Source organism: Pseudomonas sp. B15(2017) (genome assembly GCF_002113215.1).
In the GTDB taxonomy this organism is placed as follows: Bacteria; Pseudomonadota; Gammaproteobacteria; order Pseudomonadales; family Pseudomonadaceae; genus Aquipseudomonas.
The window spans coordinates 115,344-173,014 of the sequence record NZ_NEJZ01000007.1 but is presented as its reverse complement, the minus strand read 5'-3'; the positions used below and the strand labels follow the sequence as shown (position 1 = coordinate 173,014).

The following is a 57,671-nucleotide window of genomic DNA, read 5'->3' as shown; positions in this document are numbered from 1 at the left end:
GCAGCCGCACCAGATGGAAGTGGAAGTGACCGAAGAGGCGCTGACGATCAACCCGGACGAGACCCGCAAACAGCTGAAGCTGCTGCGCAATCTCGGGGTGCGGGTGGCGCTGGACGATTTCGGTTCCGGGTCCTGCTCGCTGGCGCATCTGCGCGATCTGGAACTGGATACCCTCAAACTCGATCGGCACCTGATCGCCCGATTGCCGGACTCGTCTCGCGACGCTTCGCTGGTGCGCACGGTCATCGACTTATGCAAGGAATACGGCTTGCTGGTGATTGCCGAAGGCGTGGAAACCGTCGAGCAATATCAGTGGCTGCAAGCTCATGGTTGCGAGTACGTGCAGGGCTTCCTGGTGGCGCGGCCGTTGGTCGCCGAGGACACCGCACGCTTTACCGAGCCGTTCGACTGGAGCGCGTTGGCCGGTTGAATTCGCTACACTGGCGGCCTTTTCATGATCTGTGCCGCCCCATGACTGCGTTGAAATACCTCCAGGCCTATCCCGCGAATCTGCAGGATCAGGTGCGCCAATTGATCGCTGACAACCGCCTTGGTGATTACCTGAGCCAACGCTATCCGGGCCGTCACGACGTACAGAGCGACAAGGCGTTGTACGGTTACGCGCTGGACTTGAAGCAGGAATACCTGCGCAACGCCCCGGCCATCGACAAGGTGCTGTTCGACAACCGCCTCGACCTGACCCACCGCGCCCTCGGCCTGCACACCACGGTCTCGCGGGTGCAGGGCGGCAAGCTCAAGGCCAAGAAAGAGATCCGCATCGCCTCGCTGTTCAAGGACGCCGCGCCTGAGTTTCTGAAGATGATCGTCGTGCACGAACTGGCCCACTTCAAAGAGTCGGATCACAACAAGGCGTTCTATAAATTATGTGAGCACATGCTGCCGGGCTACCACCAGGTCGAGTTCGACCTGCGGGTGTACCTGACGTGGCTGGACATGCAATAAGACATCAAACACCGGAGCGCATGCATGGACGTAAGCAAGACCAAGAGCAGTTTCTACCGGCGCTTGTACGTGGCGTACCTGATCGACAGCGGCCTGGCCAGCAGCGTGCCGGCGCTGACCGAAATCACCGGCATGCCCCGGCGTACGGCGCAGGACACCATTGCGGCGCTGGCGGATCTGGATATCGTCTGCGAGTTCGAACAGGAAGAGGGCGCGCGCAATCATGCGGGGCGTTATCGGATTCGGGAGTGGGGGGCGATTGATCGGGGGTGGATCGAGCGCAATCTGCGGCAGATCAAGGCTGTTCTCGAGTATCCCTGAGTCTTGTGGCGTCAGGGCTGACGCCTTCGCGAGCAAGCTCGCTCCCTCATTGAAATGTGTTCCCCCTGTGGGAGCGAGCTTGCTCGCGAGGGCGTTCCGACGAAGAGACCTTCAGGACCGGCGCATCCCGATGTGCGGAATGTCATCCTCCAGATATTCCTCACCCGCCACCACAAACCCGTACCGCCCGTAATACCCCTGCAAGTGCGCCTGCGCCGACAGATAGATCGGCACTTCGGGCCAACGCTTCTGCGCCTGTTTCAGCGCCTGTTCCATCATTTCATGCCCTAACCCCTTGCCACGCCCGGCCGGCGCCGTGAGCACGCGGCCGATCACCACGTCGCCGCCCTGGGATTCCGGGTCCAGCAGGCGCAGGTACGCCACCAACTGATCACCGTCCCAGCCCATCAAATGGCAGGTGTCACCGTCCAGATCCTGACCGTCCGGATCCAGATACGCGCAGCGCTGTTCGACCACGAACACTTCCGAGCGCAATTTCAAAATGGCGTACAGCTGCTCCAGTCCCAGATCGCTGTGATGTTTGCAGACCCACTCGATTGTCATCTTCCGATTCCTTGAACTACGTCGCCCGATACTAAGCGCAGCGCCGAAATAAGTCTGTATGGCTGAGAAATCTGTGACAAAGGCCAAAATGCCATCATTCCAATATCGCGGTCCGCCGTACTTTGTGTAATCTGCTGGGAAGCGCTGTGCGATGGCTTCAATGAGCTAATGTTAGGGCCTGGGATTCGCCGGTAAGGGGCCTTGGGGTTTTGACTGAAAACACGCCGGGCGGCCCGCCCGCTAAGGATTTTCAAGCATGCCGCGATTGCATCGAGCCTTTGCTTTGATCGGGTTGCTGTTGCTGGGTCAAAGCGCTGCAGCGGAGAAACTGCGTCTGGTATTCGACGTCTGGCCGCCTTTTACCGATGACACGCTGGTCAACGGTGGGCTGGCAACCGACATCGTCAGCACGGCCCTGGCCCGTGCCGGTTATGCCAGCGCCTATGAGCAGGTGCCCTGGGCGCGGGCGTTGCTGGGGGTTGGCGAAGGGCGTTACGACGTGCTGGTCAACGCCTGGTACAACGACGAGCGCACGAAGCTGGGGCAGTTTTCTGCCGAGTATCTGCTCAATCGCGTGCGTTTTCTCAAGCGCAAAGACTCGCCCATCGAATACAACAACCTGCAGGAATTGCACACCTATCCGATTGCGGTCGTGCGCGGCTACGCCTATTCGGCGCCGTTCGATGCCGACGCCGCGTTACAGAAAGTCCCTGTGCATAACTTCGCGATGGCCGTGCGCATGCTGGCGGCGGACCGGGTCAAGCTGACCCTGGAAGACGAATACGTCGCCCGCTATTACCTGGCTCGGGAGTCACCGAAAGTACGCAACGCAGTGGAGTTTCTGCCCAAGCCGCTGAGCGAGAACAGTCTGCACATTCTGGTCAGCCTGAAGAACCCGCAGCACGAACAGATCGTGGCCGGGTTCGACAAGGCGATTGCGTCGATGAAGGCCGATGGCAGCTATGACAAGCTGCTCAGGCAGCACGGAATGTAGCCTGAAAGATTTTTAGTGCACGAACGGGCCTCTTCGCGGGCAAGCCCGCTCCCACAGGTACAGCGGCAGTTCACATATTTTGTGTACCACACCGACACTGTGGGAGCTGGCTTGCCAGCGATGAGGCCTGTGCGGCCAACTCAGTCTTCGGCTGTGTCTTTGATCAGGTGCGCCGCCAGCGTGCGCAACGGGCCAAGCTGGCGGCAGATCAACGCCAGTTGCGTCTGCACCAGCCGCTGGCCTTCGTCGATTTCGTCTGCCATTTGCTCAAGCTCATTGGCCAGCGCCTCTTCCTCATCGCTCTGGATCGCGATCGGCGTTTTGCTCGCCAGGCCCTGGGCGATCTCGTCGATGCTGCTGGCCAGTTTCACTCCCGCACCATCGATCAGATGCTCACGCACCTCGGCCGGCAATTGGGTTTCCCGGTGTGCGCCAAGCCCTGACAGATAGCTGAGCAAGGTGTGCGACAGCACCAGGAAGCGGAAGCCCACGTCGGCTTCCTTCCGGAAATGCCCCGGCTCCATCAGCATGTTCGCCAGCGTCGTGGAGAGTGCCGCGTCGGCGTTGTGCGCGTTGCGCCGGGCCAGTCGATAGGCGAGGTCGTCGCTCTTGCCGGCGGCGTATTGCTGCATGATCTGGCGCAGGTAAATGCTGTTGCAGGTGAGGGTGTTGGCCAGCACTTTGTTCAGGCGCCGACCCTGCCAGTCCGGCAGGAACAGGAACACCGCAAGCCCGGCAATCAGGCTGCCGAGCAAGGTGTCGAACAGTCTTGGCACAAACAGACCATAGCCGTCACCGACCTGGTTGAAGCAGAACAGCACCATGATCGTGATCGCGGCGGTCGCCACGGTGTAGCGGGTGGTGCGGTTGGTAAAGAACACCACGCCGGCGGCGATGGCGAAGCACGATTGCACCAGCGGGCTCGGGAACAGATCGAACAGCGCCCAGGCAATCGTCAGGCCGATCGCCGTGCCGAAAATCCGCTGGCCGAGTTTGCGCCGGGTCGCGCCATAGTTCGGCTGGCAGACAAACAGCGTGGTGAGGATGATCCAGTAACCCTGCGACGGGTGGATCAGGTGCACCATGCCGTAGCCGATGCTCAGTGCCAACGGCAAGCGCAGGGCGTGACGGAACAGCAGCGAGGTCGGCGTCAGCTGCGTGCGCAGACGAATCCACACATCCTTTAAGTTGCGCGGCGAGCGGTCGAGCAGGCTGCTGTCGGTGGCATCCGCCAGCGCATCGGGGTTGCTCGCGTCGCTGAGCAACCGGTCGAGGGTGCCGAGGTTGGCGGCGAGTGCGCGCAACGAACGCAGGAGTCCGCGCCAGGCCGGGTTGCTCTGGATGCGCAGGTGTTCGAGGGAAGCGTGCAGGTCGCTCAGGGCTTCGGCGAAACTCGCGTCGTAAATGAATGGCTGGCGCATCTGGATCGATTCGGCCAGCGCCCGACAGACCTTGCCTTGCTGGCGCAGCAGGCGCTGGCAGCGGAACAGGACATCGCTGTGAAAAAACGCATCGGCCAGGGCGTTGTAGGGATAGTGCGAAGAACTGGCGCGTTCGTGAATGTCTTGCGCCAGGAAGTACAGCTTCAGGTAACGGCTGACTTTCGAGCCGGGCCGACCGTTGCCGACCCGGTGCAGGATGATTTCCTTGGCGCTGTTCAGCGCTGCGACCACCCGACCGTTTTGTTGGGCCAGTTCCAGGCGCCGCGCTTCGACGTCCAGCTGACGGATCGGCTCGAACAGCGAGGCTTTCAGCTTCAGGTAAAAGCCCAGTTCACGGAACAGCCGCGCCAGGCTCTGTTGCACCGGCTGGTTGGAAAACATCGCCTGCCACAGCACCGACAGCAGGCCGTACCACGCGGCGCCGGCCACCAGCAGCATCGGCTCATGCCAGAAATCCGTGACCGCGCCACCGCGCTGATCCACGCCGATCATGGTGTAGACGGAAAGAATCAGGGTCGCCGAAGCAATCGCGCCATAACGCTCGCCGAGCGCACCGAGCATGGTCAGGCCGAAACTGGCCAGTGCCAGCGCAATGACGAAAACGATGGGGTAGGGAAACAGCAATTCCACGGACAGCGCCGCGACGCTGAAACACACCAGCGTCACCGCCAGCGCGTTGAGGCGGCCCTGCCAACTGTCGTCGGTCTCGGCCAGGGCGCTGGCGATGATCCCCAGGAACAGCGGAATCAGCAGCCCCATTTCATCCTGATACCAGCACAGCGCCATGCTGCCGGTCAGGGCGATGAACACCCGCACGCTGTAGCTGAATTTATCCAGCGCCCACAGGCGCCGCAAAGACTGACGAAACGAGGTCGAGGACATGAAGTGCGAAGGCCTTCCGAGGCGATGCCGCTAAATTGAGCCAGTAATGACGCCGACGCAATGGCGCCGATCACATCTGACAGCAAAAAGTGTTCCCTACAGCTTCACCGATAACAAATGTGGGAGCAGTCTCGCCCACAGTTTGATTTGTGTTTATCAGACGTACTGCGCGGCGGCGTAGCCAGAGGCCCACGCCCACTGGAAGTTGAATCCGCCCAAATGCCCGGTGACATCCAGCACTTCACCAACGAAGTACAGGCCCGGGCTTTTCAGCGATTCCATGGTCTTGGACGACACTTCGCGGGTGTCGACCCCACCCAGCGTTACCTCGGCGGTGCGGTAGCCCTCGGTGCCGGCCGGGACGACTTTCCAGCTGCCGAGTTTCTGCGCGATGTCCGCCAGTTCGGCGTGGGTGTACTGCTTCATCGGTTTGGAGACGAACCAGTTGTCCGCCAGCAGGTTGGCCATCTTCTTGGTGAAGATTTCGCCGAGCAGGGTTTTCAGTTCGCTGTTCGGACGCTCGGCGGTCTGCTGTTGCAGCCAGCTTGCGGCGTCGTGATCCGGCAGCAGGTTGATCTCGACTGTGTCGCCCGGCTCCCAGAACGAGGAAATCTGCAGAATCGCCGGGCCGCTGAGGCCGCGGTGGGTGAACAGGATGTTCTCGCGAAAGCTCTGGTCGTTGCAGCTGACCAGACAATCCACCGAGGTGCCGGACAGCTCGGTGCACAGATCCTTGAGCTGGTCGGTGATGGTGAACGGCACCAGCCCGGCGCGGGTCGGCAGCAACTCGTGGCCGAACTGTTTGGCGACCTGGTAACCGAAACCGGTGGCGCCCAGCGTCGGGATCGACAGCCCGCCAGTGGCGATCACCAGCGACTGACACTGGATCTGGCCGAGTGTGGTGTCGAGCAGGTAACCGCCTTCAACCTTTTCGATGGTCTGGATCGAGGTGTCGAGGTGCAGGTTGACGCCGACCTGATCGCATTCGTCCAGGAGCATGCCGAGGATGTCGCTGGATTTGTTATCACAGAACAGCTGACCGAGTTTCTTCTCGTGATACGGCACGCCGTGCTTGGCGACCATGCCGATGAAATCCCACTGGGTGTAGCGGGCCAGCGCGGATTTGCAGAAATGCGAATTCTGCGAGAGGAAATTGCTCGGTTCGGTGTACATGTTGGTGAAGTTGCAGCGCCCACCGCCGGACATCAGGATTTTCTTGCCGGCCTTGTTCGCGTGGTCGAGCAGCAACACCTGACGCCCGCGCCCGGCGGCGGTCAGTGCACACATCAACCCTGCGGCGCCAGCGCCAATGATCACGACTTCGGTAGAGCGCAAAACGGTGTCCTCACACAATGACCACGCAGATCGTTCCCACGCTCTGCGTGGGAAAGCATCCTGTGACGCTCCGCGTCACGATTTAAAAGCGGACGCAGAGCGTCCATGGCGGCATTCCCACGCGGAGCGTGGGAACGATCATTTAAGCGTTCTTACAAAACCCGAACGCGCAGCGAACGGCCCTTGATCTTGCCGTTGTTCAAACGCTGCAGCGCCTGCATGACCACTGTGCGTTCAACCGCCACGTAAGACTGGAAATCGAAGATCGCGATCTTGCCGACCTGAGCGCCCGGAATGCCGGCTTCGCCGGTCAGTGCGCCGAGAATGTCGCCCGGACGCACTTTGTCCTTGCGCCCGCCAGCGATGCACAGCGTGCTCATCGGCGGTTGCAGCGGGGCACCGCCCTGGGACTTGAGGTTGTCCAACTGATCCCAGTTCAGCGGGGTTTTCTGCAATTGTTCGATGGCTTGCGCGCGGTGCGCTTCGGACGGCGCCACCAGGCTGACCGCGATGCCTTTCTCGCCGGCACGACCGGTACGGCCGACGCGGTGAATGTGGATTTCCGAATCGCGGGCCAGCTCGACGTTGATCACCATGTCCAGCGAATCGATGTCCAGGCCGCGGGCGGCGACGTCGGTAGCCACCAGCACCGAGGTGCTGCGATTGGCGAACATCGCCAGCACCTGATCGCGGTCACGCTGTTCCAGATCACCGTGCAGGCCGACGGCGGAAATGCCTTTGGAGGTCAGATGATCGACGGTTTCCTGCACTTGCTGCTTGGTGAAGCAGAAGGCCACGGTGGAGGCCGGGCGGAAGTGGTGCAGAACCTTGGTCACCGCACTCATGCGTTCTTCCGGGGAAATCTCGTAGAAGCGCTGTTCGATCTGGGTGTCGTCGTGGAACGCTTCGGCCTTGACCGTTTGCGGGTCACGCATGAACTTCGACGCCAGTTGCTTGATGCCCACCGGATAGGTGGCCGAGAACAACAGGGTCTGACGGCGGGCCGGGGTCTGCTCGATGATGTCTTCGATGGCGTCGTAGAAACCCATGTCGAGCATTCGGTCGGCTTCGTCGAGGATCAGCGTGTTCAGGCCGTCGAGGACCAGCGAACCCTTGCGCAGGTGCTGCTGGATGCGGCCCGGCGTGCCGACGATGATGTGCGCGCCGTGCTCCAGCGAGCCGATCTGCGGGCCGAAGGACACGCCGCCGCACAGGGTCAGGACCTTGATGTTGTCTTCGGCACGGGCCAGACGACGGATTTCCTTGGCGACCTGGTCGGCCAGTTCGCGAGTCGGGCAAATCACCAGCGCCTGGCAACCGAAGTAGCGCGGATTGATCGGGTTCAGCAGGCCGATACCGAACGCGGCGGTCTTGCCGCTGCCGGTCTTGGCCTGGGCGATCAGGTCCATCCCCTTGAGGATCACCGGCAAGCTCTGCGCCTGGATCGGCGTCATCTGGGCATAACCGAGGGAGTCGAGGTTAGCCAGCATGGCGGCGGACAGCGGCAAAGTATTAAAAGCGGTGGCGATGGTGGTCACGGGACTGGCCTGCAAAACAAAATGTCGCGCAGTGTAGCAGCCTCTGGCCACTTTCCTCGAAAGTTCTGGACGAACGCAAAGCGCGTGACGAGGGCCGGTTCCCTCGCCACGCGGACCCCGGTCAATGCTCGATATGTTCCTCCCGGCGTTTGGTACGCCGTCCGTCCTCTTTCGATAGCTGCGAGAAAATCGTCGCGGCCAGCATCGCCATGATCCCCACGGTCACGAACGTTAGCTGAAATGCGCCCAACACGGTCTCAACGCCGTCATTGCCGACTTGTGCCGTAAAGCCGCCGAGCAACGCACCGGCGCAGGCCACGCCCAGGCTCAGCGACAACTGCGCCACCACCGACAGCAAACTGTTGCCGCTGCTGGCGCTGGCGTCGTCGAGATCGATCAGGGTCACGGTGTTCATGGCGGTGAATTGCAGCGAGTTGATCGCCCCCAGAATCGCCAGCAGGCATAGCAGCAGCCAGTACGGCGTCTGCTCGCTGACCAGACCCATGCTCGCCAGCATGATTCCCAGAAGCAGGGTGTTGCCGGTCAGTACGATGCGATAGCCCAGACGTTCGATCAGCGGTCGCGCGCCCCACTTGGCGACCATCGCGGCTGCGGCCAAAGGCAACATGCTCATCCCGGCCTGGGACGGCGAATAACCCAGCGCCACTTGCAGCAGCAACGGCACCAGAAACGGCAGGGCGCCGCTGCCAAGGCGAGCGAACAGGTTGCCGAGAATGCCGACGGCGAAGGTGCGGGTCTTGAACAGCGACGGCGCGAACAACGGGTTTTCAATGTGCCCGGCGCGTAACCAGTACGCCGCCAGACACGCCATGCCGCCGAACAGCAGCAACATTACCCGCAAGTGCGGCAGGTGCAGTTCGCCGAGGCCTTCCATGGCGATGGTGATCAGCACCATCGCCGCGCCGAACAGCAGAAATCCCAGACTGTCGAAGCGCGTGCGCTCGGTGCCGCGCAGGTCGGGGATGAATTTCCATACCGCATAGCAACCGATGACGCCGACCGGCAGGTTGATCAGGAAGATCCAGTGCCACGTCAGGTATTCCACCATCCAGCCGCCCATGGTCGGGCCGATCAGCGGACCGAGCAGGCCGGGAATGGTGATGAAGCCCATGATCCGCACCAGTTCCGAACGCGGGTAGGCGCGCAGCACCACCAAGCGTCCGACCGGCAGCATCAGCGCACCGCCGAGGCCCTGGATCACGCGTGCGCCGATCAGCATGCTCAGGCTGCTCGACAAGGCGCAGAGCAGCGAGCCGAGGCTGAACAGCAGGATCGCGCCGAAGAAGATTTTCTTGGTGCCGAAGCGGTCGGCGATCCAGCCCGAGGCCGGAATCAGCAGGGCCACGGTGAGCATGTAGGCGATGATCACGCCCTGCATGCGCAACGGGTCTTCGGCCAGGTCCCGAGCCATGGCCGGCAGGGCGGTGTTGAGGATGGTGCCGTCGAGGGACTGCATGAAGAAAGCGATGGCGACGACCCACGGCAACCAGCGGGCGGTGATGGCGTCGAGTGGCGGGCGGTTGGGCATGGAACCTCTTGTTGTCTGGAAGATGATCGTTCCCACGCTCTGCGTGGGAACGCCGCCATGGACGCTCTGCGTCCGCTTTTGGCTGGGACGCGGAGCGTCCCGGGCTGCATTCCCACGCAGAGCGTGGGAACGATCAGGTCGGAAGGTTAGAGAGTCAGGGTCAATCGGCTCACCAGCGCCCCCGGCAACAGTGCCGATGAGGTATTGCGCTGGCTGTAAGTGCTCGCCGACAGCAGCAATTCCCGTTCGGCGGTCAATGCTTCCAGCTGCGAACCCAGCAGGCTGTAGGCGCTGTCGTCGAAACGCATGGTGCTGACCGGCGCCTGAATCTCTCCGTTCTCGACCCAGAACGTGGCAAACCGGGTCATGCCGGTCAGTCGCGCCGCCGGTTGATCGGAGAAGTTCAGGTACCACAGGTTGCTGATGTACAAACCGGTGCCCAACTGCTTGAGGATCTCGGCCTGCGGCAGATCACCGGCACCCATGTTCAGCGCGCTCGGCGATTCGCCACCACCGGCGCCGTTGGCCGAAAGCCCGTATTCGGCAGCACTGCGCGAACCGACCAATTGATCACCTGCCTTGCCTTCGATGATCAACCGCAGATCGCTGCGCGGGTAACCTTCGCCGGAGAACGCCGGGCTCAGCGAGTCGCTGACTTTTTCGTCCAGGGACACCAGCGGACTGAACGCTTGATCGCCGGCATACAGCTTCTGCAACGGGCTGCTCTTGCTGGCAATCGACTGCGCCGAAAAACCGCCCCAGCACAGCATGCCCATGATTTCTTCCAGGGCCGCCGGCGCCAGATAGGCGCGGTATTGACCGGGCGGCAGGGTGCGCAGCGGTCGCCCCAGAAACTCGAGTTGCTCGCGGGCCTGCTGGATGCGTTTGGCGAAGTCTTCGCTGTTCCAGTCATGCCCGGCGTAGCTGGCCTTCACCGCTTCGCCGTTTTCGTGGAACAGGCTGAAGTCGAAGTTGAAGCTGTTGGCCTGATGCCAGCCGAATGCGCCGGAAGAACTGGCGAAACCACGGCTGATCGGGCCGGCAGCGTAGAAGCCGACCAGATCCAGACCTTCGGCCGCCTGGGCAATTTCAGCCACCACCTGCTCGGTGTCCGGCAGCGGATGTTCCTGCACGTTCTTGCTCTGCCAGCTGTTGTGGTTGAGCAACAGGTACGGATCCTGCGGCAGCAACGGCAGGGTCTCGCGCAGTTGCTGCAAGCCTTCGGCGAGGCGTTGCAGATCGGTGGCCTGCTCACCGGACAACGTGATGTGCAGGTCGGCATGACGACCGTCGTCGATCAGTTTCAGGCCGATACCGGCTTGCTGGACTTGCCCGGCCTGACGCACCTTGGCGTGGTTGAAGCGCACGAAGGCCGAGGATTCGGCGTCATAACTCAGGGTGAACTGTTCCGGCTCGCGCACGGCATCGCGCAGCCAGTCGACCAGCACCTTGAACGCCTCGGACGGGTTCTTGGAAATACTCATCAGGCGTCTCCCCCAAACACATCAACATTGCTGAACACGCAGGCCGGTGACGCATGGCCGACGCGGATCACCTGGTTCGGTTCGCCCTTGCCGCAGTTCGGAGTACCCAGCACCTGGGTGGTGCCGGCGTTGCCGACGGCGCGCAGGCTCTTCCAGAAGTGCGCGGAAATGCCCCGGTAGTTCGGATTCTTCACGACGCCCTTGAGTTCGCCGTTTTCGATCAACTGGCCCCATTCGCAGCCGAACTGAAATTTGTTGCGTGCATCGTCGATCGACCAGGAACGGTTGGTGCTCATCAGGATGCCGTTTTCGATACCGCCGATCAGTTGCTCCAGCGGCTGGTCGCCCGGCTCGATGTTGAGGTTGGCCATGCGGTCGATCGGCGGTCGGTTCCAGCCGCAGGCGCGGCTGTTGGCGACGCCGTCCAGACCCGCGCGGAACTGCGACAAGGCACCGCCCAACGGCCGGACCAGCAGGCCTTCGCGAATCAGGAATTGCTTGCTGGCCCTGGAGCCGTCGTCATCGTGACCGTAACTCGCCAGTTCTTCGGGAATGCCCGGATCGAACGTCACGTTGAGCAGTTTCGAGCCGTATTGCAGGCTGCCGAAATCCGAGGCTTTGACGAAACTGGTGCCGGCGTAATTGCGCTCGTCGCCGAGGATCCGGTCGAGCTCCAGCGGGTGGCCGATGGATTCGTGGATCTGCAACATCATCTGGTCGGGCATCAGCAGCAGGTCGCGAGGGCCTTGCGGGGTGTTCGGCGCGAGCAGCAGTTGCAGTGCCTGATCGGCGACTTGCGGGCCGGCGCCAATCAGGCCGCAACGGCTGATCACGTCAGCGCCGCCCTGCTGGCCGAAGTTCTCGCGGCCGAGGCTGCGGGTCTGGCTGTCGCTGCCGTCGTAGGCGGTGACGTCCAGGCCCGGGTAGACGAAACGCTGGGCCTGACGCAATTCGGCGCCGGCGCTGCTCAGGTAGATCTGTTCGACGTGGGTGATGCCGATGCTCACTTGCCAATTCACCAGGCGCTCATCCTTTGGCACCGAGGCGGATTCCGCGCCGAGCAGCTCGAAGCATTCGCTCAGGGACGGAAAGGGTTGTTCGAGATTGGGTGAAAAGTAGTCGGCGCGGTCGCTGGACACCGGCTGCTGGCTCAGGTCGAGCAGGGCGTGCGGCTTGATCCGTCGGGCCTGTTGTTCGGCGCGCTCGAGGGCGGCTTGCAGGCCTTGTTGCGACAGGTCATTGGTCGCGGCATAGGCTTCGACGCCGTTGACCCGGACGGTGAGCATCGCGCCTTCATCGCGGCTCAGGCTCGGCGGTTCGGCGACGTTCTTGCGCACCGACAGGTACTGGCCGGACTCGCGGACATACCTCAAGGAAAAGAACTCGGCGCCCGTGCGCAAGGCAGCGAAGCGCTGCTTGAGCTGGGGGTGGAAATCGAACATCAGGGAACCTCCTTGTCATGGGAGCAGCGGCGCAGCGGATGCGGCGGGGAGGGGGGTGAAACGATTGGGCGAGGACTAGAGTAGGCCTGCGAGGGGGTAGGATCAAGTGAAGAGGGGGTGTAGGAAACAGCTGATCGCTCCCACGCAAAGCGTGGAGGCGATCAGGGCGGGGGAGTGTTACGGCTTACTGAGCAACAGTACTCACTTCACGCATCGGCTTGCCTTTCACCGGCGCATCGCCAGCGACGTAGTACGGCGCCTTGCTGCGCGGCAGTGGCTGACGACCACGGATCTTGTCGGCGATTTTCTCGGCCATCATGATCGTCGGCGCATTCAGGTTGCCGGTGGTGATGATCGGCATGATCGAAGCATCGACCACGCGCAGACCCTGCATGCCATGCACGCGGCCCTGGCCGTCCACTACGGCCATCTCGTCGGTGCCCATCTTGCACGAGCAGGAAGGGTGGAACGCGGTTTCGGCGTGCTCGCGGATGAACTTGTCCAGCTGCTCATCGGTTTGCACTTCGATGCCCGGGCTGATTTCGCGGCCACGGAAAGCGTCCAGTGCAGGCTGTTGCATGATTTCACGGGTCAGGCGGATGCCGTCACGGAATTCCTGCCAGTCCTGCTCGGTGGCCATGTAGTTGAACAGGATGCTCGGGTGCTGGCGCGGATCCTTGGATTTGACCTGGACGCGACCGCGGCTCGGCGAACGCATGGAACCCATGTGCGCCTGGAAACCGTGCTCTTTCACACCGTTGCTGCCGTTGTAGTTAATCGCCACCGGCAGGAAGTGGTACTGGATATTCGGCCATTCGAATTCCGGACGGGTGCGGATGAAACCGCCGGCTTCGAACTGGTTGCTGGCGCCGATGCCGGTGCCGTTGAACAGCCACTCGGCACCGATGGCCGGCTGGTTGTACCAGAGCAGCGACGGGTACAGCGAAACCGGTTGGGTGCAGGCGTATTGCAGGTACAGCTCGAGGTGATCCTGCAGGTTTTCGCCGACGCCCGGCAGATCGTGAACGACCGGGATGTCGAGGCTTTCCAGCAGTTTCGCCGGGCCGACACCGGAGCGTTGAAGCAGTTGCGGCGAAGCGATCGCGCCGGAGCAGACGATGACTTCTTTGCGGGCGCGGGCTTCAACGCGCTCTTCGGCAGCGCCGACCAGGTAACGCACGCCAACGGCACGTTTGCCTTCGAACAGAACCTTGTCAGTCAGGGCGTGAGTGACGATGGTCAGGGTCGAACGCTTTTTGGCCACGTCCAGGTAACCCCGGGCGGTGGAAGCACGACGGCCGTTCGGCGTCACGGTGCGGTCCATCGGGCCGAAACCTTCCTGCTGGTAGCCGTTCAAGTCTTCGGTGCGCGGGTAACCGGCCTGTACGCCAGCTTCAACCATCGCGTGGAACAGCGGGTTGTTACCCGCCTTCGGCGTGGTCACGCTGACCGGACCGTCGCCACCGTGGTAGTCGTTCGGGCCGATGTCGCGGGTTTCCGCTTTACGGAAGTACGGCAGGCAATCGAGGTAGGTCCAGTCTTCCAGGCCTGGCAGTTTCGCCCAGCCGTCGTAGTCCATCGCGTTGCCGCGGATGTAGCACATGCCGTTGATCAGCGAGGAACCGCCGAGGCCCTTGCCGCGACCGCATTCCATCCGGCGACCGTCCATGTGTGGCTCTGGATCGGTTTCGTATGCCCAGTTGTAGCGACGACCTTGCAGCGGGAAGGCCAGAGCGGCCGGCATTTGCGTGCGGAAGTCGAAACGGTAGTCCGGGCCGCCGGCTTCGAGCAGCAGGACGGTGACGCCTTCGTCTTCAGTCAGGCGGGTCGCCAGGGTGTTACCGGCAGAGCCGGCACCGACGATGATGTAATCGAATTCTTGGGACATTGCATGCACCCTCTTTGAAAGTTGGTCAGGTCAGGCCTGGCGAGTGCTTTGCACTCGATTCGCGGGCAAGCCCGCTCCCTCAGGGATCGGGGCTGCCACAGATTGGGTGGGCGGCACCCGACCTGTGGGAGCTGGCTTGCCAGCGAAGGCGGCCTCGCGAGCAATACAGAACTCGGGTCTTAGAACACCGAGACGTAATCGCCCAGTTCGACCTGTACCGATTTGATGCGAGTGAAGTTGTTCAGCGAGCTGATGCCGTTCTCACGGCCGACGCCCGACTGCTTGTAACCGCCAACCGGCATTTTTGCGTCGGACTCGCCCCAGGCGTTGATCCAGCAGATACCGGCTTCCAGTTGATGAATCACGCGGTGGGCGCGGTTCAGGTCGCGGGTGACGATACCGGCGGCCAGGCCGAAGTCGGTGTCGTTGGCGCGGCGGATGACTTCTTCTTCGGTTTCGTAGGTCAGGATCGACATCACCGGGCCGAAGATTTCCTCACGGACGATGGTCATGTCGTCGGTGCAGTCGGTGAACACGGTCGGAGCCACGAACGCGCCCTTGGCGAATTCGCCGTCTGTCATGCGCTCGCCGCCGCACAGAACGCGGGCGCCTTCTTCTTTACCCTTGGCGATGTAGCCCAGCACGTTTTCCATGTGCGCGAAGCTGACCAGCGGGCCGAAGTTGGTGTTTTCATCTTCCGGGTTGCCAACGCGGATACGGGCGACGCGCTCGACGATCTTGGCTTCGAAAGCGGCTTTCAGGTGGCTCGGCACGAACACGCGAGTGCCGTTGGTGCAGACCTGACCGGAGCTGTAGAAGTTGGCCATCATGGCGGTGTCGGCGGCGCGATCCAGGTCGGCGTCGTCGCAGATGATCAGCGGGGACTTGCCGCCCAGCTCCATGGTCACGTCTTTGAGCGACGAAGCCGAAGCGCTGGCCATGACCTTTTTGCCGGTGTCGGTGCCGCCGGTGAAGGAGACTTTCTCGATGCGCGGGTGCTCGGTCAGCCAGGTGCCGACTTCACGGCCGCTGCCGGTCAGCACGTTGAACACGCCGTTCGGAACGCCGGCTTCGGTGTAGATCTCGGCCAGTTTCAGGGTGGTCAGCGAGGTGACTTCGCTTGGCTTGAAGATCATCGCGTTACCGGCCGCCAGGGCTGGAGCGGATTTCCACAGGGCGATCTGGATCGGGTAGTTCCACGCGCCGATACCGGCGACAACGCCCAGCGGTTCGCGACGGGTGTAGACAAACGAGGTGTCACGCAGCGGGATCTGCTCGCCTTCGATGGCAGGCACCAGGCCTGCGTAGTATTCCAGCACGTCGGCGCCGGTGACGATGTCGACGTACTTGGTTTCGGAGAAGGCTTTACCGGTGTCCAGGGTTTCCAGGGCCGCCAGTTCATCGTTGCGCTCGCGCAGGATGTCGACGGCGCGACGCAGGATGCGCGAACGCTCCATGGCGGTCATCGCGGCCCAGATTTTCTGGCCCTTTTCGGCGCTGACCACAGCACGCTCGACGTCTTCCTTGGTCGCACGTTGCACATGTGCGAGGACTTCACCGTTAGCCGGGTTGATGGCTTCGAAGGTGGCATCGCTGCCGGCGTCGGAGTACGCGCCATCGATGTAGAGTTTTTGCAGTTCGAAACGGGCCATAGTGTCCTCGCAAGTGCATTAGTGGTTGGCGTTGGTCACCGGGTGAGCCATGTAGCTGTGGCATCGCTGGTCGGTGACAGTTCAGGGGGCCGAGCGTTTTCTCTGTGCTCTAGCTCACCTGCTTGGCCAATTGGAAATCCATGTATTCGTAAGCGATCTGTTGCGCCTGCGCAGTGTCGAAAGCGTCTCCCGACAGCGCGCCGCGCAACCACAAGCCGTCGATCAGAGCTGCCAGTCCACGGGCGGCGGTGCGCGCATCTTCGAGCGGCAACACACGGCGGAACTCGCAGCACAGGTTGGAATACAGACGGTGATCGTTGATCCGCTGCAACCTGTGCAAAGACGGCTGGTGCATGCTGGTGGCCCAGAAGGCCAGCCAGGTTTTCATTGCCGGGCCATTGACCTGGCTGGCGTCGAAGTTGCCTTCGATGATCACCTGCAGATGCGCCCGTGGGCTGCTGTCTGCCAGCGCCTGACGGCGCGCGGTGACGTTCTCGCTGAGGACGCTCATCAGATACCGCATCGTGGCGGCGATCAGACCATTCTTGTCCTGAAAGTAGTGACTGATGATGCCATTCGAGACACCGGCCAAACGGGCGATCAGCGCAATGCTGGCGTCCCCCATTCCGACCTGATCAACCGCCTGCAAAGTGGCTTCGATCAGTTGTTGGCGGCGGATGGGTTGCATACCGACCTTGGGCATCTTGCACATCTCCTTAGGCCTTCCGACGGGCGATGAACGCCTGGCGGATTGAGGGCCAGTCTATTTTGTTTTGATTGAACGTTCAATCAACAAAGAATAAGATCTGCGACAAATCGTCGCTGCCTACAGATTTTTCCTACGTGTAAGTGGCGATAAACCGACATCCGAAAATGCTCGAAACCTGCGCGGGGCAAGGCGCGGTTCGACGTTCGATGGACGTGTTGAATGGGCAAGACGCTCAAGGCCAGGTTTCGGATGAACGTCCATGCCTCGGCCACGACGGCGATTCGCGGTGCCATCTCTGCAGGTTCGGGCTTTTTTCGGGGTGTCTTTATATCACCCGCCGGTCGGCTGCCAACTAACCGATTGGTCGGGTTCCGTGTTGCCTTGTGTTCTTCTCTCGCACTGCCTGGAGCATTTGTGCCATGAGTTCTGCCTCGCTTATAAAGACCCCGCCCGAGAAGGTGACGGTCAACGGTTGGGTGTTCTACACCTCTACCGCGCTGATTCTGTTGTTGACCGCCATTCTGATCATCGCCCCGCAAGAGGCCGGCAGAATGCTGGGAGTGGCTCAGGCCTGGTTGTCCCGCAGCTTCGGCTGGTACTACATGGTGGTGATCGCCGCTTATCTCGTTTTCGTGGTCGGCCTGGCGTTTTCCTCCTACGGCAAACTCAAACTGGGTGGCAAGGACGATACCCCTGACTTCAGTTACGGCGCCTGGGCGGGGATGCTGTTCTCGTCGGGTATCGGTATTTCGCTGTTGTACTTCGGCGCTTCCGAGCCGCTGGATCACTACTTCAACCCGCCGGAAGGGGCATCGGCCACCAACCTGGCGGCGCGTCAGGCTGTTCAGCTGACTTTCCTGCACTGGGGCCTGCACGGCTGGGCGATCTACGCGCTGGTCGGTCTGGCCGTGGCTTATTTCGCTTACCGTCATAACCAGCCGCTGGCCCTGCGTTCGGCGCTGTACCCGCTGGTGGGCGAGCGTTGGGTCAAGGGCGCTGCCGGTCATGCGGTAGACGGCTTCGGCATGTTCGTGACCCTGCTGGGTCTGGTGACCAACCTGGGGATCGGCTCGCTGCAAGTGTCTTCGGGTCTGGAAAACCTGTTCGGCATGGAACACAGCAACACCAACCTGCTGATCGTGATCATCGTGATGAGCACCGTGGCGACCATCGCTGCCGTGTCCGGTGTGGAAAACGGCATCCGTCGTCTGTCCAACCTCAACATCATCCTGTTCAGCGGCCTGCTGATTTTCGTCCTGCTGTTCGGCCCGACCCTGCACCTGCTCAACGGCTTCGTGCAGAACATCGGCGACTACCTCAATGGCGTAGTCATGAAGACGTTCGACCTGTACGTCTATGAAGGCGACAGCGAGAAGTCCGACCGCTGGCTGGGCCTGTGGACTCTGTTCTACTGGGCCTGGTGGATTTCCTGGGCCCCATTCGTCGGCATGTTCATCGCGCGTATTTCCCGTGGTCGCACCGTGCGTGAACTGGTGGCCGGCGTGTTGTTGATTCCGCTGGGTTTCACCCTGGCGTGGCTGTCGATCTTCGGTAACTCGGCGCTGGATCTGGTGATGAACCAGGGCGCGGTGGAACTTGGCAAGACGGCGCTGGAACAGCCGTCGATGGCGATCTATCAACTGCTTGAACACTACCCGGCGTCGAAAGTCGTCATCGGTGTGTCGATTTTCGTTGGTTTCGTGCTGTTCCTGACTCCGGCCGACTCCGGCGCGGTGATGATGGCGAACCTGTCCTGCAAGGGCGGCAACGTCGACGAAGACGCCCCGCACTGGCTGCGGATCTTCTGGTCGGTCGTGATCACCCTGGTGACCATCGGCCTGCTGTTCGCCGGTAACTTCGAAGCCATGCAGACCATGGTGGTGCTGGCCGGTCTGCCGTTCTCGGTGGTGCTGGTGTGCTTCATGTTCGGCCTGCACAAGGCGATGCGTCAGGACATGCAGATCGAACAGGAGCAGGCGCAACTGGCTGAACGCGGTCGTCGTGGTTTCAGCGAGCGTCTGACTCAACTGGATCTGCAACCGAGTCAGTCGGTGGTGCAGCGCTTCATGGACAAACACGTCAGCCCGGCACTGGAAGATGCCGCTGCGCAAATGCGTGCCCAGGGCCTGGAAGTGCAGACGCTGCTGGGCAAGTCCAAGCGTTGCATGGGCGTACGGGTCGAGATGGAAGAGGGCAACCCTTTTGTCTACGAAGTGAGCCTGGACGGCTATCTGGCCACCCCGAGCGAGTCGGCTCAGTCCGATGAAGCGCGCCAGCGTTTCTACCGCGCCGAGGTGTACCTGCACAACGGCAGCCAGGACTACGACCTGATGGGCTTCACACAGGATCAGATCACGCGCGATGTGCTCGATCAGTTTGAAAGCCATCGGCAACTCCTTGGCCGGGTCTATAGCTGAGTTGTGATCCAGGATCGTTCCCACGCTCCGCGTGGGAATGCAGCCCAGGACGCTTTGCGTCCTATCGATGCCAAGCTTGAAATCGGCAGCGCGGCTGGAACGCGGAGCGTCCCTTGAGGCATTCCCACGCGGAGCGTGGGAACGATCATCACGCAAACAAAAACGCCGCGATCCTCTCGCGGCGTTTTTGTGTCTGTTCTCTTTACCCCAGGTTCTTGCCGAGCAGCGCGTGATACAGCTCGCTGTCGCCCAGAATTCCCACCACATGATTGTTATCGTGCAGCACCAGTTTGTTGCCGGTCTGGTAACGGATCTGCAACGCGTCGCGCATGCCGATGTTCGAGTCCACCAGTGTCGGTTTGCGTTCCAGTCCTTCCACGGCTTGCCCCGGTGCCCAGTTCTGCAGGTTCAGCACTGAACCGTTCTGCCGCGCACCCTTGATGGTGTTGCCTTCGGCCAGGTCCAGCCACGAGTCGCCACCCGGATCCAGACACACCGAACCGTTGATGCGTTTGCAGTTGTCCAGGGTGCGCATCAGGCTGCGACCACACAGCACGTTCAGCGGGTTGGTGTGGGCGACGAAGGTCCGCACGTAATCGTCCGCAGGATTGAGCACGATCTCTTCCGGCACGCTGTACTGGATGATCCGGCCGTCTTTCATGATCGCGATTCGGCTGCCGAGTTTCAGCGCCTCGTCGAGGTCGTGGCTCACGAATACGATGGTCTTGCTCAGCTTGCGTTGCAGCTCCAGCAGCTCATCCTGCAAACCCTGACGGATCAGCGGGTCGAGGGCGGAGAACGGTTCGTCCATCAGCAGAATGTCGGCGTCCATCGCCAGCGCACGGGCCAGGCCGACACGCTGCTGCATGCCGCCGGACAGCTCGTCGGGTTTCTTGTTGCGCCATTGGGTCAGGCCCACCAGTTCGAGTTTTTCATCGACCAGTTTGCGCCGTTCCTTCTCCGGACGGCCCTGCATTTCCAGACCGAAACTGATGTTCTCGCGCACCGTCAGCCAGGGCATCAGGGCGAACTTCTGGAACACCATCGCGATGCGTTTGGTGCGCATCATTTTCAGCTCGGCCGCGGAGCAGGAGGCGATATCGATCTGCTTGCCTTCGTGTTCGACGAACAGCTTGCCGCGGCTTACGGTGTTGAGGCCGTTGATGCAGCGCAGCAGGCTCGACTTGCCGGAGCCGGACAGGCCCATCAGTACGCAGATCTCGCCTTTGTTGATGTCCAGGCTGGCCTTTTCGACACCGACGATCTGCCCGGTCTTTTTAAGGATTTCGCTACGGGTCAATCCTTGATCGAGAAGTTTCAGTGCTTCGCGCGGATCTCTGGTGAAGATCACGTCAACGTTATCGAAGCGAATTATGCTCATGCGTCACCCCCTACTTTGGCGTCGGGTTGTTTGCAGATACGGTCGAGCATGATCGCCAGCAGTACGATCGCCAGGCCCGCTTCGAAGCCCAGGGCGATATCAGCAGTGTTCAGTGCGTTGACCACCGGTTTGCCGAGTCCGTCGGCGCCCACCAGTGCCGCGATCACCACCATCGACAGCGACAGCATGATGCACTGGGTGATGCCGGCCGCGATGCTCGGCATGGCGTGAGGCAGTTCGATCCGTGATAGCAGTTGGCGACGCGAGCAGCCGAAGGCCTTGCCGGCGTCCATCAGTTCTTGCGGGACATCGCGGATGCCCAGATAGGTCAGGCGGATCGGCGCGGCGATGGCGAACACCACCGTCGAGATCAGGCCTGGCACCACACCCAGCCCGAACAGGGTCAGGGTAGGAATGAGGTAAACGAAGGTCGGTACGGTCTGCATCAGATCGAGTACCGGCCTCATCAAAGTGTAGAACATCGGTTTGTGCGCGGCGACGATGCCCAGCGGCACGCCGATGACCACGCAGACCAGGGTCGCGAACATGACCTGGGCGAGGGTTTCCATGGTTTCCTGCCAGTACCCCAGGTTGAGGATCAGCAGGAAGGAGGCGACCACGAACGCGGTCAGGCCCCATTTGCGTTGAATGAAGTGGGCCAGCAGGGCGATGAGGCCAATCAGCACCAGCGGGTTGAACCAGGTCAGCGCAAACGTCACGCCGTGGATCATCGTTTCCAGGGTCACGGCGATTGCGTCGAAGGTGTTGGCGCCGTGTTGCGTCAACCATTCAACGAAGCCCGCGATGTACTGGCCTAAAGGGATTTTCTGATCAATCAGCATGGTAGTGAACGTCCGCATGCAAGGAAATAAACAGCCCGGACGGCGTACGCCGCCCGGCATAAGCGATGCTCCTTAATTCAAGGCTGGGCAATCTTGGCTTTCACGGCCTCCAGGCCTGGTTTGCCGTCAATGGTGGTCACGCCAGCGAGCCAGGTATCGAGCACCTGTGGATTCTTTTTCAGCCAGGCCTTGGCGGCCGCGTCAGGCTTCATCTTGTCGTCCAGGATGTTGCCCATCAGTTCGCTTTCCATGTCGACGGTGAACTCCAGGTTTTTCAGCAGTTGGCCAACGTTGCTGCATTCCTCGACGTAGCCCTTGCGGGTGTTGGTCGCGACGGTCGCCGCACCGAAGTCCGGGCCGAAGAAATCATCGCCGCCAGTCAGGTATTGAATCTTGAAGCGCTTGTTCATCGGGTGCGGCGCCCAGCCGAGGAACACCACGGCGGTGTCGCGTTTCTGTGCGCGGTCGACCTGCGACAGCATGCCCGCTTCGCTGGATTCGACGACCTTGAAACCGGCGGTCTTCAGGCCGAAGGCGTCCTTGTCGATCATGCTCTGGATCAGGCGGTTGCCGTCGTTGCCCGGCTCGATCCCGTAGATCTTGCCGTCGAGTTCTTTCTTGAATTTGGCGATGTCGGCGAAGTCGTGCAGACCCTTGTCATACAAGGCTTGCGGAACGGCGAGGGTGTATTTGGCGCCCTTGAGGTTGGTGCGCACGGTTTCCACGGTGCCGGCGTCGCGGTAGGCCTTGATGTCGTTTTCCATGGTCGGCATCCAGTTGCCGAGGAACACGTCCATGTTCTTGCCGTCGGCCAGCGACTTGTAGGTCACGGGTACGGAAATCATGGTGGTCTTGGTCTTGTAGCCGAGCGCGTTGAGCACGACGGAGGTGGTGGCGGTGGTTGCGGTGATGTCGGTCCAGCCGACATCGGAGAAGTTCACGGTACTGCACTGCGCCGGTTCTGCGGCTTGAGCCAGCAATGGCAGACTCAGCATGGCGGCCAACAACAACGACGGGGAACCTTTCATGAATGGGGACTCCTTGGTGTTTTTTTTGGCAGTGTTCCGATTGGACCACCGCACTTATGGGTTGCGGTTGGATGGCGTTCTGGAGACAGCTCTACCGCAGCGCCTTGCAATCGAGTCGATACGATCATGTACCAGTGAAAATCTGACGCCTACAGGGTGCGTCGTATCCAGTACAGGGATGGTCGCATCCAGTGTCAGTGACGTCGTTTACAGCTTTTTTCTGCCCTGTCTGGCCATCTGAACCGCATAAAAACGGCGAAAACACGGGCTGAAACCGGCACGGCGTTAGTGGGCATGAGTACGTCGGTGTCAGACGCCGAGCGACCCGGGAAAAGCCCGATGATGCGGGCATTCCGGCGGATCGCAGCTTGAGCGTAGCAGCTCCGCCAGCGGGCGTTTCATGCCCCGGACCGGCACTCTCAGGAGCTCTGCAGCAATGGCTATCAGCGTTTTCGACCTGTTCAAAATCGGCATCGGCCCTTCCAGTTCCCACACCGTCGGGCCCATGCGCGCCGCCGCCCTGTTTGTCGAGTCATTGCGCGACAAACACCTGCTGGAGCAGGTGCGCCGCATCGAGGTGCAGCTGTTCGGTTCGTTGTCGGCCACCGGTGTCGGTCATGGCAGCGACAACGCGGTGATCATGGGCCTGATGGGCGAGTGGCCGGACGCGATCGACCCGTCGCAGATCGGCCCGCGCATCCAGGCCCTGCGCGAAACCCACACGCTGTTGCTCGACAGTCGTTTGTCGGTGCCCTTTATATGGGGCCGCGACATGCGCCTGATCGACGAGAACCTGCCGTTCCACCCCAACGCCATGACCCTGGTTGCCGAAGGCGATCACGGCGAGCTGCATCGCGACACCTACTATTCGGTCGGCGGCGGTTTTGTGGTGGATGAGGCGCAGGCCTCCAGCGGCGTGGTGGATCTGGATCGCACTGAATTGCCCTACGACTTCTCCAGCGCGGTGGAGCTGCTGGAACTGTGCAAGACCCACAACCTGCGCGTGGCCGAATTGATGATGGCCAACGAGAAGGTCTGGCGCAGCGAAGAGGAAATCCGCGCCGGCCTGATGAAACTCTGGCGGGCGATGCAGGATTGCGTCGAGCAGGGCCTCAAGCACGAAGGCATCCTGCCCGGCGGCCTCAACGTGCGCCGCCGTGCGGCGAAGTTGCACCGCAGTCTTCAGGAATTGAACAAGCCCAACGTGATCGGCTCGACCCTCAGCGCGATGGAGTGGGTCAACCTGTTCGCCCTGGCGGTGAACGAGGAAAACGCCGCCGGCGGCCGCATGGTCACGGCACCCACCAACGGCGCGGCGGGGATCATTCCGGCGGTGTTGCACTACTTCATGAAATTCAGCGAGGCGGTGACCGACGCCAACGTGGTCGATTACTTCCTCGGGGCGGCGGCGGTGGGGATTCTGTGCAAGAAGAATGCTTCGATCTCCGGCGCTGAAGTCGGCTGTCAGGGGGAGGTCGGTTCGGCCTGTGCGATGGCGGCGGCCGGTTTGGCCGAAGTGCTCGGTGCTTCGCCGGAGCAGTTGTGCAACGCGGCGGAAATCGGCCTCGAACATAACCTCGGCCTGACCTGCGATCCGGTGGGTGGTCTGGTGCAAGTGCCGTGCATCGAGCGCAATGCGATTGCGGCGGTGAAGGCGATCAATGCGGCGCAGATGGCTTTGCGTGGCGATGGTCAGCACTTCATTTCTCTGGACCGGGTGATCCGCACCATGCGCGATACCGGCGCCGACATGCATGACAAATATAAAGAGACTTCGCGGGGCGGGTTGGCGGTCAGCGCGGTGGAATGCTGATACCTGGTCGCCCCAATCGCTGGCTTGCCAGCGATGAGGCCGGACCAGTCAAAACTGCGCGTTAAGTGCACACCGGAATCAAAACGCGCCACCTTTTGGCGCGTCGTTATCAGATAAGCGTCTTTCCCGCCTCCAGCGCCTGATTCGAAGGCGCTACCGTCCGTCACCTGTGCCTGCGGTGACACTGTAGGACAATCGTGCGCAGGCCAGTTCCCACAAGTGCTACCGATTTGCTCACACGCTTCGGAGCAGGGCATTCGCGGCCGCTGATGGCACTTCGAATTACCCTTCGTTGGAGCGCTTGTATAGACGCGTCGCGACGTCGTTTTCAGGAGTTATTGAACAGCCATTCAAATTTAGGCATGGCAATTGCTCTGTCATAACAAAGCCCGTCTCACGCAAGAGAACGATGGCAATAACAAGAGCCTCCGCCTGAGGCCATCACCCGCTTTGTGTGAGGAGATACCGCGATGACGTCGTTCAACTCCGGGGCTCAACCCCAGAACCGTGCGCCTCAATCCATCGGCTTTCTGCTGCTGGACAATTTCACGCTGATTTCCCTGGCTTCCGCAGTCGAACCGCTGCGCATGGCCAACCAGTTGTCCGGTCGCGAGCTGTATCGCTGGACCACCCTCACCGTCGACGGTGGCCAGGTCTGGGCCAGTGACGGTCTGCAGATCACCCCCGACGCCTCCATGCACAAAGCTCCGGCCCTCGACACCATCATCGTGTGCGGCGGGATCGGCATTCAGCGCACCGTTACCCGTGAACACGTGTCGTGGCTGCAAAGCCAGGCGCGTCAGTCGCGCCGTCTCGGCGCCGTGTGCACCGGCAGCTGGGCCCTGGCCTGCGCCGGTCTGCTCGACGGTTTCGATTGCAGCGTGCACTGGGAATGTCTGGCGGCGATGCAGGAAGCTTTCCCGCGCGTTGCGATGAGCACCCGCCTGTTCACCCTCGACCGCAACCGTTTCACCAGCTCCGGCGGCACCGCGCCGCTGGATATGATGCTGCACCTGATCAGCCGCGATCACGGCCGTGAACTGTCCGCCGCGATCTCGGAAATGTTCGTCTACGAGCGCATCCGCAACGAGCAGGATCACCAGCGCGTGCCGCTCAAGCACATGCTCGGTACCAACCAGCCGAAACTGCAGGAAATCGTCGCGCTGATGGAAGCCAACCTGGAAGAGCCGATCGACCTCGACGAACTGGCGGTGTACGTCGCCGTGTCCCGCCGTCAGCTTGAGCGCCTGTTCCAGAAATACCTGCACTGCTCGCCGTCGCGCTACTACCTCAAGCTGCGGCTGATCCGCGCGCGGCAACTGCTCAAGCAGACGCCGATGTCGATCATCGAAGTGGCGTCGGTCTGCGGCTTTGTGTCGACGCCGCACTTCTCCAAGTGCTACCGCGAGTACTTCGGCATTCCGCCGCGCGACGAGCGCGTCGGCTCCAACACCACCCAGCAGGTGGCGATGATGCCGCTGCCGCAGGCCATCGTGATGTCGCCGCTGTCCGGGCCTATGTCGGCGCTCAGTCAGGCACGCAACGAGTCCACTTTTGCCAGCGTAAGGCTCTGAATCGAGTCATCGTTCAATCGCTGGCAAGCCAGCTCCCACACTGATTTGTGCTGAACACTTTAACTGTGTCCGGCACAAATCCTGTGGTAGCTGGCTTGCCAGCGATGAGGGGTTGTCAGGCGCGGGTTTGCTGGTACTGCGCCAGTGCCGGCAGCAACTGCTTGTCGATGGCTTCGCGCACGATCGGCTGAATGCTTGCGCTGCTGGTGTACATCTGCTTGACCATGGTGCGCAGCGTGTTGGCCCGCACATCGTCCAGCCCCCGCACCGCGCATTCACAGGCCTGCTGGGCAGTGGAGCCCGACGGTACTTCGAATCCCAACGACTTGAGCTGGCCCAACAGGTCTTCCTGATCGATCAAATCGGCATACATCATGACGCGAATCCTTCTTTGGCAACGGAGGTCGTGGCTCGATTCTGGTAGGCATGCCCAGGCACGGCAAGGGCGATTTGTCGCAGTGGCCGCGACGGCTATGAACAGGTCGTTTTCGGCTAACTTGCCGGCCAGGGGAGTGGGCACACTGGCCTCAGCTCGCTTCACGAAGGTTTGGTCACCCTCGGTATGGCAGCTCCTCAACAGTACCCTCGCCCCGATCCTGTCACGGCTTGCATCGGGGCTTTTTTTGTCTGCGAATAAGGCTGACGCGGTCTAGCGCTGCAACACCAGAATCCGCGACAGCAATTCGTCCCGGTCGATGTAGCAGCCCTGAAAATGCCGGGCCCCGGTGGACGGGTCGAAGGCATTGCGTGCATGCAAGGTGCGGCGGTTGTCGAAGCACCACAGCTCGCCCGGGTTGAGTCGCTGCATCACCCGGAAGCGCGGCTCGCGGGTCATGGCGATGAAGCGTCGGTAAGCGCGATACAGCAGCGGCATCTGTTCCACGGACGTGTCGAACGCGCCGCGCAGAAAGTTGGCCATGCGGATTTCTGCGACCCGGCCCAAGGCATCCAGAGCGATGATCGGGGCGAGGCAGCGATAGTCACTGTGGCGGTCCTTGTTGCGAAACTCTACCGGGATTTCGCACAGCGCCTGAAACGACGTGGGATCTTCCTGACGCAGCGCTTCGGCAATCGCAAAACCGTCGACAAAAATACTCTCGCCACCCTCGGCACCGTTCACCAGACAATGCAGAAATTGCAGCCCCGGTTGCAGCTCGCGAGTCGGCAGATCCGTGTGCAATGGCAGGTTGAAAGCGGTGTAGGCATTGCTGTCGGCATCGGCCTTGGATTGAACGTTGAACAGCACGCCGAAGTTGCTCTCGCGGATGAATGAAATGCGCTGGGCGATCAGCTTCAGCGAACCGGGCTCGGTGGGTACGCCGCGCACCTGGGTCAGACCGATTTCGCGTACCGCCAGCAACCATTGCAGCAGTGCGGCGTTGTCGTGCATCAGGGCTGGATAGTCGAACACCGGCAGCTGCAAATCGCTGCGCCAGAGGAAGGGTTTCGGCTTGGCGGCGAGGCGTTCGGAGCGGGATTCGTCGTCGTAGGCGTGGGCCCGCAGCCAACCCGCATCGAAGCGGCTGAGGTGGCCGTCCTGCCAGTCGATGCGCAGGCAGCCATCGGTGTCGATATGCGCAGCGGAGGGCGACAGATCCGGCGCTGCGTCGACAATCTCGAACACCTGCTCGCGGGTGACGCTGTAGACGCAGTGCGGACACGGACAGTTGTCCCGCAGCCACACATGGTGGAACGGGCTGACACGCCCGTCGGCCCATTCAATAAGGACGCGATCCGCCAGGGTCTGCACGCCGTTCAGCGCGCTGATCAACGGATAAGTACGGAAATCGGCAACTGCGACGGCGGATTGCATGGCGGCTCCTTGCGATGGATGGATTTACCGGGCTGGGGGCAGGGCGATGACCCGGCCGATGTAAGCAGGGGCGGGCAGGTCGGCCTGCTCGGCGACGATGGCTTGCAGACGGCCCAGGGTGTCCGGGGTAAACGGTGCGGAACGCGGGCCGGCGAGGTCGACGTGCAGCAGCATCTGTTCGTTGCCGGCCAGTTCCTGGTCACCGCCGGCCAGGTGCAGGCTGTGATAGAGGTGCAGGCGTTTCTGGTCGTGGCCGATGATCTGCGTGCGCACTTCGACTTTGGCGTCGAGCTTCACTTCGTGCAGATAGTTGAGGTGCAGTTCGAGGGTGAACAGCGAATGACCGCTGGCCTCACGGTTGTTGCTGTCCATGCCGAGGCGATCCATCAGGGCGTCGGTGGCGTAGCTGAAGATCAGCAGATAGAAGGCGTCGCGCAGGTGACCGTTGTAGTCGACCCAGTCGGGGATGATTCTGGTTTGGTAGGTGGTGAGGGTTGGCATGGCATCTGTTCCGACATTGATGTTGTCTGGGTTGCCGTCTTCGCGAGCAAGCTCGCTCCCACAGTTGAATGCAGTCCCCTGTGGGAGCGAGCTTGCTCGCGAAGAGGCCGGAATTGCTGGCGCAAGGATTACTCGCTGAAACTCATCCCGTGCTTTTCTTTGGTGGTCTTCACCGCCTCAAGCACCGCCAGCAAGCAATCATCACGATAGCGCTCCAGCGCCGAAATACTGTGCCGGCCCAGCTGATCGCTGGTGCCATCCACCACATCGTCAATCAACTTGTCGGTCAATTCCGGTGCCGGCAGGTACGTCCACGGCAGCTGCAACGCCGGGCCGAACTGCGACATGAAATGGCGCATGCCGGCATCGCCACCGGCCAGGGTGTAAGTCAGGAACGTGCCCATGAACGACCAGCGCAGACCGGCGCCAAAGCGGATCGCGTCGTCGATTTCACCGGTGGTCGCCACACCGTCGTTGACCAGATGCAGTGCTTCGCGCCACAGCGCTTCGAGCAGGCGGTCGGCGATGAAGCCTGGCACTTCCTTGCGCACATGCAATGGGCGCATGCCGAGGGATTCGTAGACTTTCATCGCCGCTTGAACGGCTTGCGGCGCAGTGTTCTTGCCGCCGACCACTTCCACCAGTGGCAGCAGGTAAACCGGGTTGAACGGGTGACCGACCACGCAGCGTTCCGGGTGGGTCGAGCTCTCGTAGAACTCGCTCGGCAACAGGCCCGAAGTGCTGGAGCCGATCAGGGCGTTCGGCTTGGCCGCCGCACTGATTTTGCTGTGCAAATCCAGTTTCAGTTCGAGGCGTTCCGGGGCGCTTTCCTGGATGAAGTCCGCATCGCGCACGCACTCTTCGATGGTTGCCACAAAGCGCAGGCGATCCTGCGAAGCGCCCGGCGCCAAGCCGTTTTTCTCCAGCGCGCCCCAGGCGTTGGCTACGCGTTTGCGCAGCGCCGCTTCGGCACCCGGCGCCGGGTCCCAGGCCACCACGTCGAGGCCGTGGGCGAGGGCGCGGGCGACCCAGCCGCTGCCGATGACGCCGCTGCCCAGTGCTGCGAAGGTTTTGATTTCGGTGATAAAGCTCATGGTGATTTCCTAGGACAATTCGGTGATTCCCTGTGGGAGCGAGCTTGCTCCCGAATGCGGCGGCACTGCTGATGAAGATGCTTCGGATGTACCGGCCTCTTCGCGAGCAGGCTCGCTCCCACAGGGTTTGATGTGTGGCCGTCAGCCGCGCTGGGTCAGGCCCATTTTCTTGCGACCTTCTGCCGGGGTCAGCACACGGGCGCCGAGGCGGCTGAGGATCTCGGTGGCGCGTTCGACCAGTTGGCCGTTGGTCGCCAGCACGCCCTTGTCCAGCCATAGGTTGTCTTCCAGACCGACCCGCACGTTGCCGCCGAGCAGCACCGCTTGCGCGGCCATCGGCATCTGCATCCGACCGATGCCGAACCCGGCCCACACAGCGTCGGCCGGCAGGTTGTCGACCATGGCTTTCATGGTGGTGGTGTCGGCCGGCGCGCCCCACGGGATGCCCAGGCACAGCTGGAACAACGGGTTGTCGAGCAGGCCTTCCTTGATCATCTGTTTGGCGAACCACAGGTGACCGGTGTCGAAAATCTCAAGCTCGGCCTTCACGCCCAGCTCGGTGATGCGTTTGGCACCGGCGCGCAGTTGGGCCGGGGTGGAGACGTAAATGGTGTCGCCGTCGCCAAAGTTCAGGGTGCCGCAATCCAGGGTGCAGATTTCCGGCAGCAGTTCTTCGACGTGGGCCAGGCGGGTCAGCGGGCCGACCAGATCGGTGTTCGGACCGAACTCCATCGGGCGCTCGCCCGGGCCGATTTCCAGGTCGCCACCCATGCCGGCGGTGAGGTTGACGATGATGTCGACGTCGGCTTCGCGGATGCGCTCCATGACTTCGCGGTACAGCGCCACGTCACGGCTGAACTTGCCGGTCTGCGGGTCGCGGACGTGGCAGTGCACGACGGTGGCGCCGGCCTTGGCCGCTTCTACTGCGGCGGCGGCGATTTGCTTTGGAGTGACCGGCACGTGAGGGCTTTTGGCGGTCGTGTCGCCAGCACCGGTGAGTGCGCAGGTGATGATGACGTCGTGGTTCATGGTGCGTTTTCCTTCAGGCGTGATGGGTCTGTTCGCAGCCCGTGGCGGGCTGCGAAGTGGTTCTTTCGTTGCGGTTTATTTGCTGGTGAGCTGGAGGTTTTCAGCCGCCGGTTTGCCATCGAAAGTGGTGACGCCTTCGAGCCAGCGCTGTTTGTCCTGCGGGTGATCCTTGAGCCATTGCCTGGCCGATTCGAAAGCGTCCTTGTGATCGAGCAACGGCTGCATCATCCGGCTCTCGTCTTCGGCGGTGAACGTCAGGTTGCTAAGCAGGCGACTGACGTTCGGGCATTGTTCGGCGTATTTCGGCGCGGTGACGGTCCACACGGTGGCCATGCCTTCGTTCGGGCCGAGGGCGTCTTCGCTGCCGGTCAGATAAGTCATCTGCACGTTGACGTTCATCGGGTGCGGCGCCCAGCCGAAGAACACCACGGCCTCCTTGCGGCGCACCGCGCGATCGACGGCGGCGAGCATGCCGGCCTCGCTGGATTCCACGAGCTGGAACTTGCCGAGGCCGAACTGGTTCTTGGCGATCATCGCCTTGATCTGGGTGTTGGCGCCCGAGCCGGGCTCGATGCCGTAGATCTTGCCGCCCAGTTCTTTCTCGAACTTGGCGATATCGGCGAAGGTTTTCAGACCCTTGTCCGCCAGATAGGTCGGCACGGCGAGAGTGGCGCGGGCGTCCTTGAGGCTCGGTGCTTCAAGCACCTTGACCTGGTTGGCGTCGACGAACGGGGTGATGGTCTGGGTCATCAGCGGGTTCCAGTAGCCGAGGAACAGATCCAGACGCTGGTCGCGGATGCCGGCGAAAACGATTTGCTGAGAGGCGCTGGTCTGTTTGGTGCTGTAGCCGAGTCCGTCGAGCAGCACCTGAGCCATGGCGCTGGTGGCGATCACGTCGGTCCAGTTCACCACGCCCATGCGCACGTTCTGACACGATGCGGAATCGGCCGCCATGACACTGGCGCTTAATAACGCGGTACCGCTGAGTGCGAGAACACAGCTGCTGATCAGTCGTTTCATGTCGGGTTCCTCGGCAGGTCGTTATTGTGGGTCCCGGCGTCTGTCGCGCCGGTGATGCCAAGTTACGCAGCAATGCCCCTGTGAAAACGCACTGCGGCGACTGGCTCTTGCACTGTAGCGACCTGTGCTCTTGAATGCCGCCGACAACTGGCGTATCAACGTTGCACGCTACCCGCTGACCGAGTGCGCACCATGTCCCAGGATTTCTACTTTTTGTTGATGCCGGGTTTTTCGGCCATCGGTTTCATCTCTGCGATCGAACCGCTGCGGGTGGCCAACCGCTTTCGCGGTGAGCTGTACCGCTGGCACGTCCTGAGCGCCGATGGCGGAGCGGTGCTGGCGAGCAACGGGATGTCGGTCAACGCCGATGCGGCGCTGGAGCCGCTGAAGAAAGGGGCGACGCTGCTGGTGGTCGCCGGGTTCGAGCCGTTGAAATTTGCCACTCCGGCGCTGGAACACTGGCTGCGACGGCTGGACAACGAAGGCGTAACCCTCGGCGCGATCGACACCGGCAGCTTCGTCCTCGCTGAAGCCGGCCTGCTCGATGGTCATCGCCTGACCCTGCACTGGGAAGCCATCGACGCCTTCAAGGAATCTTATCCACAGCTCAGCGTCACCCAGGAGCTGTTCGAGATCGACCGTCGGCGCATCACGTCGGCCGGCGGCACCGCGTCCATCGACCTGATGCTCGACCTGATCGCCCAGGCCCACGGCCCGCAACTGGCGATCCAGGTCAGCGAGCAGTTTGTATTGGGAAGGATTCGTCCGCGCAAGGACCACCAGCGCATGGAAGTCGCCACGCGCTACGGCATCAGCAACAAGAAGCTGGTGCATGTGATTGGCGAGATGGAGCAGCACAGCGAACCGCCGCTGACCACCCTCGAGCTGGCGGAATCGATCAAGGTGACGCGGCGGCAACTGGAGCGGTTGTTCCGCCTGCACCTGAACGACACGCCAAGCAAATTCTACCTTCGCTTGCGGCTGGAAAAGGCCCGGCAGCTGTTGCGCCAGACCGACATGAGCGTGCTGGAAGTCAGCATCGCCTGCGGGTTTGAATCACCGTCGTACTTCACCCGCAGCTACCGGGCGAAGTTTGCCCGGTGTCCGCGGGAGGACCGGCGTACCGCTCAGGCTTGACTTTGAGGCCAGAAAAAGAACCTGTGGGAGCGAGCTTGCTCGCGAATGCGGCGGGTCATACAACAAATATGTCGACTGATACTCCCTCTTCGCGAGCAAGCTCGCTCCCACAGTGGTTTGTGTTGGCTGGATAAATTCCTACTTCTTCAATAGCGCCGCGCAGGCGGTTTTGTAAGCCTCATGCTGATACTTGTTCAGCGTCCCCGGCAGTTCGAAATGGTGCTTCTTGGCCTGGGCATTGATCGTCTGCGGCGACAGCAACATCACTTCGCAACCGTCCAGCAACTGAAACACACCCTCGATCTTGAACGTGGTCGGACCACCGGCAAACTCGCCTTTTTTGCTGCGCTTCTTGATCGCGATGCGATCGATGGAGTTCTCGCGCACAAACGATGCGACCTGCGCGGCGAACAGTTTGACGTTGGCCGCCTCGTCGTCATCGTCCAGCGCGATTTTCTTGGTGTTCAAAGCGACATGGCTCAACACCGAACCGTCGAGGGACGCCACGGCGATGATCGCTTCACTGCCTTTGATTTCGATACCGCAGATGTTCATGTGAATCCCTTGATTGGCGGAAGAGGTGCAGCTTACAGCTCAAGCTGGTTGGCGGTGATACCAAACGCCGCTGCAATCTTTTCGCGAGTGACCTTGCGCGGCTTTGCAACGGTTTCCTGCTGGGCAAAGGCAGGCTGTGAAATGCCCATGCGCCGAGCTACTTCTTCCTGGGTCAGGTTGAGATGTTCGCGCCAGGCCCTGATCGGAGTTGCCCCGTCGACAATACGACTGACCACCTCATGGGGAATCAGGTCAGGCTCCATTTTCTGCGCCACATATTGCGCGTAAGGAATGACTACGAAAGCGGGTTTGCCCTCGGAATCATTGATGATTTGGATGTCAGTAAGTGCGTTCATCGCGTTTTTTTACCTCTTGAATACTGACCACTTTGATCGCGCCATCCCAGTCGAACATGACTCGGTAATTACCGACGCGCAGCCGATAGGCGTAGTCATGACCAACCAGTGCTTTCACATTACCCACATCAGGCATGTCAGCAAGCACCGTGATGGCATCTCTGACCTGACACTGATGAGCGGAGTGCAATTTCAGGAGTTGCTTAACGGCCTTTCGGTTCCAGTGGATGCTGTTCATGGCAGAATATAAGTCTTTTATAAGATTTGCGAATCTTTGCTTATATTTTTCAGGTGGCCAATAAACAAAACTTGACGCTATGTTTCATGGAAAGCCCCGAGAACAGAGGCTTCAGACAGAATCTGTGGGGCAGATCTGAACGCTTTGTGGGAAAAGATTCTTTTGCATCAGAAAGCTGAAAATACTTCCAGCTTTCTCCGGTGAATAAGCGATTACTCCTGCCCAATCGACTCCAAAAACTCCGACCGCTCGTCACTCATCCGCGCCACGCAGTCATTCTGCGCAATCTTGAACGCCTTGCTGCCGTCCGTCGCCGGGAAGGCTTCGACGGCGCAGTCGGCGTCGCGGGTTTTCAGCCATTGTTGCTGGGCGGCCTTGAGTTTGGCGGTGATGTCGGCCAGTTGCGCCGGGTTCTTGCCGTAGGTGGCCTGCATACGCTCGTTCAGGCTGGCGTAGTTGTCCTTGAGCAGGTCTTCGGCGGTGGTGCGGCTGTAGGTCGAGCATTCCAGGGTCTGAACGTCGTTTTCCACCGCATCGCACGGGTTGTTGTCGGACTCTTCGGCAGCGTGTACGCCGGTCGCAATCAGGGCCAGGGCCAGGAAGATCGATTTCATTGATGTCGCCGCTCTAATCCAGTGGTGTTTCCGGGATGCGGCAGATTCTGGCTCAAGCTCGCGGGCTTGAACAGGTGGCCGGTCGGACCGGTTGGCGACCCTTTGTCGCGGATTGACGCTTTCGGCAATTCCCCTGTCGTTTTTGCACCCGGCTGGTCGCGCACCGAGGCATATGCTGGCCCCAAAGCGCCGGCAGACGATTCGGCGCATGAATCGCCAATAAGGGGACGCCTGATGAGCCCAGCCGAATTACACGCCGACAGCATCGTTATCGACGGTCTGATCATTGCCAAATGGAACCGCGAGCTGTTCGAAGACATGCGCAAGGGCGGTCTGACGGCGGCCAACTGCACCGTGTCGGTGTGGGAGGGTTTTCAGGCCACGGTCAACAACATCGCCGCCAGCCAGAAACTGATTCGTGAAAACAGCGACCTGGTGATCCCCGTCCGCACCACCGCCGATATCCGCAAGGCCAAAGAGCAGGGCAAGACCGGCATCCTCTTCGGCTTCCAGAACGCCCACGCGTTCGAAGACCAGATTGGCTATGTCGAGGTGTTCAAGCAGCTCGGCGTCGGCATCGTGCAGATGTGCTACAACACCCAGAACCTGGTGGGCACCGGTTGCTACGAACGTGACGGCGGCCTGTCGGGCTTCGGTCGCGAAATCGTCGCCGAAATGAACCGTGTCGGCGTCATGTGCGACCTGTCCCACGTCGGTTCCAAGACTTCCGAAGAAGTCATCCTCGAATCGAAAAAACCGGTCTGCTATTCCCACTGCCTGCCGTCGGGGCTGAAAGAGCACCCGCGCAACAAGTCCGATGAAGAGCTTAAGTTTATTGCTGACCACGGCGGTTTCGTCGGCGTGACCATGTTCGCGCCGTTCCTGGCCAAAGGCATCGATTCGACCATCGACGACTACGCTGAAGCCATCGAGTACACCATGAACATCGTCGGCGAAGACGCCATCGGCATCGGCACCGACTTCACCCAGGGTCACGGTCAGGACTTCTTCGAATATCTGACCCACGACAAGGGCTACGCCCGCCGTCTGACCAACTTCGGCAAGATCATCAACCCGCTGGGCATCCGCACCGTCGGCGAGTTCCCGAACCTGACCGAAACCCTGCTCAAGCGCGGCCACTCCGAGCGCGTGGTACGCAAGATCATGGGTGAAAACTGGGTGAACGTCCTGAAAGACGTCTGGGGCGAATAAGCCGCCGCTTCCCGAATACTTTCCCCCGGCCGTCCGCGCCGGGGGCAACACCAAAATTTTTCTGGAGTTAAGTTTCCATGGCCAAGATCGCCCCGCAATTGCCAATCGAAGTCGACAGCGAGACCGGTGTCTGGACCTCCGACGCCCTGCCGATGCTGTACGTGCCACGGCATTTCTTCGTCAACAACCACATGGGCATCGAGGAAGTGCTGGGCGCCGAGGCCTATGCCGAAATCCTCTACAAGGCCGGCTACAAATCCGCCTGGCACTGGTGTGAAAAAGAAGCCGAGTGCCACGGTCTGGAAGGCGTCGCGGTGTTCGAGCACTACATGAAGCGCCTGTCGCAGCGCGGCTGGGGCCTGTTCAAGATCCAGGACATCGACCTCGACAAAGGCACCGCCAGCGTCAAGCTCGAACACTCGGCGTTCGTCTACGTCTACGGCAAGGTCGGGCGCAAGGTCGACTACATGTTCACCGGCTGGTTTGCCGGAGCGATGGATCAGATCCTCGCCGCTCGCGGCAGCAAGATCCGCACCGTGGCCGAGCAGGTCTACGGTGGCTCCGAAGAAGGCCACGACGACGGCCTGTTCACCGTCAAGCCGTTGTAAGTCGAGGAACCCGCCATGGCTTTCGAAGCAATGTTTCAGCCAATTCAAATTGGCAAACTGACCATCCGCAACCGCGTGCTCAGCACCGCGCACGCCGAGGTCTACGCGACCGACGGCGGCATGACCACCGAACGGTACGTCAAGTATTACGAAGAGAAAGCCAAGGGCGGCATCGGCCTGGCGATCTGTGGCGGTTCGTCCGTGGTGGCGATCGACAGCCCGCAGCAATGGTGGAGTTCGGTGAACCTGTCCACCGACCGGATCATTCCGCACTTCCAGAATCTCGCCGACGCCATGCACAAGCATGGCGCCAAGATCATGATCCAGATTACCCACATGGGCCGTCGCTCGCGTTGGGACGGTTTTCACTGGCCGACCCTGATGTCGCCGTCGGGCATCCGCGAACCGGTGCACCGCGCCACCTGCAAGACCATCGAGCCGGAAGAAATCTGGCGGGTGATCGGCAACTACGCGCAAGCCGCGCGTCGCGCCAAGGCCGGCGGCCTGGACGGCGTCGAACTGTCGGCCGTGCACCAGCACATGATCGACCAGTTCTGGAGCCCGCGCGTCAACAAGCGTACCGACGAATGGGGCGGCACCTTTGAAGGCCGAATGAAGTTCGGTCTGGAAGTCCTGAAAGCCGTGCGCGCCGAGGTCGGTGACGACTTCTGCGTCGGCATGCGTATCTGCGGTGACGAGTTCCACCCGGACGGTCTGTCCCACGAAGACATGAAACAGATCGCCAAGTATTACGACGACACCGGCATGCTCGATTTCATCGGTGTCGTCGGCTCGGGTTGCGACACCCACAACACCCTGGCCAACGTGATTCCGAACATGAGTTACCCGCCGGAGCCGTTCCTGCACCTGGCGGCCGGGATCAAGGAAGTGGTCAAGGTTCCGGTGCTGCACGCGCAGAACATCAAGGACCCGAACCAGGCCACGCGCATTCTGGAGGGCGGTTACGTCGACATGGTCGGCATGACCCGCGCCCACATCGCCGACCCGCACCTGATCGCCAAGATCAAGATGGGCCAGGTCGACCAGATCAAGCAGTGCGTCGGCGCCAACTATTGCATCGACCGTCAGTACCAGGGCCTGGACGTGCTGTGCATCCAGAACGCCGCGACCTCCCGTGAATACATGGGCGTGCCGCACATCATCGAGAAATCCACCGGGCCGAAACGCAAGGTGGTGATCGTCGGTGCCGGCCCGGCGGGGATGGAAGCTGCCCGCGTGGCGGCCGAACGTGGCCACGACGTGACCCTGTTCGAGAAGAAGGAATTCATCGGCGGGCAGATCACCACGGCTTCGAAAGCGCCGCAGCGTGACCAGATCGCCGGCATCACCCGCTGGTTCCAGCTGGAGCTGGCGCGGCTGAAAGTCGACCTGCGTCTGGGCACTGCCGCCGATGCCGACACCATCATGGACCTGCGTCCGGACATCGTCGTGCTGGCTGTTGGCGGTCACCCTTACCTGGAGCAGAACGAACACTGGGGCGCTGCCGAAGGGCTGGTGGTCAGCAGCTGGGACGTGCTCGACGGCAAGGTTGCGCCGGGCAAGAACGTGCTGGTCTACGACACCATCTGCGAGTTCACCGGGATGTCGGTGGCCGACTTCCTCGCGGACAAGGGCAGCCAGGTCGAGATTGTCACCGACGACATCAAGCCGGGCGTGGCCATCGGCGGTACGTCGTTCCCGACCTACTACCGCAGCATGTACCCGAAAGAAGTGATCATGACCGGCGACATGATGCTGGAGAAGGTCTACCGCGAAGGCGACAAACTCGTCGCGGTGCTGGAGAACGAATACACCGGCGCCAAAGAGGAGCGGGTGGTGGATCAGGTGGTCGTCGAGAACGGCGTGCGCCCGGACGAAGAAATCTACTACGCCCTCAAGGACGGCTCGCGCAACAAGGGCCAGATCGATGTCGAGGCATTGTTTGCGATCCAGCCACAACCTTCGTTGAGCAGCACCGGCGACGGTTACTTGCTGTTCCGCATCGGTGACTGCGTGGCGCAGCGTAATACTCACGCTGCGATCTATGACGCCCTGCGGTTGTGCAAAGACTTCTAAAGGTTTGCACATGACCCTGTGGGAGCGGGCTTGCCCGCGAATGCATTCTGTCAGTCACCGCTGCATCGACTGACCCGGCGCTTTCGCGAGCAAGCTCGCTCCCACAGGAACACGCCGAACGTGTTTCTCCAGGCTGTACTGGTGGGAGCTTCACCATGTTGAACACCCTTCTTCCAATCCTGTTGTTCGCAGCCCTGGCCCTTGCGGTGCTGGGTGCGTTGCGGCGGGTGGCCATGTGGCGCCGGGGCCGGGCCTCGAAGGTCGATCTGATCGGCGGCCTGTTCGCCATGCCCAAGCGTTACATGGTCGATCTGCACCACGTGGTGGCGCGGGACAAATACATTGCCAACACCCACGTCGCCACGGCGGGCGGTGCGGTGGCGTCGATCGTGCTGGCGATTCTGGTGCACGGTTTCGGCCTGCATAACCGCATTCTTGGCTACGCGTTGCTGCTGATGACGGCGGTGATGTTCGTCGGCGCGATCTTCGTCTATCGGCGTCGGCTCAACCCGCCGTCGCGGCTGTCGAAAGGCCCGTGGATGCGCCTGCCGAAAAGCCTGCTGGCGTTCTCGGCCTCGTTCTTCCTGGTGACCTTGCCGGTGGCCGGGATCCTGCCGGAGAACTTCGGTGGCTGGGTGCTGGCGGCGATTCTCGGGGTCGGTGTGCTGTGGGGCGTGTCGGAACTGTTCTTCGGCATGACCTGGGGCGGCCCGATGAAACACGCCTTCGCCGGTGCCTTGCACCTGGCCTGGCACCGCCGCGCCGAACGCTTCGGCGGCGGCCGTTCCACCGGTTTGAAACCGCTGGATCTGAATGATCCGACCGCGCCGCTGGGTGTGGAAAAGCCCAAGGATTTCACCTGGAACCAGTTGCTCGGTTTCGACGCCTGCGTGCAGTGCGGCAAGTGCGAAGCCGCGTGCCCGGCATTCGCCGCCGGCCAGCCGCTGAACCCGAAAAAACTGATTCAGGACATGGTCGTCGGCCTCGCCGGCGGCACCGATGCCCAGTTCGCCGGCAGCCCGTATCCGGGCAAACCGGTGGGCGAACACAGCGGCAATCCGCATCAACCGATCGTCAACGGTCTGGTCGATGCCGAAACCCTGTGGTCGTGCACTACCTGCCGCGCCTGCGTCGAGGAATGCCCGATGATGATCGAGCACGTCGATGCCATCGTCGACATGCGTCGTCACCTGACCTTGGAAAAAGGCGCGACCCCGAACAAGGGCGCCGAAGTCCTGGAAAACCTGATTGCTACCGACAACCCTGGCGGTTTTGCCCCGGGCGGGAGGATGAACTGGGCGGCGGACCTGAACCTCAACCTGCTCAGCGAGAAGAAGTCCACCGACGTGCTGTTCTGGGTCGGCGACGGTGCCTTCGACATGCGCAACCAGCGCACCCTGCGCGCCTTCGTCAAAGTGCTGAAAGCGGCCAAGGTCGACTTCGCGGTGCTGGGGCTCGAAGAGCGCGACAGCGGCGACGTGGCCCGGCGTCTTGGCGATGAAGCCACCTTCCAACTGCTCGCCAAACGCAATATCCAGACCCTGGCCAAATACAGCTTCAACCGCATCGTCACCTGCGATCCGCACAGCTTCCATGTGCTGAAAAACGAGTACGGCGCGTTCGACGGCAATTATCTCGTGCAGCATCACAGCACTTATCTGGCGGAAATCATCCAGGCCGGCGCGCTGAACCTCGGTCAGCACAAAGGCAACAGCGTGACCTATCACGACCCGTGCTACCTCGGCCGTTACAACGGCGAGTACGAGGCGCCGCGCGAAGTGCTGCGCGCCCTCGGCATCGAGATCAAGGAAATGCAACGTTCCGGCTTCCGTTCGCGCTGCTGCGGCGGCGGTGGCGGGGCGCCGATCACCGACATTCCGGGCAAGCAGCGGATCCCCGACATGCGCATGGAAGACATCCGCGAGACCGGCGCCGAGCTGGTGGCCGTGGGTTGTCCACAGTGCACGGCGATGCTCGAAGGCGTGGTCGAACCGCGTCCGCTGATCAAGGACATCGCCGAACTGGTGGCCGACGCGCTGCTCGAAGACGCCGCGCCGAACAAGCCTGCCACCCCGGCCAAACGTGAACCTGCGGAGGCCCACTGATGAGCGACATTATCCGCCGCGACCCCCGCGCCGAGTGGATCGCACGCAACCGCCTGCACCCGCTGCACGCGGCCATGCAACCGGCGCAACACAGCTGGATGGGGCCCAACGGGATCATCCGCAAGAACCTGCACGGCATCGGCTTTATCGGGCCGAACGGCATCAAGCGCATCGACCGCAGCGGCGCCCAGCAGGGCGGGGCGGTCAAACGCTCGGCAGCGGTCGAAGTGCAATTGCCGCTGCATCAGGTGCCGGCTCCGGCGTTCTATATCAGCGTGGTGCCGGACATGGTCGGTGGCCGTTTGAGCAGCCACGACCGCGACCTACTCGGCCTGGCCCGTCAACTGGCCGGCAGCGATGGTGCGGTGCTGGCCGTGGTGTTCGGCGAGCACAAGGAAAACGCTTTCGCCACCGCAGGCGTTGACCGCTTGCTGGTGCTGGAAGGTGAAGAATTCAGCGGTTATGCACCGGAACAACGGATCCAGGGTCTGCGGGCTGTGGATAACCAGTTCAACCCGCGTCACTGGTTGCTGCCGGACAGCCGCAGCGGTGGTGGCGAATTGGGTCGGCGCTTCGCGGCGGCGCTGGGCGAGCGCCCGGCCACGCGGGTGTGGCAGGTCAAGGATCAGGAGTGTATGGGGCGCGCCGGTGCCGGGTTGCAGGATCTGGCCCGCCCGGTCGCGCGGCTGATTCTGGCGTCCGCCGAGTGCGCCGAACCGGTCAGCGAAACCCGTCACGAAGCGCTGCCGGTGGAGTTATCCACACCCGTCGCGCGCAGCCTGTCGCGGATCGAGGATCTGGGCGCGGTGGCGGTGGACCCGGCAGCGATTCCAATGGCCGAAGCCGAGTTCATCTTCTCCGGCGGCAACGGGGTCAAGGACTGGGAGCTTTTCCACAAGACCGCTGCCGCCCTCGGTGCCACCGAAGGCGCTTCGCGGGTGGCGGTGGACGATGGCTTCATGGCCCGCGACCGTCAGGTCGGCGCTTCCGGCACCTGGGTCACCGCGCGGGTTTACGTGGCCGTGGGGATTTCCGGGGCGATCCAGCACCTGCAAGGCATCGGTGCCTGCGACAAGGTGGTGGCGATCAACCTCGATCCGGGTTGCGACATGATCAAGCGTGCCGACCTGTCGGTGATCGGCGAAAGCGCGGAAATTCTTCAGGCCTTGATCGCGGCGGTTGAGGCTTACCGCAACGAAGCCAAGCGCGATGCGGCTTAAGGAACGGTTATGAGCACAAAGATCATCAGTCTGGTTTCAATCGGCGCCCACCCGACCTCCGGCCGCCCGCGCCGTGCCGATCAGGACGCCCGCGCGGTGGAACTCGGCCTGCAACTGGCGGGCGACAATCTGCAAGTGCTGCACGCCGGCGACATCGCGGAACCGGCGCTGCGCGCCTACCTGGGCATGGGACTGGAACAGTTGCACGTGCTGGAACAACCGGCTGGCGCCGATGCGCTGCCGGCATTGACCGAGTATCTGCGTGATGCCGGTGCACAGGTTGTACTGACTGGCAGCCAGGCAGAAACCGGCGAAGGCTCGGGGATGCTGCCGTTTCTGCTGGCCGAAGGACTGGGCTGGCCGCTGGTGGTTGGGTTGGCGCAGGTCGAGTCGATCAACGACGGTTCGGCACTGGTGCTGCAAGCGTTGCCCCGTGGGCAGCGGCGCCGGTTGAAGGTGCGCCTGCCGTTTCTGGCGACTGTGGATAACGCCGCACCCAAACCTCGGCAGAGTGCTTACGGCCCGGCGCGGCGCGGTGTTCTCCAGGCTCAAGACGTGGAAGTGGTGGAGGACGAATTGCTTGCGGTGGCGACCCTGCAACCGGCCAAGCCCCGGCCGAAACGGTTGAAGGTGATCAAGGCCAAGAGCGGGGCGGACCGGATGAAGGCAGCGACGGCCAAGGCCAGCGGTGGCGGTGGGCAGGTGCTCAAAGGCGTTACCGCGCAGGCCGGTGCGCAAGCCATTCTGAAGCTGCTGATCGAAGAAGGTGTGGTCCGCTAAACAAACTTTGCTGACACTCTCCCACGGGAGAGGGCGGTTTACCCACAATCCCTGTTGGCGGATCTGTGGATAACGTGTTCGCCCCTCCCTGCCCCCCACGCCAATCAAGCGCTCCAGCCAGCAGTTCAAAAAACAACCAGCCTGACTCGCGGTTTTTACGAGCTTTTTCCCCTGGGCAACTTGCAGACTTGCCCCCAATCTCTGTTGGCGCTTCTGTGGATAAGATGTTCGCTATCCGCCAGGGGCCATATAAAACGTGGCTTGCAGAGGCTTGATCAAAAAACGTTCAATTCAGCCTTTCAACCCGTCAATTCCCTCGCAAACCCCGATTTATCAACGCCTCCAGCGTTTTTCCACAGCGCACACCAAGTTACCCCCGAACTCTGTTGGCGCTTCTGTGGATAAGGTGTTTGCCATCCCTTGAAAGGCACGTAATCCGGGATGTGCAGAGACTTGATCAAAAAACAATCAATCGCAAGTGGAAACCCTGTTTCTGAATAAGTCACGGTTTTTCTTCACAAAACCCCGATCATTTTTGCATGTCATCCACAGTTGTCCCCATTAGCTGTGGGTGGCTATGTGGATAACTTGTTCGCCGAACTCTGCAACCCCCGGCGCGCTTAGTCCAAACGGCAATTGATCACATTTCATACAGTTCTAAGAGCCCGCCTTGACTTCGATCCGGTGCCTGTCTTCACTGCAATGGCACAAGGACAGCTGTCACTTATCCACATCTGGTTCAGGGAGAACGCGTGATGGATACCCGGCCCCACCGCTTACCCCTCAGTCCCTGCACGCTCCGCGCTCTGCCGGCACCTTCGCCGCGCAAGCGCACGTTGCGTCGTGCCGCCAATCAGCACGCCCGTCTGTAGCGCCTGATTCCTGCCCAAACCGCTGTACTGCCGTCGGGATTTCCCGGAGGCCAGGTGCCCGTTCGCCCATTGATTGCAGGCAACCGCAGAGTTGCCCCATCTGCCTGAGAGAGGAACCCCCTCATGACACGGATCGCAACGCCCATCAGCGAAATCAAGGAACATTACGACGTGATCGTCATCGGCTCCGGGTATGGCGGCGGCATTGCCGCGTCGCGCCTGTCCCGGGCCGGTAAACGGGTCTGTCTGCTGGAACGCGGTCGGGAGATTCAGCCCGGCGAATATCCCAATACCATGATCGCCGCGACCGAGGAGTTGCAGGTGCACGACCCGGACGGCCATATCGGCTCGCGCACCGGGTTGTTCGATCTGCACGTCAACGCGCAGCAGAACGTGGTGGTCGGTTGCGGCCTCGGCGGTACGTCGCTGATCAATGCCAACGTCTCGCTGGAACCGACAGCCGATGTGTTCAAGGATCCACGCTGGCCGTTGGCGGTGCGCGAGGACCACGACGGCCTGCTCAAGGCGGGTTACGAAAGGGCCCGGGAGATGCTCAAACCCAACCCCTACCCGAGCACCGCGCCAAACCTGCCGAAACTCGACGCCAACAAAAAATCCGCAGACTTCCTCAAGCAAGGCGCGCACTTCTACAAGCCGCCCATCAACGTGACCTTCGACAAACTGCCCAACAACCTCAACCACGTCGGCGTCGAGCAACTGCCGTGCAACCACTGCGGCGACTGCGTTTCGGGCTGTAATAACAAGGCCAAGAACACCACGCTGATGAACTACCTGCCGGACGCCACCAATCACGGCGCGGAGATTTTCTGCCAGGCCCAGGTGCGGCATCTGGAGCGCGACGGCAACGGCTGGATCGTGCACTTCCAATACCTCGACAGCGGCCGCGAGAAGTTCGACGCGCCGACGCTGTTCGTGAAAGCCGACATCGTGGTGGTGTCCGCCGGCACCCTCGGCTCCACCGAAATTCTGCTGCGCTCGCGGGACAAGGGCCTGGTGATGTCCGGCCAGCTCGGCGAGAACATGAGCGGCAACGGCGACATCCTCGGCTTCGGCCACAACTGCGAGCAGACCATCAACGGCATCGGTTTCGGCGCGCATTCGGCCAAGGAACTGCAACCGGTCGGCCCGTGCATCACCTCGATCATCGACATGCGCACCGAGGGTGACCGCAGCAGTCGCATGGTCATCGAGGAAGGTTCGATCCCTGGAGCGCTCGGCCGGCCGATGGTGCCGGCGATGGCCGGATTCGCCGAGATGATCGGCAAACCCACCGACGACAGCTTCAGCGGCAAAGTGAAGTACAAGGAGCGCGAAGCGGAAAGCTTTCTGCGCGGCCCGTATCACGGCGCGCTGCACAACATGCAGACCTACCTGATCATGAGCCACGACAGCGGTCAGGGACGCATGGTCCTCGACAGCAAGGATCAACTGCGCATCGACTGGCCGGGCGTCGGCGAGCAGGAAAACTTCAAGATCGGCAACGAACGCCTGTACCAGAGCACCAAGGCCCTGGGCGGGATCTGGGTCGAGAACCCGATCTGGACCAAGCTGCTCAAGCACAGCATCGTCTCGGTGCATCCGCTGGGCGGTTGCGTGATGGGCGATGACGCCGCGCAAGGCGTGGTCAACCACAAGGGCCAGGTGTTCAGTGGTGCGACCGGCACCGACGTCTACGCCAATCTGTACGTGACCGACGGCGCGGTGATCCCGACGTCACTGGCGGTCAACCCGCTGCTGACCATCTCCGCCGTGAGCGAGCGCAACATGGGCCTGCTGGCCGCCGACCGGGGCTGGAGGATCGATTACACATTGCCCTCGGCACCGCGCAAACAACCGGTGCCACCGACCCTTGGTGTGCAATTCACCGAGACCATGAAGGGCTACTTCTCCCGCGCGTTCACCGCCGCACAAAGCACCGACCTGAAGGTTTATGAGGCGGCAGCCAAGCGCGGCGAGGCGGACAACTCGCCGATCGACTTCACCCTGACCATCACCGCCAACGACCTCAACCGGATGATCAAGGAGCCGGAGCACGCCGCGACCATCGTCGGCACGGTGATCGCCCCGGCGCTGTCGCCGCAGCCGCTGACCGCCAGCAACGGCGTGTTCAACCTGTTCGAGCAGTTCGAGCAGCAGGTCGACACGCGCCACATGAAGTACGACATGAAACTGACCGCCGAGGACGGCAACGACTACTTCTTCAGCGCCTTCAAGACCGTGCCGGAAGACAACGGCGTGCTGAATATCTGGCACGACACCAGCACCCTCTACGTCACGCTGTATCGCGGGCCGGACAAGACCGGCGAAGTGATCGGCTCTGGCGTGATGCACATCAAGCCGACCGACTTCGCCAAACAGATGACCACCATGAAGGTCCTCAATGCGCGCAACGAGCGCGAGCGCATCGAAGGGCTGGCGCGGTTCGGCAAGTTCTTTGCCGGGATTCTCTGGGAGAGTTACGGCGGGGTGTTCGCCGGTGACAAATACTTCAACCCCGACGCGCCGCCACGGTTGAAACGGCCGCTGGATGCGCCGACGCCGGCCGTGCATTTCTTCTCCACCGAAGATGCCGTGCAGTTGCGTCTGACCCGCTATCAGGCTGGCAGCAAAGGCCCGGTGATGCTGGTGCATGGTCTGGGCGTGGGCTCGAATATTTTTTCCACCGATACCATCCAGACCAACCTGCTGGAGTTTCTCTGCAAGCACGACTACGACGTGTGGCTGCTGGATTTCCGGGTGAGCATCCTGCTGCCGGCGAGCAAGAAGGAATGGAACGGCGACCAGATCGCCCAGTACGACTTCAAGGCCGCCATTGCGCAGATCCAGCAGAAGACCGGCGCGAAGGACGTGCAATGCGTGGTGCATTGCTACGGCGCGACCACGTTCTTCATGTCGCTGCTCGCCGGGCTGCAAGGCGTGCGTTCGGTGGTCTGCTCGCAGATCGCCGCCGACACGGTGGTCGCGACGGCGACGGGGCTCAAGGCCGGTCTGCACTTGCCGGGGATGCTCGACGCGATCGGTATCAAATCGATGACCGCCTACGCCGACAGCAAGGAGAACTGGTTCAACCGGCTCTACGACAAGGCGCTCAACGGCTACGCGCGGATCGAAGCCCAGGGCTATTGCACCAACCCGGTGTGCCACCGCATCACCTTCATGTACGCCTCGCTGTATCGCCACGACACCCTCAACGAGACACTGCACGACAACCTGCACGAGCTGTTCGGCGAGTCCAATATCGAGACCTTCGAACACCTGGCGCTGATCGTGCGCAAAGGGCATCTGGTGGATTTCAAAGGGCACGATGTGTACATGCCGCACTTCGATCGGCTGACCATGCCGATCTGCTTCATCAGCGGCGCCGACAACCAGTGTTATCTGCCGGAAAGTACGCTCAAGACCTTTCAGCGGGTTTGCGAGAAGCACGGGCCGGAGCGCTACAGCCGGCATGTGGTGCCGGGTTACGGTCACATCGATTGCATGTTCGGCAAGAACGCGGTGGTCGATGTGTATCCGATCATCCTTGAACACCTGGAGAAAACCGCCCTCGGATAGCCGTCGATCGTTCCCACGCTCTGCGTGGGAAAGCCGCCATGGACGCTCTGCGTCCGCTTTTGTGACGCGCAGCGTCACGAGATGCATTCCCACGCGGACGGTTCGACGCGTCGACGTGGGTAGGATCTGGGGAACTGATATGGACAGCTACATCCGCTGGTTTCAACGCTTCATCTGGCTAGGCATTGCGATGAACATGGTGTTCGCGATCCCGGCGCTGTTTGCGCCGGGGTTGCTGACATCGGTGGTCGGCCTGCCGCCGCAACTCTCCGACCCGTGGCTGGAAAACGCCGGGATGCTGCTGGTGGGTATCAGCGTGTTCTACATGCCCTCGGGCTTCAACGCGCCGCGCTACGTGGTGCATTCCTGGCTGTGCGTGCTGACGCGGCTGATCGCCGTGGCGTTCTGGATCTACCTGATCAACACCAGCAGTCAGGGTTCGGTGTTCGTGCCGATGCTGATGGGCGACCTGAGCTTTTTCCTGATCCTCGGCATTCTGCTTTACCTCGGCACCACGCCTGAAAACCGGCCACTGGCGCTGCTCTGTGACGGCTGGCGCGAATGGCGCGCGGCGTGGGCGCGGCATTGGCAGAACCACGCGTTCAAGGTCGGTACGCTGGTAGTGGTCGCGCTGCTGGCGTTCATCGGTTACCAGACCTGGTATCAGATGCTGCGCGTGGTGCCGGAGCAGGAGTACGCCTCCGACGAGGATCACTACAAATACGCCGCGATTGGTTTGGGCATCGAAGCGCGTATTCCCTATTACCTGTTCTCGGTATTGCCGCAGATGTGCCCGGAAAAACTGCCGAAACCCGGCGGCTGGGAAGTCTTCGGTTTCCTGTTCGAGAACGGCAAGGACCTGCCGATCGGGATGGCCAAGCGGCAGATCGGCTACCCGACCGTCGAGCCGAACTGCGCGTTGTGCCACACCGGCTCCTACCGGGCGAATGCCAGCGACGTCGCGGTCAATGTGCCGAGCGCGCCGGCCAATACCCTGCAACTGCAAGCCTTCCAGTGGTTCGCCTACGATTGCGCCAGCGATCCGAAATTCACCACCGACGCGGTGATGGCGGCGATCAACAGCAAGTTCCAGCTGGGCTTTTTCGAGAAGCTCTACAACCGTTACCTGATCATCCCGATGGCCAAGACCGCGCTGCTCAAACAGAAGCAGGCCTACGCCTGGCAGAAGCTGCGCCCGCAACAGGGGCCGGGACGCACCGACACCTTCAACCCGACGAAAATGGTGGTGTTCGGCTTCCCGGATGACTCGACCATCGGCACCGTCGACCTGCCGCAAGTGTGGAACCAGAAACCCCGGGAATCGATGTACCTGCACTGGGACGGCAATAACAACAAGATCCACGAACGCAACTACGCCGCCGCGATGGCCGTGGGCGCGACGCCGGAATCGGTGCTGCCGCCGAGTTTCAACCGGGTGACCAACTGGCTGCTCGGGCACAAGGCGCCGGCGTGGCCGTGGGCACTGGATCAGGCCAGGGTCGCTCAGGGCAAACCGGTGTGGGAGGCCAACTGCGCGGGTTGTCACGATTTCGGTCGCGTCGACACCGGGCAGGTCACCACCAACATCGACCAGCTCGGCACCGATCCGCACCGGCTGAACTCGTTCACCACCGGGCTGGTGGCGGCGTTCCATACCTTCAAGAAACCGCCGTTCGATTTCGGCGCCTACCGCAAGACCCAGAGCTACAGCAACACGCCCACCGACGGCATCTGGCTGCGCGCGCCGTACCTGCACAACGGTTCGGTGCCGACCCTGTGGGACTTGCTGCAACCGCCGGAAAAACGTCCGCAGGTGTTCATCACCGGCTCCGATGTCTACGACCCGGTCAACGTCGGTTTCGTGACCAGCGGCGCCCAGGCCAAGGCCTCGGCGGACTTCACCTACGACACGCGCCTGGAAGGCAACCACAACAGCGGTCACCTGTACGGCACGACGCTGTCGGACGACGACAAGCGTGCGCTGATCGAATTCATGAAAACCCTGTGAACCCTTACGGATAGAGGATTACGTCATGTCAGCGGTCGGTCATCTGAAACACGAATACGACAAGGTCAAGGTGCGCCTGCATGGCCTGTTCACGCGCATCGAAATGGCCTGGATGAAGCTCATCAGCGAACTCGAGCCGCAGGAGTTTCAAGCCATCATCAAATTGCTCCAGCGCGGTCACGATCAGGCGCAATACGTGCTCAAGCACGGCGAGCTGCCGGACGACGAACCGGCGGTGCCGTGGGAGCTGTCCCACGGCTTGTCGATCCTGCGCATCGGCAACGCGACGCCGCTGCCGCAATCGCCCGATCAACTGCAGACCAAAGTGCTCAAGGACGGCACGCTGCTGGGCTGTCGCAAGTGGGAACTGCTGGATCTGCTGTGGAGCGAGGCGCTGCTCAAGTGGATTGAAAACCTGCGCCATCACGCGACCTTCGGCACCGATCCGGCACTGGTGAAAATGGATCGCCAGGTAACGCTGGCGATTGCCGGCGATTGGGGCACTGGTCCGTTCAACAGCCATGCGCCGGCGGTGTCGGTGGCCAACCAGATGCAACTGGCCAATGCCGATTTCACCATTCACCTGGGGGACGTTTATTACGCCGGCACCCATTCTCAGGAAGACACCGACATGGCGGGCTGGCCGATGGGTACCCGCGGCTCGTTCACCCTTAATTCGAACCACGAGATGTACAGCGGCGCCCACGGCTATTTCAAGGAACTGGCCGCGCGTTTTCCGGGGCAGCAGGGCACCAGCTACTTTGCCCTGATCAACGACGACTGGCTGATTGTCGGTCTGGACACGGCGTATGCCTCGGACGTCATGAACCTGTACATGGACGGCACTCTGAACAAGCCGCAGATCGAGTGGATGAAGGGCCTGCCGAAACGCAAGAAACTCATGGTGCTCAGCCACCATCAGGGCTTTGACATCACCGGGCACAACAAGACCGCGCTGTATCAGCCGGTGTGCGATGCACTGGGGCGCGAGCCGGATTACTGGTACTGGGGGCATCTGCACAACGGCATCGTCTACGCACCACAAGGTGGGCTGCATGCGCGCTGTGCCGGGCACGGCGCGATTCCTTACGGCACCACCAGCGAGCTGAACGGACATTCGCGGGTGCTGTTTTCGGAGACGCAGGATGCGAACGATCCGGACTACCCGCTGCGGGTGTTGAACGGATATGCGAAAGTTCGGCTGGATGGCGAAAATATCGTTGAAGAGTTTATCGCCGAGAATGGGGAAGTTCGCTGGCGATCAATCTAGTGTATTTAACTCAAGTGCGCCCGGTTGGGCGCATTTTTGTTTTTCAAACTTATAAAAACATTCGGAACTATATATTCGATATGCGACTTGTTTAATTTTTCGGTAAATAAGTTGCCGGCAGTCATTCGATTGTCGGAACTTTTATCATGGAAGATTGAACAATGTTTACTATCAAGAAAACAGCACTTTCGCTGGGGCTCTTGTGTGCCCAGCTTGGTTCTTTGTCATTAGTGTCCGCCGCTGAAACAGCGCCGGGTATCACTGACTTCAAGAAGCCGTTCAACGAATATTCGTGGGTCACTGCTCACAATGGATATCTGGATGACATGCGCACTCAGCTCAACCGGGGCGTTCGTGGTTTCATGCTGGACTTGCACCCCGGGAACCTGACGGGTGGGGCCGATGCCTATCTGTGTCACACCGGAGAAAAAGGCACTTGCGACATACGTTCGGACATGAAATTTGCCGATGCATTGAACAACGTATTTCTGCCTTATCTGCGCAGTAATCCCAACGCTGTCGTGACGTTGTTGCTGGAAAACCTTGTGGAAAGGGCCGCATTCAACAATGCGATGAATCGGGTGCCAGGTCTGGCTGATTGGGTATTCGATCCCAAGGCCTATCCGAACACCCGTACATGGCCGACGCTTGAGCAGATGATCGGCAGCGGCAAGCGACTGGTTATTGTCACCGACCGCAATGCCGGGGAGTACAACGTCAATGGCAAGACCATCAATGTCCTGCAGGACAGTCAATGGGAAAGCCAGAACTACTGGGATCTGGGCATTACTTCGCTCAAGCATGAATGGAGTTGCCCTTCGCGCTGGACGAATTACCATCCGACCGTGTCAGTCACTGGATTCACTCAATGGCCAAGGCTGTTCGTGATGAACCAGTTCCACGGCTGGGGCGCGACATCACTGCATGCGGGCAGTACCGATAACAACCTGACCTGGCTTGAGCGCCGTGTTGATAACCATTGTGCAAGCGCACTGGGCAAGCGCACCGCCCCCAGCTTCCTGACGATTGATTTCAATCAGACGGGGGATGCCTTCCCCTACGCAGCCGCATTGACTCAGGGTGGTTTCTACTTCTACTCGAAAAACAATGTGGACAAGACCGGTGACAGTGTCTGTGTCGTTCCGGCGGGGCAGGATCTCGATTTCAGTTTGCCTGCACGGGGTTGTGAGAATGATGAAGCGCGCTCGCTTGAGTTGCGTGGTATCGCCAAAGGTACACGTCTGAGTGTTTATGACTCGTCCGGTGGCAATACCAGTGACGATTACACCTTTGTTGATGTTAAACGTGATATCGGGATCAATGAATCAGTAAAACTTGGCAGTTTCGAGGCCAACTTTGAAAGCGCCGATATCAAAGTAACCCATGTTCGTAATAACGGTCTGGATGGAAAGATCTCGCGTATTTCGATAGGAAAATCACCGGCGCCAGGCGACTTTCGTGACGCAAGTGTGGTGTTCTACGAGGGCAATTCCGCCACTGAAAATGTTGTTTGTACGGTGAACCTCGCGACCACCCGGACATTCAACTTCAGCGGTGACTGTGATAACGATGAAGCGCGGTCCGCGAAGGTTGTGAAAGCCAAGGGCGGCTCCAGTTTCATGGTCTATGGAAATAAGAACGTGAATGAAAACCAGGGCTACGCACGGGTGGATTTTATAAGCGACATTACTACGCCGGTGATCATTGGCAGCTTCGAGAGGAGTTATGACGCGGGTGCCTACCGCGTCATTCGAGGCGGTCCGAGCAACACGCTGGATGGCAAGGTTTCGAGCATGAGAATCATGGCGAAGTAAGGCACGAAAAAACAAACCCGCAGCGTCGGACGACGTCTGCGGGTTTTGTTGTACGGCGCGGGTTTAACCCTGAACCGGGACGCCTTTGAGGTAGGGTGCAGGCTCGGCGCCGAGGTTGCTCAGCATCCGCTCGCTGTACCAGTCCACGAAGTTGACCACGCCGAACTCATAAGTCTTGGAGTACGGCCCCGGCTGGTACGCGGTGGAGTTGATCCCGCGCTGGTTCTCTTCGGCCAGACGACGGTCCTGATCGTTGGTCGCGTCCCACACTTTGCGCATGCGTTCGACGTCGTAATCCACGCCTTCGACCGCATCCTTGTGCACCAGCCATTTGGTGGTGACCATGGTTTCCTGGGCGCTGATCGGCCACACGGTGAAGACGATGATGTGGTCACCCATGCAGTGGTTCCACGAGTGCGGCAGGTGCAGGATGCGCATCGAGCCCAGGTCCGGGTTCTTGATCCGGCCCATCAGCTTGGCGCAGCCCTGTTTGCCGTCCATGGTCATCGACACGGTGCCCTTGAGCAGCGGCATGCGCACGATGCGGTTGCGCAGGCCGAAACTGGCGTGAGCGTAAGGGATCTTCTCGGCTTCCCAGGCAGCGGCAGAGGCGGCGACGTGATCCTTGAACGCCTGGTCGGCGCGCGGGTCGGTGACGTCGTCCCACTCCAGCAGGGTTTTCAGCAACTCCGGGTGCGAACCGTTGCAGTGGTAGCACTCGCGGTTGTTTTCCAGCACCAGTTTCCAGTTGGCCTTTTCCATCAAGGTGGTTTGCACCGCCACCTTGGTGTTCTCCATGTCGTAGGGTTCCATGTAGTGGTTCAGGGTCGACAGGAAGTCATCGATGGCCGGCGGGTTTTCCGCCAGGCTGATGAAGATATAGCCGCCGGCGGTCTTCACGTTCACCGGTTTGAGGCCGTACTGATTCATGTCGAAATCGGCGCCCATCTCGGTACCGGCGAACAGCAGGCGGCCGTCCAGTTCGTAGGTCCACTGGTGGTAGTGGCAGACCAGTTTGGCGACCTTGCCCTTGTCGCTGGTGCACAGGCGCGAGCCACGGTGGCGGCAGACGTTGTGGAACGCATGCACCACGCCTTCGGCACCGCGAATGACGATGATCGGGTTCTTGCCGATCTGCAGGGTCAGGTAGTTGCCCTTGGCCGGGATCTCGCAGGTCATGCCGGCGATCAACCACTCTTTCTGGAAGATCTCCTGCATGTCGATATCGAACAGGCGCTCGTCACTGTAGAACGGTTGCGGCAGGGAAAAGGTGCGCTCGCGCTCCTGCAGCATTTGTGCGGTGGCCTTGCGTGCGGGTTCCAGCAGGTCGCCCAGGCTGATTTTTGCGGTGTCCATCGATGAATTCCTCAAGGCCATCTGCGTGGCCGCGAAAGTGGCTGATCAGGGTTGCAGCGCAAGGTGTAAAGAAACCGTTTGTGTTGGGGCGAGTGTGGGGCCGGCGCAGGCGGGAACCTTATCCATGGGCGACATGGTGCAATCTGTTCCCGACGCGCAACCCCCGGTGGTTGGGGGCTGGTCGCGATAAGTATGTGAATGTCGCGGATAGGTAAACGGGGCGTTCACGCTATACGCAGAATCGCCACATGAAGGCCGACAGTCGGCCGTGGAGAACAGCATGTCGAACAGCTTCCTGAATCCGGTCACCACCCAGACCTGGGCCAATGGCCGACACATCGTCCGTTGCGTCAAAGTCATCCAGGAAACCTGGGATGTGCGCACCTTCTGTTTCATGGCCGACCAGCCGATCCTGTTCTTCTTCAAGCCCGGGCAGTTCGTGACCCTGGAGCTGGAAATCGAAGGCCAGCCGATCATGCGTTCGTACACCATCTCCAGCTCGCCGTCGGTGCCGTACAGCTTTTCGGTGACCATCAAGCGCGTGCCGGGGGGCAAGGTGTCCAACTGGCTGCACGACACCCTGCATGAAGGTCAGGAGCTGGCGGTGCACGGACCGGTCGGGCTGTTCAACGCGATCGACTTCCCGAGCCCGAAAGTGCTGTACCTCAGCGGTGGCGTCGGTATCACCCCGGTGATGTCCATGGCGCGCTGGTTCTACGACACCAACGGCAACGTCGACATGACGTTCATCCACAGCGCCCGCTCACCGAAGGACATCATTTACCACCGCGAGCTGGAACACATGGCGTCGCGGATCGACAACTTCAGCCTGCACCTGATCTGCGAGAAGCACGGGCTGGGCGAGCCTTGGGCCGGCTATCGCGGCTATCTCAACCACAAGATGCTGGAACTGATGGTGCCGGACTTCCTTGAGCGTGAAGTCTTCTGCTGCGGCCCGACGCCGTACATGACAGCGGTCAAGCGCCTGCTGGAAAACGCCGGCTACGACATGAAGCGCTATCACGAGGAGTCCTTCGGCGCCACGCCGCCGGAAGCCCGCGCCGATGCGGTGGAACAGGCCGAGCAGGCCGCCGAAGCACCGGAAATCCCGGCGGCGGATCTGCACCTGGTGGAATTCACCTCATCGGACAAGAGCATCCGCGTGGCTCCCGGCGAGACCGTGCATGCGGCGGCGGCCAAGGTCGGCCTGATGATCCCGAAAGCCTGCGGCATGGGGATCTGCGGGACGTGCAAGGTGCTCAAGCTGGGTGGCGAAGTGGAGATGGATCACAACGGCGGGATTACCGAGGACGACGAGGCGGAGGGGTACATTCTTTCTTGCTGCAGTGTGCCGAAGGGGGATGTGCGGATCGAATACTGATCGGCGGTGGGGCGGTCTCCTGCGCCAGGCCTACCCCTCACCCCAGCCCTCTCCCCAGGGAGAGGGAGCTGACCGCGGTGTCTTGCGCTATACATCGACCTGATTAAGCGTGGCGATTATGGATTCGGCAAAGCAGATTCAGGTCAGTGTATTTCTTGAGCATCCCCCAATCAGTTCCCTCTCCCTTTGGGAGAGGGTTAGGGTGAGGGGCTTTTCTCAGTCGATAAACAAATCTGGCATTAGTGCCACGTCGCTTTCTCGTTCAAAACGGTAATGATCGAACCCGGTCACACCGCTCTCCCGCAAAATCTCCTCATCAATCAACAACCGTCCGGTAATCTGCCGCCCACTGCTGCTCAAAATCACATGCGCCGCATCCGCCATGATCGCCGGCGTCCTCGCATGCTTGAACGACTCCCGATTGCCCAACTGAAACTCGATCGCCGCCGTGGCAATCATGGTTTGCGGCCACAGCGAATTGACACTGATCCCGTAGCTGGCGAATTCCTCGCTCATGCCCACCGTCAGCATGCTCATGCCGTATTTGGTCACCGTGTACGGGCTGTACTGGGCGAACCATTTACTGGCCATGTTCAGTGGCGGCGACAGGTTGAGAATGTGCCCGGAGGATTTTTTCAGATAGGGCAGGGCCGCCTGGCTGCACAGCAGCACCGCGCGGGTGTTGATCTGGTGCATCAGGTCGAAGCGCTTGAGTTCGATGTGTTGCACACCGGTCAACTTGATCGCCCCGGCATTGTTCACCAGTGCATCGATCCCGCCGAAATGTTCGTTGGCCTGGGCCAGTGCCTGACATACCGCCTCTTCCTCCCGCACATCCAGTTGCAGCGCCAGGGCCTTGCCACCGGCCGCTTCGACTTCCGCCGCGACACTGTGAATGGTGCCGGGCAATTTGGCATGCGGTTCGGCGCTCTTGGCCGCGATCACGATATTGGCCCCGTCCCGCGCAGCCCGCAGCGCAATCTCGCGCCCGATGCCACGGCTGGCGCCAGTGATGAACAAGGTTTTGCCTTTTAGCGACATGCGCAAGCTCCTGCTTATTGTTATGCGAGCGAAGGCTCGACAAACAATGTAGACGATGGAGCTGAAATGGAAGGGGGGAGCCTGATCGTTCCCACGCTCCGCGCGGGAATACAGCCTTCGACGCTCCGCGTCATGACGGTGGCAGGCGTTGCGTCGGTGGTGTGGCAGGAACGCGGAGCGTCCCGGGAGGCATTCCCACGCGGAGCATGGGAACGATCGGAGTAGGGAGGCCGATGTGACCGTGCGTGAATAGGCGTCTGTGGCGGCGGTAGGAATGCAGTTGTCGCTTTGAGTAGTGATCGTTCCCACGCTCCGCGCGGGAATGCAGCCTTCGACGCTCCGCGTCATGACGGTGGCAAGCGTTGCATCGGCGGTGCAGCAGGAACGCGGAGCGTCCCGGTATGCATTCCCACGCGGAGCATGGGAACGATCGGAGTAGGGAGGCCGATGTCTGTGGCGGCGGTAGGAAATTCAGTTGTCGCTATGAGTAGTGATCGTTCCCACGCTCCGCGTGGGAATGCAGCCTTTGACGCTCCGCGTCATGACGGTGGCAGGCGTTGCGTCGGTGGTGCGGCAGGAACGCGGAGCGTCCCGGGAGGTATTCCCACGCGGAGCATGGGAACGATCTGCGGGTGGGATATCGGGGGCTTCAGTACCAGCGCTGAACCTCGATCAACCCCTCCAGCCCTGCATAATTTCGGGCACTCGAATACCGCCAGTGCTCAGGCAACTCGACATAACCGCGCTTTACCGGGTTGTTGTGGATGTAATCGAGTTTCTGGCGCATGACTTCTTCGCTGTAGACCATCTCTGCGTGAGCACCTTCCTGCCACATCTGATACACCCGATCTTCCTTGTGTGCCCGTTTGCTGAAGCGAAGCCGATTCAATGCTCTTTCTGCACCCTTACTTTGCAGATCATCAATGATCTGTCGAGCGGTGAAGGATTTGAACTGGCTCAGGCATTTACTCAGGTCAGGCGCCTGGGCGACGAAGTGCAGGTGGTTTTCCAGGATCACGTAGCCGTAGAGCTTCAGCTCCTGATGGGTTTGTTGATAACGCCAACAGTTGAGCAGGTGGTCGACGAGGTAGGGACGAACGAACAGTGGCAGCCACTCCACCAGCGTGCAGGTCAGGAAGTGAGGTTTGTCGGATTCGGTGATGGTGTAGCGGCTTCGGCCCATGGGATTCATCCTTGAATCTTGCGGTGCTGCTGAGAGGAACGCGGAGCGTCCCCGGATGCATTCCCACGCAGACGGTTCGACGCCTCGACGTGGGAACGATCAACGCCACGGGGAGGCGATCAGGCCGACATGACTTCGCGGATGTCGCGCGCCAGTTCGCGTACGCGTTCTTCTTCGGTGTCCCACGAGCACATGAAGCGGGCGCCGCCCTTGCCGATGAAGGTGTAGAAGCGCCAGCCGCGAGCGGTCAGGGCGGCAATGGCCGGTTCCGAGAGTTGCAGGAACACGCCGTTGGCCTGGACCGGAAACATCAGTTCCACGCCCGGGATGTCGCTGACCAGTTCAGCCAGCAGTTGCGCGCAGTGGTTGGCGTGGCGGGCGTATTTGAGCCAGGCGTCGTTTTCCAGGATGCCGACCCACGGCGCCGACAGGAAGCGCATCTTCGAAGCCAGTTGCCCGGCCTGTTTGCAGCGGTAGTCGAAGTCTTCGGCCAGTTTGTGGTTGAAGAACAGGATCGCTTCACCCACCGCCATGCCGTTTTTCGTGCCGCCGAAGCACAGTACGTCGACGCCGGCCTTCCAGGTCAGGTCCGCCGGCGAGCAGCCGAGGAAGGCGCAGGCGTTGGAAAAGCGCGCGCCGTCCATGTGCAGGTTCAAGCCCAGTTCCTTGCAGGTGTCGCTGATGGCGCGGACTTCTTCCGGGGTGTAGACGCTGCCGACTTCGGTGGCCTGGGTCAGGGTCACCACGCGCGGTTTCGGGTAGTGGATGTCCTGGCGCTTGAGCGCGACTTCGCGGATCGAGGCCGGGGTGATCTTGCCGTTTTCAGTGCCGGCGATCAGCAGTTTCGAACCGTTGGAGAAAAATTCCGGTGCGCCGCATTCGTCGGTTTCGACGTGGGCGGTTTCCGAGCAGATGACGCTGTGGTAACTCTGGCACAGCGACGACAGCGCGAGGGAGTTGGCGGCGGTGCCGTTGAAGGCGAAGAACACTTCGC

46 protein-coding genes (2 of these 46 cut by a window edge) are annotated in these 57,671 nt (G+C 61.2%); 19 read left to right on the top strand and 27 right to left on the bottom strand.

What is annotated here, in order from left to right:
• The 3 genes in view from CAF73_RS12920 to CAF73_RS12910 are tightly spaced (at most 41 nt apart) and all read left to right on the top strand, a layout consistent with a single transcriptional unit that may run on beyond the window.
• On the top strand, window positions 1–430 hold the end of the coding sequence (locus CAF73_RS12920) for a bifunctional diguanylate cyclase/phosphodiesterase (RefSeq protein ID WP_085702880.1). It extends 1,694 nt beyond the left edge of the window; 430 of the gene's 2,124 nt are visible here — the last part of the coding sequence; its start codon lies beyond the left edge, outside the window; its stop codon occupies window positions 428–430.
• Window positions 431–471: 41 nt separating this feature from the next.
• Window positions 472–963, top strand: a complete 492-nt coding sequence (locus tag CAF73_RS12915) for a M48 family metallopeptidase (RefSeq protein ID WP_085702879.1) — start codon at window positions 472–474, stop codon at window positions 961–963.
• A 24-nt stretch (window positions 964–987) separates the two neighbouring features.
• Window positions 988–1,284: a helix-turn-helix domain-containing protein gene (locus tag CAF73_RS12910; RefSeq protein ID WP_085697800.1), complete on the top strand. Its 297-nt coding sequence runs from the start codon at window positions 988–990 to the stop codon at window positions 1,282–1,284.
• 111 nt (window positions 1,285–1,395) lie between these two features.
• Here the strand turns inward: CAF73_RS12910 and CAF73_RS12905 are convergent, their stop codons facing one another.
• On the bottom strand, window positions 1,396–1,848 hold the full coding sequence (locus CAF73_RS12905) for a GNAT family N-acetyltransferase (protein ID WP_039767984.1): 453 nt from the start codon (window positions 1,846–1,848) through the stop codon (window positions 1,396–1,398).
• Between the two features lie 256 nt (window positions 1,849–2,104).
• On the opposite strand from CAF73_RS12905, the gene CAF73_RS12900 reads away from it, so the two are divergent.
• Entirely contained in the window at window positions 2,105–2,842 is a 738-nt protein-coding gene (locus tag CAF73_RS12900) for an ABC transporter substrate-binding protein (protein WP_085702878.1), read from the top strand.
• Window positions 2,843–2,982: 140 nt separating this feature from the next.
• Here the strand turns inward: CAF73_RS12900 and yccS are convergent, their stop codons facing one another.
• The 9 genes from yccS to betI form a co-directional block, all read right to left on the bottom strand.
• Window positions 2,983–5,166 carry a YccS family putative transporter gene (yccS, locus tag CAF73_RS12895; RefSeq protein WP_085697797.1) on the bottom strand — a complete coding sequence of 728 codons (2,184 nt, stop codon included), beginning with the start codon at window positions 5,164–5,166 and terminating at the stop codon, window positions 2,983–2,985.
• Window positions 5,167–5,322: 156 nt separating this feature from the next.
• The gene (locus tag CAF73_RS12890; RefSeq protein ID WP_085702877.1) at window positions 5,323–6,501 is read right to left on the bottom strand and encodes an NAD(P)/FAD-dependent oxidoreductase; all 1,179 of its coding nucleotides are present in this window, start codon (window positions 6,499–6,501) and stop codon (window positions 5,323–5,325) included.
• Window positions 6,502–6,653: 152 nt separating this feature from the next.
• Window positions 6,654–8,039 (bottom strand): ATP-dependent RNA helicase DbpA, encoded by a 1,386-nt coding sequence (gene dbpA, locus CAF73_RS12885; protein ID WP_085697910.1) that lies wholly within the window; start codon window positions 8,037–8,039, stop codon window positions 6,654–6,656.
• A 121-nt stretch (window positions 8,040–8,160) separates the two neighbouring features.
• Window positions 8,161–9,588 (bottom strand): multidrug transporter subunit MdtD, encoded by a 1,428-nt coding sequence (gene mdtD / locus CAF73_RS12880; RefSeq protein WP_085697795.1) that lies wholly within the window; start codon window positions 9,586–9,588, stop codon window positions 8,161–8,163.
• Between the two features lie 146 nt (window positions 9,589–9,734).
• Window positions 9,735–11,072 carry a TldD/PmbA family protein gene (locus CAF73_RS12875; RefSeq protein WP_085702876.1) on the bottom strand — a complete coding sequence of 446 codons (1,338 nt, stop codon included), beginning with the start codon at window positions 11,070–11,072 and terminating at the stop codon, window positions 9,735–9,737.
• Window positions 11,072–12,514 carry a TldD/PmbA family protein gene (locus tag CAF73_RS12870; RefSeq protein WP_085697793.1) on the bottom strand — a complete coding sequence of 481 codons (1,443 nt, stop codon included), beginning with the start codon at window positions 12,512–12,514 and terminating at the stop codon, window positions 11,072–11,074. The genes CAF73_RS12875 and CAF73_RS12870 overlap by 1 nt, the downstream gene beginning before the upstream one ends.
• Window positions 12,515–12,698: 184 nt before the next feature.
• Window positions 12,699–14,402, bottom strand: a complete 1,704-nt coding sequence (gene betA, locus CAF73_RS12865; RefSeq protein WP_085702875.1) for a choline dehydrogenase — start codon at window positions 14,400–14,402, stop codon at window positions 12,699–12,701.
• A gap of 179 nt (window positions 14,403–14,581) precedes the next feature.
• On the bottom strand, window positions 14,582–16,054 hold the full coding sequence (betB, locus tag CAF73_RS12860) for a betaine-aldehyde dehydrogenase (protein WP_085697791.1): 1,473 nt from the start codon (window positions 16,052–16,054) through the stop codon (window positions 14,582–14,584).
• Window positions 16,055–16,163: 109 nt separating this feature from the next.
• Complete coding sequence (betI, locus tag CAF73_RS12855; protein ID WP_011336305.1) at window positions 16,164–16,757, bottom strand: transcriptional regulator BetI; 594 nt, start codon at window positions 16,755–16,757, stop codon at window positions 16,164–16,166.
• A gap of 482 nt (window positions 16,758–17,239) precedes the next feature.
• Here betI and CAF73_RS12850 point away from each other — a divergent pair, with 482 nt between their 5' ends.
• Window positions 17,240–19,180, top strand: a complete 1,941-nt coding sequence (locus CAF73_RS12850; RefSeq protein ID WP_227235638.1) for a BCCT family transporter — start codon at window positions 17,240–17,242, stop codon at window positions 19,178–19,180.
• A 202-nt stretch (window positions 19,181–19,382) separates the two neighbouring features.
• On the opposite strand, the gene choV is transcribed toward CAF73_RS12850, so the two are convergent.
• From choV to CAF73_RS12835, 3 genes are all read right to left on the bottom strand, one after another.
• The gene (gene choV / locus CAF73_RS12845; RefSeq protein ID WP_085697789.1) at window positions 19,383–20,561 is read right to left on the bottom strand and encodes a choline ABC transporter ATP-binding protein; all 1,179 of its coding nucleotides are present in this window, start codon (window positions 20,559–20,561) and stop codon (window positions 19,383–19,385) included.
• Window positions 20,558–21,403 carry a choline ABC transporter permease subunit gene (gene choW, locus CAF73_RS12840; RefSeq protein ID WP_007959749.1) on the bottom strand — a complete coding sequence of 282 codons (846 nt, stop codon included), beginning with the start codon at window positions 21,401–21,403 and terminating at the stop codon, window positions 20,558–20,560. Before choW ends, choV begins: the two co-directional genes overlap by 4 nt.
• Before the next feature lie 77 nt (window positions 21,404–21,480).
• Window positions 21,481–22,431, bottom strand: coding sequence for a choline ABC transporter substrate-binding protein (locus CAF73_RS12835; RefSeq protein ID WP_085697788.1), 951 nt, complete (start codon window positions 22,429–22,431; stop codon window positions 21,481–21,483).
• A 436-nt stretch (window positions 22,432–22,867) separates the two neighbouring features.
• Between CAF73_RS12835 and CAF73_RS12830 the strand changes: the two genes are divergently transcribed.
• Window positions 22,868–24,244 (top strand): L-serine ammonia-lyase, encoded by a 1,377-nt coding sequence (locus CAF73_RS12830; RefSeq protein WP_085702873.1) that lies wholly within the window; start codon window positions 22,868–22,870, stop codon window positions 24,242–24,244.
• A 470-nt stretch (window positions 24,245–24,714) separates the two neighbouring features.
• A complete protein-coding gene (locus tag CAF73_RS12825; RefSeq protein WP_007959756.1) occupies window positions 24,715–25,818 on the top strand; it encodes a GlxA family transcriptional regulator in 1,104 nt (367 codons plus the stop codon).
• A gap of 115 nt (window positions 25,819–25,933) precedes the next feature.
• Here CAF73_RS12825 and CAF73_RS12820 read toward each other — a convergent pair whose 3' ends face one another.
• The 6 genes from CAF73_RS12820 to choX form a co-directional block, all read right to left on the bottom strand.
• Window positions 25,934–26,194 (bottom strand): hypothetical protein, encoded by a 261-nt coding sequence (locus CAF73_RS12820; protein WP_085688602.1) that lies wholly within the window; start codon window positions 26,192–26,194, stop codon window positions 25,934–25,936.
• Window positions 26,195–26,467: 273 nt separating this feature from the next.
• A complete protein-coding gene (locus CAF73_RS12810) occupies window positions 26,468–27,631 on the bottom strand; it encodes a gamma-butyrobetaine dioxygenase (RefSeq protein ID WP_085702872.1) in 1,164 nt (387 codons plus the stop codon).
• A gap of 24 nt (window positions 27,632–27,655) precedes the next feature.
• Window positions 27,656–28,132: a thioesterase family protein gene (locus CAF73_RS12805; RefSeq protein ID WP_085702871.1), complete on the bottom strand. Its 477-nt coding sequence runs from the start codon at window positions 28,130–28,132 to the stop codon at window positions 27,656–27,658.
• A 128-nt stretch (window positions 28,133–28,260) separates the two neighbouring features.
• Complete coding sequence (locus CAF73_RS12800) at window positions 28,261–29,226, bottom strand: L-carnitine dehydrogenase (RefSeq protein WP_085697784.1); 966 nt, start codon at window positions 29,224–29,226, stop codon at window positions 28,261–28,263.
• Between the two features lie 141 nt (window positions 29,227–29,367).
• Window positions 29,368–30,255: a 3-keto-5-aminohexanoate cleavage protein gene (locus CAF73_RS12795; protein WP_085697783.1), complete on the bottom strand. Its 888-nt coding sequence runs from the start codon at window positions 30,253–30,255 to the stop codon at window positions 29,368–29,370.
• Between the two features lie 75 nt (window positions 30,256–30,330).
• Entirely contained in the window at window positions 30,331–31,275 is a 945-nt protein-coding gene (gene choX / locus CAF73_RS12790) for a choline ABC transporter substrate-binding protein (RefSeq protein ID WP_085702870.1), read from the bottom strand.
• A 192-nt stretch (window positions 31,276–31,467) separates the two neighbouring features.
• Here choX and CAF73_RS12785 point away from each other — a divergent pair, with 192 nt between their 5' ends.
• Complete coding sequence (locus CAF73_RS12785; RefSeq protein WP_085702869.1) at window positions 31,468–32,412, top strand: GlxA family transcriptional regulator; 945 nt, start codon at window positions 31,468–31,470, stop codon at window positions 32,410–32,412.
• A 138-nt stretch (window positions 32,413–32,550) separates the two neighbouring features.
• Here the strand turns inward: CAF73_RS12785 and CAF73_RS12780 are convergent, their stop codons facing one another.
• From CAF73_RS12780 to CAF73_RS12765, 4 genes are all read right to left on the bottom strand, one after another.
• Window positions 32,551–32,967 (bottom strand): DUF3010 family protein, encoded by a 417-nt coding sequence (locus tag CAF73_RS12780; RefSeq protein ID WP_085697781.1) that lies wholly within the window; start codon window positions 32,965–32,967, stop codon window positions 32,551–32,553.
• 32 nt (window positions 32,968–32,999) lie between these two features.
• Entirely contained in the window at window positions 33,000–33,323 is a 324-nt protein-coding gene (locus tag CAF73_RS12775) for a helix-turn-helix domain-containing protein (protein WP_085697780.1), read from the bottom strand.
• Complete coding sequence (locus CAF73_RS12770) at window positions 33,307–33,561, bottom strand: type II toxin-antitoxin system RelE/ParE family toxin (protein ID WP_085697779.1); 255 nt, start codon at window positions 33,559–33,561, stop codon at window positions 33,307–33,309. The genes CAF73_RS12775 and CAF73_RS12770 overlap by 17 nt, the downstream gene beginning before the upstream one ends.
• Window positions 33,562–33,773: 212 nt before the next feature.
• Window positions 33,774–34,175: a lysozyme inhibitor LprI family protein gene (locus tag CAF73_RS12765; protein ID WP_085697909.1), complete on the bottom strand. Its 402-nt coding sequence runs from the start codon at window positions 34,173–34,175 to the stop codon at window positions 33,774–33,776.
• A 234-nt stretch (window positions 34,176–34,409) separates the two neighbouring features.
• Here CAF73_RS12765 and CAF73_RS12760 point away from each other — a divergent pair, with 234 nt between their 5' ends.
• The 10 genes from CAF73_RS12760 to CAF73_RS12715 all read left to right on the top strand — a co-directional run bounded on the left by CAF73_RS12760 (window position 34,410) and on the right by CAF73_RS12715 (window position 51,716).
• Window positions 34,410–35,387 (top strand): dipeptidase, encoded by a 978-nt coding sequence (locus tag CAF73_RS12760; protein WP_007959776.1) that lies wholly within the window; start codon window positions 34,410–34,412, stop codon window positions 35,385–35,387.
• Between the two features lie 77 nt (window positions 35,388–35,464).
• Entirely contained in the window at window positions 35,465–35,995 is a 531-nt protein-coding gene (locus tag CAF73_RS12755; RefSeq protein WP_003228980.1) for a DUF5943 domain-containing protein, read from the top strand.
• A gap of 15 nt (window positions 35,996–36,010) precedes the next feature.
• On the top strand, window positions 36,011–38,071 hold the full coding sequence (gene dgcA / locus CAF73_RS12750; RefSeq protein WP_064599960.1) for a dimethylglycine demethylation protein DgcA: 2,061 nt from the start codon (window positions 36,011–36,013) through the stop codon (window positions 38,069–38,071).
• A gap of 155 nt (window positions 38,072–38,226) precedes the next feature.
• On the top strand, window positions 38,227–40,176 hold the full coding sequence (gene dgcB, locus CAF73_RS12745) for a dimethylglycine demethylation protein DgcB (protein WP_085697778.1): 1,950 nt from the start codon (window positions 38,227–38,229) through the stop codon (window positions 40,174–40,176).
• A complete protein-coding gene (locus tag CAF73_RS12740; protein ID WP_085697777.1) occupies window positions 40,176–41,396 on the top strand; it encodes an electron transfer flavoprotein subunit alpha/FixB family protein in 1,221 nt (406 codons plus the stop codon). Before dgcB ends, CAF73_RS12740 begins: the two co-directional genes overlap by 1 nt.
• Window positions 41,397–41,405: 9 nt before the next feature.
• Window positions 41,406–42,176 (top strand): electron transfer flavoprotein subunit beta, encoded by a 771-nt coding sequence (locus CAF73_RS12735; RefSeq protein ID WP_085697776.1) that lies wholly within the window; start codon window positions 41,406–41,408, stop codon window positions 42,174–42,176.
• 995 nt (window positions 42,177–43,171) lie between these two features.
• Window positions 43,172–46,624, top strand: coding sequence for an alpha/beta fold hydrolase (locus CAF73_RS12730; protein ID WP_085702868.1), 3,453 nt, complete (start codon window positions 43,172–43,174; stop codon window positions 46,622–46,624).
• 139 nt (window positions 46,625–46,763) lie between these two features.
• Window positions 46,764–48,632: a hypothetical protein gene (locus tag CAF73_RS12725; RefSeq protein ID WP_085697774.1), complete on the top strand. Its 1,869-nt coding sequence runs from the start codon at window positions 46,764–46,766 to the stop codon at window positions 48,630–48,632.
• 25 nt (window positions 48,633–48,657) lie between these two features.
• Entirely contained in the window at window positions 48,658–49,902 is a 1,245-nt protein-coding gene (locus CAF73_RS12720; RefSeq protein WP_085702867.1) for a metallophosphoesterase, read from the top strand.
• A gap of 161 nt (window positions 49,903–50,063) precedes the next feature.
• Window positions 50,064–51,716 (top strand): hypothetical protein, encoded by a 1,653-nt coding sequence (locus CAF73_RS12715; protein WP_085702866.1) that lies wholly within the window; start codon window positions 50,064–50,066, stop codon window positions 51,714–51,716.
• A 63-nt stretch (window positions 51,717–51,779) separates the two neighbouring features.
• On the opposite strand, the gene gbcA is transcribed toward CAF73_RS12715, so the two are convergent.
• Window positions 51,780–53,072: a glycine-betaine demethylase subunit GbcA gene (gene gbcA / locus CAF73_RS12710; RefSeq protein ID WP_085697771.1), complete on the bottom strand. Its 1,293-nt coding sequence runs from the start codon at window positions 53,070–53,072 to the stop codon at window positions 51,780–51,782.
• 280 nt (window positions 53,073–53,352) lie between these two features.
• Here gbcA and gbcB point away from each other — a divergent pair, with 280 nt between their 5' ends.
• Window positions 53,353–54,453: a glycine-betaine demethylase subunit GbcB gene (gene gbcB, locus CAF73_RS12700; RefSeq protein WP_085697770.1), complete on the top strand. Its 1,101-nt coding sequence runs from the start codon at window positions 53,353–53,355 to the stop codon at window positions 54,451–54,453.
• Between the two features lie 216 nt (window positions 54,454–54,669).
• Here gbcB and CAF73_RS12695 read toward each other — a convergent pair whose 3' ends face one another.
• The 3 genes from CAF73_RS12695 to CAF73_RS12685 all read right to left on the bottom strand — a co-directional run.
• Complete coding sequence (locus CAF73_RS12695) at window positions 54,670–55,494, bottom strand: NAD(P)-dependent oxidoreductase (protein WP_085702865.1); 825 nt, start codon at window positions 55,492–55,494, stop codon at window positions 54,670–54,672.
• 649 nt (window positions 55,495–56,143) lie between these two features.
• Entirely contained in the window at window positions 56,144–56,677 is a 534-nt protein-coding gene (locus CAF73_RS12690; protein ID WP_085702864.1) for a transposase, read from the bottom strand.
• 119 nt (window positions 56,678–56,796) lie between these two features.
• On the bottom strand, window positions 56,797–57,671 hold the 3' portion of the coding sequence (locus CAF73_RS12685; RefSeq protein ID WP_007959802.1) for a low specificity L-threonine aldolase. It continues 166 nt past the right edge of the window; 875 of the gene's 1,041 nt are visible here — the last part of the coding sequence; the start codon falls outside the window, past its right edge; the stop codon is at window positions 56,797–56,799.

Excerpts from the sequence above, each read along its gene's own strand:
- CAF73_RS12915 (WP_085702879.1), top strand. The coding sequence starts at position 472 with ATGACTGCGTTGAAATACCTCCAGGCCTATCCCGCGAATCTGCAGGAT.
- CAF73_RS12910 (WP_085697800.1), top strand. The coding sequence starts at position 988 with ATGGACGTAAGCAAGACCAAGAGCAGTTTCTACCGGCGCTTGTACGTG.
- CAF73_RS12905 (WP_039767984.1), bottom strand. The coding sequence starts at position 1,848 with ATGACAATCGAGTGGGTCTGCAAACATCACAGCGATCTGGGACTGGAG.
- CAF73_RS12900 (WP_085702878.1), top strand. The coding sequence starts at position 2,105 with ATGCCGCGATTGCATCGAGCCTTTGCTTTGATCGGGTTGCTGTTGCTG.
- yccS (WP_085697797.1), bottom strand. The coding sequence starts at position 5,166 with ATGTCCTCGACCTCGTTTCGTCAGTCTTTGCGGCGCCTGTGGGCGCTG.
- mdtD (WP_085697795.1), bottom strand. The coding sequence starts at position 9,588 with ATGCCCAACCGCCCGCCACTCGACGCCATCACCGCCCGCTGGTTGCCG.
- CAF73_RS12875 (WP_085702876.1), bottom strand. The coding sequence starts at position 11,072 with ATGAGTATTTCCAAGAACCCGTCCGAGGCGTTCAAGGTGCTGGTCGAC.
- CAF73_RS12870 (WP_085697793.1), bottom strand. The coding sequence starts at position 12,514 with ATGTTCGATTTCCACCCCCAGCTCAAGCAGCGCTTCGCTGCCTTGCGC.
- betA (WP_085702875.1), bottom strand. The coding sequence starts at position 14,402 with ATGTCCCAAGAATTCGATTACATCATCGTCGGTGCCGGCTCTGCCGGT.
- betB (WP_085697791.1), bottom strand. The coding sequence starts at position 16,054 with ATGGCCCGTTTCGAACTGCAAAAACTCTACATCGATGGCGCGTACTCC.
- betI (WP_011336305.1), bottom strand. The coding sequence starts at position 16,757 with ATGCCCAAGGTCGGTATGCAACCCATCCGCCGCCAACAACTGATCGAA.
- choV (WP_085697789.1), bottom strand. The coding sequence starts at position 20,561 with ATGAGCATAATTCGCTTCGATAACGTTGACGTGATCTTCACCAGAGAT.
- choW (WP_007959749.1), bottom strand. The coding sequence starts at position 21,403 with ATGCTGATTGATCAGAAAATCCCTTTAGGCCAGTACATCGCGGGCTTC.
- CAF73_RS12835 (WP_085697788.1), bottom strand. The coding sequence starts at position 22,431 with ATGAAAGGTTCCCCGTCGTTGTTGTTGGCCGCCATGCTGAGTCTGCCA.
- CAF73_RS12830 (WP_085702873.1), top strand. The coding sequence starts at position 22,868 with ATGGCTATCAGCGTTTTCGACCTGTTCAAAATCGGCATCGGCCCTTCC.
- CAF73_RS12825 (WP_007959756.1), top strand. The coding sequence starts at position 24,715 with ATGACGTCGTTCAACTCCGGGGCTCAACCCCAGAACCGTGCGCCTCAA.
- CAF73_RS12820 (WP_085688602.1), bottom strand. The coding sequence starts at position 26,194 with ATGATGTATGCCGATTTGATCGATCAGGAAGACCTGTTGGGCCAGCTC.
- CAF73_RS12810 (WP_085702872.1), bottom strand. The coding sequence starts at position 27,631 with ATGCAATCCGCCGTCGCAGTTGCCGATTTCCGTACTTATCCGTTGATC.
- CAF73_RS12805 (WP_085702871.1), bottom strand. The coding sequence starts at position 28,132 with ATGCCAACCCTCACCACCTACCAAACCAGAATCATCCCCGACTGGGTC.
- CAF73_RS12800 (WP_085697784.1), bottom strand. The coding sequence starts at position 29,226 with ATGAGCTTTATCACCGAAATCAAAACCTTCGCAGCACTGGGCAGCGGC.
- CAF73_RS12795 (WP_085697783.1), bottom strand. The coding sequence starts at position 30,255 with ATGAACCACGACGTCATCATCACCTGCGCACTCACCGGTGCTGGCGAC.
- choX (WP_085702870.1), bottom strand. The coding sequence starts at position 31,275 with ATGAAACGACTGATCAGCAGCTGTGTTCTCGCACTCAGCGGTACCGCG.
- CAF73_RS12785 (WP_085702869.1), top strand. The coding sequence starts at position 31,468 with ATGTCCCAGGATTTCTACTTTTTGTTGATGCCGGGTTTTTCGGCCATC.
- CAF73_RS12780 (WP_085697781.1), bottom strand. The coding sequence starts at position 32,967 with ATGAACATCTGCGGTATCGAAATCAAAGGCAGTGAAGCGATCATCGCC.
- CAF73_RS12775 (WP_085697780.1), bottom strand. The coding sequence starts at position 33,323 with ATGAACGCACTTACTGACATCCAAATCATCAATGATTCCGAGGGCAAA.
- CAF73_RS12770 (WP_085697779.1), bottom strand. The coding sequence starts at position 33,561 with ATGAACAGCATCCACTGGAACCGAAAGGCCGTTAAGCAACTCCTGAAA.
- CAF73_RS12765 (WP_085697909.1), bottom strand. The coding sequence starts at position 34,175 with ATGAAATCGATCTTCCTGGCCCTGGCCCTGATTGCGACCGGCGTACAC.
- CAF73_RS12760 (WP_007959776.1), top strand. The coding sequence starts at position 34,410 with ATGAGCCCAGCCGAATTACACGCCGACAGCATCGTTATCGACGGTCTG.
- CAF73_RS12755 (WP_003228980.1), top strand. The coding sequence starts at position 35,465 with ATGGCCAAGATCGCCCCGCAATTGCCAATCGAAGTCGACAGCGAGACC.
- dgcA (WP_064599960.1), top strand. The coding sequence starts at position 36,011 with ATGGCTTTCGAAGCAATGTTTCAGCCAATTCAAATTGGCAAACTGACC.
- dgcB (WP_085697778.1), top strand. The coding sequence starts at position 38,227 with ATGTTGAACACCCTTCTTCCAATCCTGTTGTTCGCAGCCCTGGCCCTT.
- CAF73_RS12740 (WP_085697777.1), top strand. The coding sequence starts at position 40,176 with ATGAGCGACATTATCCGCCGCGACCCCCGCGCCGAGTGGATCGCACGC.
- CAF73_RS12735 (WP_085697776.1), top strand. The coding sequence starts at position 41,406 with ATGAGCACAAAGATCATCAGTCTGGTTTCAATCGGCGCCCACCCGACC.
- CAF73_RS12730 (WP_085702868.1), top strand. The coding sequence starts at position 43,172 with ATGACACGGATCGCAACGCCCATCAGCGAAATCAAGGAACATTACGAC.
- CAF73_RS12725 (WP_085697774.1), top strand. The coding sequence starts at position 46,764 with ATGGACAGCTACATCCGCTGGTTTCAACGCTTCATCTGGCTAGGCATT.
- CAF73_RS12720 (WP_085702867.1), top strand. The coding sequence starts at position 48,658 with ATGTCAGCGGTCGGTCATCTGAAACACGAATACGACAAGGTCAAGGTG.
- CAF73_RS12715 (WP_085702866.1), top strand. The coding sequence starts at position 50,064 with ATGTTTACTATCAAGAAAACAGCACTTTCGCTGGGGCTCTTGTGTGCC.
- gbcA (WP_085697771.1), bottom strand. The coding sequence starts at position 53,072 with ATGGACACCGCAAAAATCAGCCTGGGCGACCTGCTGGAACCCGCACGC.
- gbcB (WP_085697770.1), top strand. The coding sequence starts at position 53,353 with ATGTCGAACAGCTTCCTGAATCCGGTCACCACCCAGACCTGGGCCAAT.
- CAF73_RS12695 (WP_085702865.1), bottom strand. The coding sequence starts at position 55,494 with ATGTCGCTAAAAGGCAAAACCTTGTTCATCACTGGCGCCAGCCGTGGC.
- CAF73_RS12690 (WP_085702864.1), bottom strand. The coding sequence starts at position 56,677 with ATGGGCCGAAGCCGCTACACCATCACCGAATCCGACAAACCTCACTTC.